At 60.9% G+C, this 57,286-nt stretch carries 49 protein-coding genes and 2 pseudogenes (1 of these 51 cut by a window edge); 27 read left to right on the top strand and 24 right to left on the bottom strand.

Annotation, left to right across the window (positions count from 1 at the left end; translation table 11 throughout):
• The 3 genes from AAEZ05_RS08230 to AAEZ05_RS08220 all read left to right on the top strand — a co-directional run.
• On the top strand, positions 1–64 hold the final stretch of the coding sequence (locus AAEZ05_RS08230; protein ID WP_350646904.1) for a class II aldolase/adducin family protein. The gene continues 719 nt to the left of window position 1, outside the view; only the last 64 of its 783 coding nucleotides appear in the window; its start codon lies beyond the left edge, outside the window; it ends in the stop codon at positions 62–64.
• Positions 64–966: an alpha/beta fold hydrolase gene (locus AAEZ05_RS08225; protein WP_205892967.1), complete on the top strand. Its 903-nt coding sequence runs from the start codon at positions 64–66 to the stop codon at positions 964–966. Before AAEZ05_RS08230 ends, AAEZ05_RS08225 begins: the two co-directional genes overlap by 1 nt.
• A gap of 175 nt (positions 967–1,141) precedes the next feature.
• Entirely contained in the window at positions 1,142–2,053 is a 912-nt protein-coding gene (locus AAEZ05_RS08220; protein ID WP_045061411.1) for an SDR family oxidoreductase, read from the top strand.
• A 547-nt stretch (positions 2,054–2,600) separates the two neighbouring features.
• Here the strand turns inward: AAEZ05_RS08220 and AAEZ05_RS08215 are convergent.
• On the bottom strand, positions 2,601–3,392 hold the full coding sequence (locus AAEZ05_RS08215) for an IclR family transcriptional regulator (protein WP_045061410.1): 792 nt from the start codon (positions 3,390–3,392) through the stop codon (positions 2,601–2,603).
• 164 nt (positions 3,393–3,556) lie between these two features.
• Between AAEZ05_RS08215 and hmgA the strand changes: the two genes are divergently transcribed.
• Genes hmgA through maiA form a run of 3 tightly spaced genes read left to right on the top strand, consistent with a single transcriptional unit; the run spans position 3,557 to position 6,823 of the window.
• Positions 3,557–4,867 carry a homogentisate 1,2-dioxygenase gene (gene hmgA, locus AAEZ05_RS08210; protein WP_350599010.1) on the top strand — a complete coding sequence of 437 codons (1,311 nt, stop codon included), beginning with the start codon at positions 3,557–3,559 and terminating at the stop codon, positions 4,865–4,867.
• Positions 4,868–4,870: 3 nt separating this feature from the next.
• On the top strand, positions 4,871–6,175 hold the full coding sequence (gene fahA / locus AAEZ05_RS08205) for a fumarylacetoacetase (protein ID WP_350646903.1): 1,305 nt from the start codon (positions 4,871–4,873) through the stop codon (positions 6,173–6,175).
• A 12-nt stretch (positions 6,176–6,187) separates the two neighbouring features.
• A complete protein-coding gene (maiA, locus tag AAEZ05_RS08200; protein WP_350646902.1) occupies positions 6,188–6,823 on the top strand; it encodes a maleylacetoacetate isomerase in 636 nt (211 codons plus the stop codon).
• A gap of 133 nt (positions 6,824–6,956) precedes the next feature.
• On the opposite strand, the gene AAEZ05_RS08195 is transcribed toward maiA, so the two are convergent.
• Entirely contained in the window at positions 6,957–7,760 is an 804-nt protein-coding gene (locus AAEZ05_RS08195; RefSeq protein WP_205892973.1) for a SirB1 family protein, read from the bottom strand.
• A gap of 175 nt (positions 7,761–7,935) precedes the next feature.
• Between AAEZ05_RS08195 and AAEZ05_RS08190 the strand changes: the two genes are divergently transcribed.
• On the top strand, positions 7,936–8,955 hold the full coding sequence (locus tag AAEZ05_RS08190) for a Glu/Leu/Phe/Val dehydrogenase family protein (protein WP_045061405.1): 1,020 nt from the start codon (positions 7,936–7,938) through the stop codon (positions 8,953–8,955).
• A gap of 158 nt (positions 8,956–9,113) precedes the next feature.
• On the opposite strand, the pseudogene AAEZ05_RS08185 reads toward AAEZ05_RS08190, so the two are convergent.
• Positions 9,114–9,368, bottom strand: a pseudogene (locus AAEZ05_RS08185) (YebG family protein); the annotation flags it as partial.
• 765 nt (positions 9,369–10,133) lie between these two features.
• Here AAEZ05_RS08185 and AAEZ05_RS08180 point away from each other — a divergent pair.
• On the top strand, positions 10,134–10,634 hold the full coding sequence (locus AAEZ05_RS08180; RefSeq protein WP_350646901.1) for a phosphate-starvation-inducible protein PsiE: 501 nt from the start codon (positions 10,134–10,136) through the stop codon (positions 10,632–10,634).
• On the opposite strand, the gene AAEZ05_RS08175 is transcribed toward AAEZ05_RS08180, so the two are convergent.
• From AAEZ05_RS08175 to AAEZ05_RS08165, 3 genes are all read right to left on the bottom strand, one after another.
• Positions 10,631–10,948 carry a DUF3509 domain-containing protein gene (locus tag AAEZ05_RS08175; protein ID WP_045061402.1) on the bottom strand — a complete coding sequence of 106 codons (318 nt, stop codon included), beginning with the start codon at positions 10,946–10,948 and terminating at the stop codon, positions 10,631–10,633. The two genes, AAEZ05_RS08180 and AAEZ05_RS08175, sit on opposite strands and share 4 nt — an antisense overlap.
• 283 nt (positions 10,949–11,231) lie before the next feature.
• The gene (locus AAEZ05_RS08170; protein ID WP_350646900.1) at positions 11,232–12,533 is read right to left on the bottom strand and encodes a serine/threonine transporter; all 1,302 of its coding nucleotides are present in this window, start codon (positions 12,531–12,533) and stop codon (positions 11,232–11,234) included.
• A 63-nt stretch (positions 12,534–12,596) separates the two neighbouring features.
• Positions 12,597–13,973: an L-serine ammonia-lyase gene (locus AAEZ05_RS08165; RefSeq protein WP_205892975.1), complete on the bottom strand. Its 1,377-nt coding sequence runs from the start codon at positions 13,971–13,973 to the stop codon at positions 12,597–12,599.
• Between the two features lie 135 nt (positions 13,974–14,108).
• On the opposite strand from AAEZ05_RS08165, the gene AAEZ05_RS08160 reads away from it, so the two are divergent.
• From AAEZ05_RS08160 to AAEZ05_RS08125, 8 genes are all read left to right on the top strand, one after another.
• Entirely contained in the window at positions 14,109–15,056 is a 948-nt protein-coding gene (locus AAEZ05_RS08160; protein WP_350599002.1) for a LysR substrate-binding domain-containing protein, read from the top strand.
• A 214-nt stretch (positions 15,057–15,270) separates the two neighbouring features.
• On the top strand, positions 15,271–15,678 hold the full coding sequence (locus AAEZ05_RS08155; RefSeq protein ID WP_045061399.1) for an HPF/RaiA family ribosome-associated protein: 408 nt from the start codon (positions 15,271–15,273) through the stop codon (positions 15,676–15,678).
• 311 nt (positions 15,679–15,989) lie between these two features.
• The gene (locus AAEZ05_RS08150; RefSeq protein WP_205892976.1) at positions 15,990–16,295 is read left to right on the top strand and encodes a DUF3649 domain-containing protein; all 306 of its coding nucleotides are present in this window, start codon (positions 15,990–15,992) and stop codon (positions 16,293–16,295) included.
• Entirely contained in the window at positions 16,292–17,872 is a 1,581-nt protein-coding gene (locus AAEZ05_RS08145) for a PepSY-associated TM helix domain-containing protein (protein ID WP_350646899.1), read from the top strand. Before AAEZ05_RS08150 ends, AAEZ05_RS08145 begins: the two co-directional genes overlap by 4 nt.
• Entirely contained in the window at positions 17,873–18,199 is a 327-nt protein-coding gene (locus AAEZ05_RS08140) for a DUF3325 domain-containing protein (RefSeq protein ID WP_350598997.1), read from the top strand. It abuts the gene before it with no gap.
• Positions 18,200–18,203: 4 nt separating this feature from the next.
• Positions 18,204–18,770 (top strand): RNA polymerase sigma factor, encoded by a 567-nt coding sequence (locus AAEZ05_RS08135; protein ID WP_350598995.1) that lies wholly within the window; start codon positions 18,204–18,206, stop codon positions 18,768–18,770.
• Positions 18,767–19,756 carry a FecR family protein gene (locus AAEZ05_RS08130; RefSeq protein WP_350598993.1) on the top strand — a complete coding sequence of 330 codons (990 nt, stop codon included), beginning with the start codon at positions 18,767–18,769 and terminating at the stop codon, positions 19,754–19,756. Before AAEZ05_RS08135 ends, AAEZ05_RS08130 begins: the two co-directional genes overlap by 4 nt.
• Before the next feature lie 166 nt (positions 19,757–19,922).
• Positions 19,923–22,352, top strand: a complete 2,430-nt coding sequence (locus AAEZ05_RS08125) for a TonB-dependent siderophore receptor (protein WP_350646898.1) — start codon at positions 19,923–19,925, stop codon at positions 22,350–22,352.
• 37 nt (positions 22,353–22,389) lie between these two features.
• Here AAEZ05_RS08125 and AAEZ05_RS08120 read toward each other — a convergent pair.
• Positions 22,390–23,262: pseudogene (locus tag AAEZ05_RS08120) on the bottom strand (helix-turn-helix domain-containing protein); the annotation flags it as partial.
• A gap of 136 nt (positions 23,263–23,398) precedes the next feature.
• Between AAEZ05_RS08120 and AAEZ05_RS08115 the strand changes: the two are divergent.
• Positions 23,399–24,301 (top strand): DMT family transporter, encoded by a 903-nt coding sequence (locus tag AAEZ05_RS08115; protein WP_045061391.1) that lies wholly within the window; start codon positions 23,399–23,401, stop codon positions 24,299–24,301.
• Between the two features lie 73 nt (positions 24,302–24,374).
• Here the strand turns inward: AAEZ05_RS08115 and AAEZ05_RS08110 are convergent, their stop codons facing one another.
• Together AAEZ05_RS08110 and AAEZ05_RS08105 are read right to left on the bottom strand one after the other, a co-directional pair.
• Positions 24,375–25,349, bottom strand: coding sequence for a 2-hydroxyacid dehydrogenase (locus AAEZ05_RS08110; protein WP_045061390.1), 975 nt, complete (start codon positions 25,347–25,349; stop codon positions 24,375–24,377).
• A gap of 76 nt (positions 25,350–25,425) precedes the next feature.
• Positions 25,426–26,394, bottom strand: coding sequence for a LysR family transcriptional regulator (locus AAEZ05_RS08105; protein WP_045061389.1), 969 nt, complete (start codon positions 26,392–26,394; stop codon positions 25,426–25,428).
• Positions 26,395–26,653: 259 nt separating this feature from the next.
• Here AAEZ05_RS08105 and AAEZ05_RS08100 point away from each other — a divergent pair, with 259 nt between their 5' ends.
• The 4 genes from AAEZ05_RS08100 (at position 26,654) to AAEZ05_RS08085 (ending at position 31,598) form a co-directional block, all read left to right on the top strand.
• Positions 26,654–28,165: an efflux transporter outer membrane subunit gene (locus AAEZ05_RS08100; RefSeq protein ID WP_350646897.1), complete on the top strand. Its 1,512-nt coding sequence runs from the start codon at positions 26,654–26,656 to the stop codon at positions 28,163–28,165.
• Positions 28,166–28,333: 168 nt separating this feature from the next.
• Positions 28,334–30,526 (top strand): FUSC family protein, encoded by a 2,193-nt coding sequence (locus AAEZ05_RS08095; protein ID WP_045061387.1) that lies wholly within the window; start codon positions 28,334–28,336, stop codon positions 30,524–30,526.
• Complete coding sequence (locus AAEZ05_RS08090) at positions 30,516–30,716, top strand: DUF1656 domain-containing protein (protein ID WP_045061386.1); 201 nt, start codon at positions 30,516–30,518, stop codon at positions 30,714–30,716. The genes AAEZ05_RS08095 and AAEZ05_RS08090 overlap by 11 nt, the downstream gene beginning before the upstream one ends.
• A 24-nt stretch (positions 30,717–30,740) precedes the next feature.
• On the top strand, positions 30,741–31,598 hold the full coding sequence (locus AAEZ05_RS08085; protein ID WP_045061385.1) for an efflux RND transporter periplasmic adaptor subunit: 858 nt from the start codon (positions 30,741–30,743) through the stop codon (positions 31,596–31,598).
• A gap of 30 nt (positions 31,599–31,628) precedes the next feature.
• Here the strand turns inward: AAEZ05_RS08085 and AAEZ05_RS08080 are convergent, their stop codons facing one another.
• The 15 genes from AAEZ05_RS08080 to yaaA form a co-directional block, all read right to left on the bottom strand.
• The gene (locus AAEZ05_RS08080; protein ID WP_045061384.1) at positions 31,629–32,453 is read right to left on the bottom strand and encodes an SDR family oxidoreductase; all 825 of its coding nucleotides are present in this window, start codon (positions 32,451–32,453) and stop codon (positions 31,629–31,631) included.
• Positions 32,454–32,486: 33 nt separating this feature from the next.
• A complete protein-coding gene (locus AAEZ05_RS08075; protein WP_045061383.1) occupies positions 32,487–32,951 on the bottom strand; it encodes a multidrug transporter in 465 nt (154 codons plus the stop codon).
• 244 nt (positions 32,952–33,195) lie between these two features.
• A complete protein-coding gene (locus AAEZ05_RS08070) occupies positions 33,196–34,647 on the bottom strand; it encodes a mannose-1-phosphate guanylyltransferase/mannose-6-phosphate isomerase (protein WP_045061382.1) in 1,452 nt (483 codons plus the stop codon).
• A 146-nt stretch (positions 34,648–34,793) separates the two neighbouring features.
• Positions 34,794–35,450 (bottom strand): alginate O-acetyltransferase AlgF, encoded by a 657-nt coding sequence (locus tag AAEZ05_RS08065; RefSeq protein ID WP_045061381.1) that lies wholly within the window; start codon positions 35,448–35,450, stop codon positions 34,794–34,796.
• A gap of 17 nt (positions 35,451–35,467) precedes the next feature.
• Positions 35,468–36,643, bottom strand: a complete 1,176-nt coding sequence (locus tag AAEZ05_RS08060; RefSeq protein ID WP_045061380.1) for an alginate O-acetyltransferase — start codon at positions 36,641–36,643, stop codon at positions 35,468–35,470.
• An 11-nt stretch (positions 36,644–36,654) separates the two neighbouring features.
• Positions 36,655–38,220: an MBOAT family O-acyltransferase gene (locus tag AAEZ05_RS08055; protein WP_045061379.1), complete on the bottom strand. Its 1,566-nt coding sequence runs from the start codon at positions 38,218–38,220 to the stop codon at positions 36,655–36,657.
• A gap of 125 nt (positions 38,221–38,345) precedes the next feature.
• Positions 38,346–39,476 (bottom strand): mannuronate-specific alginate lyase, encoded by a 1,131-nt coding sequence (locus AAEZ05_RS08050; protein ID WP_045061378.1) that lies wholly within the window; start codon positions 39,474–39,476, stop codon positions 38,346–38,348.
• A gap of 11 nt (positions 39,477–39,487) precedes the next feature.
• On the bottom strand, positions 39,488–40,936 hold the full coding sequence (locus AAEZ05_RS08045) for an alginate O-acetyltransferase (protein WP_205892991.1): 1,449 nt from the start codon (positions 40,934–40,936) through the stop codon (positions 39,488–39,490).
• Between the two features lie 10 nt (positions 40,937–40,946).
• On the bottom strand, positions 40,947–42,521 hold the full coding sequence (gene algG / locus AAEZ05_RS08040; RefSeq protein WP_205892992.1) for a mannuronan 5-epimerase AlgG: 1,575 nt from the start codon (positions 42,519–42,521) through the stop codon (positions 40,947–40,949).
• 26 nt (positions 42,522–42,547) lie between these two features.
• A complete protein-coding gene (locus AAEZ05_RS08035) occupies positions 42,548–44,035 on the bottom strand; it encodes an alginate export family protein (protein WP_350646896.1) in 1,488 nt (495 codons plus the stop codon).
• On the bottom strand, positions 44,032–45,534 hold the full coding sequence (gene algK / locus AAEZ05_RS08030; RefSeq protein WP_350598982.1) for an alginate biosynthesis TPR repeat lipoprotein AlgK: 1,503 nt from the start codon (positions 45,532–45,534) through the stop codon (positions 44,032–44,034). Before algK ends, AAEZ05_RS08035 begins: the two co-directional genes overlap by 4 nt.
• A gap of 15 nt (positions 45,535–45,549) precedes the next feature.
• Entirely contained in the window at positions 45,550–46,719 is a 1,170-nt protein-coding gene (locus AAEZ05_RS08025; RefSeq protein WP_045061373.1) for an alginate biosynthesis protein Alg44, read from the bottom strand.
• 36 nt (positions 46,720–46,755) lie between these two features.
• Positions 46,756–48,237 (bottom strand): mannuronan synthase, encoded by a 1,482-nt coding sequence (gene alg8 / locus AAEZ05_RS08020; protein WP_412548515.1) that lies wholly within the window; start codon positions 48,235–48,237, stop codon positions 46,756–46,758.
• Between the two features lie 289 nt (positions 48,238–48,526).
• A complete protein-coding gene (locus AAEZ05_RS08015) occupies positions 48,527–49,843 on the bottom strand; it encodes a nucleotide sugar dehydrogenase (RefSeq protein WP_045061371.1) in 1,317 nt (438 codons plus the stop codon).
• 800 nt (positions 49,844–50,643) lie between these two features.
• Positions 50,644–51,423 (bottom strand): peroxide stress protein YaaA, encoded by a 780-nt coding sequence (yaaA, locus tag AAEZ05_RS08010; RefSeq protein ID WP_350598980.1) that lies wholly within the window; start codon positions 51,421–51,423, stop codon positions 50,644–50,646.
• 242 nt (positions 51,424–51,665) lie between these two features.
• Here yaaA and AAEZ05_RS08005 point away from each other — a divergent pair, with 242 nt between their 5' ends.
• The 6 genes from AAEZ05_RS08005 to aotJ all read left to right on the top strand — a co-directional run bounded on the left by AAEZ05_RS08005 (position 51,666) and on the right by aotJ (position 57,035).
• Positions 51,666–52,790 carry a polysaccharide deacetylase family protein gene (locus AAEZ05_RS08005; protein ID WP_045062725.1) on the top strand — a complete coding sequence of 375 codons (1,125 nt, stop codon included), beginning with the start codon at positions 51,666–51,668 and terminating at the stop codon, positions 52,788–52,790.
• 337 nt (positions 52,791–53,127) lie between these two features.
• Positions 53,128–54,522 (top strand): PhoH family protein, encoded by a 1,395-nt coding sequence (locus AAEZ05_RS08000; protein WP_045062722.1) that lies wholly within the window; start codon positions 53,128–53,130, stop codon positions 54,520–54,522.
• 271 nt (positions 54,523–54,793) lie between these two features.
• Positions 54,794–55,267, top strand: a complete 474-nt coding sequence (gene moaC, locus AAEZ05_RS07995; RefSeq protein ID WP_045062721.1) for a cyclic pyranopterin monophosphate synthase MoaC — start codon at positions 54,794–54,796, stop codon at positions 55,265–55,267.
• Positions 55,264–55,506, top strand: a complete 243-nt coding sequence (moaD, locus tag AAEZ05_RS07990) for a molybdopterin converting factor subunit 1 (protein ID WP_045062719.1) — start codon at positions 55,264–55,266, stop codon at positions 55,504–55,506. Before moaC ends, moaD begins: the two co-directional genes overlap by 4 nt.
• 3 nt (positions 55,507–55,509) lie before the next feature.
• Positions 55,510–55,962 carry a molybdopterin synthase catalytic subunit MoaE gene (moaE, locus tag AAEZ05_RS07985; RefSeq protein ID WP_205892999.1) on the top strand — a complete coding sequence of 151 codons (453 nt, stop codon included), beginning with the start codon at positions 55,510–55,512 and terminating at the stop codon, positions 55,960–55,962.
• Between the two features lie 296 nt (positions 55,963–56,258).
• Positions 56,259–57,035: an L-arginine-binding protein AotJ gene (aotJ, locus tag AAEZ05_RS07980; RefSeq protein WP_350646895.1), complete on the top strand. Its 777-nt coding sequence runs from the start codon at positions 56,259–56,261 to the stop codon at positions 57,033–57,035.
• Positions 57,036–57,286 lie beyond the last annotated feature (251 nt).

Below are 57,286 nucleotides of genomic sequence, written 5' to 3'. Positions count from 1 at the left end.
TGCACTGGCCTGGCCAGCGTTGCTGCGCAAACTCGATCAACTCGACCCGGGTTATAAACTCTGATGGCACTCGCCGAGATTCCGCTGTGCGTCTGGCGCAAACGTGGCCAGACCTTCATTTTCCGTGGCCAGCACATCCGTTACTGGACGGCGGGGCAGGGTGAGCCGTTGCTGCTCATCCATGGTTTTCCCACCGCCAGTTGGGACTGGCATTGCCTGTGGCCGCCACTGGCCCAGCGTTACCGGGTTATTGCCTGCGACATGCTCGGCTTCGGTGATTCTGCCAAGCCCACCCAGCATGACTACAGCCTGCTGGAGCAAGCCGACTTGCAGCAAGCGCTGCTCGCGCACTTGCAAGTCGCAGACCCGGTGCATGTGCTTGCCCACGATTACGGTGACAGCGTTGCCCAGGAACTGTTGGCGCGGCACCACGAGACGCGCATCGAGCTGGCCAGCTGCGTATTTCTCAATGGCGGCCTGTTTCCTGAAACCCATCGTGCCTTGCTGGTACAGAAACTGCTGCTCAGCCCGTTGGGCTGGATGATCGGGCGGGCCTTTAACCGGGACGCGCTGGTGAAGAGTTTCCGGCATGTCTTCGGCCCTCACAGTGGCCCGAGCGAGAGCGAGATGGACGACTTCTGGAGTCTGGTGGAAAGCAACCGTGGCCCGCGCATCATGCACAAACTCATTGGCTACATTCCCGAGCGCCGCGCGCAGCGTGATCGCTGGGTCGCCGCCATGCAACGCAACGAAGTGCCCATGCGAGTGATCGATGGCGAGGCCGATCCCATTTCCGGCGGGCACATGGTCGAACGCTATCGCCAGCTGATACCCAACCCCGACACGGTCGTGCTGCCCGGTATTGGTCACTATCCACAAATCGAAGCGCCTGCGCAGGTGCTCAAGCACTACCTGGAGTTCCGCGACAATTGCGTGTTACTGCCGCGCAAGGTCGCCTGTTCGTAAATCTGCGGTAAATATCGCTGTCGGCGTTTCTGCAGGAACTGCCGAAGGCTGCGAGCTTTAACGCATCATCCCCCTGCCTTATCGAGCACTATTCAGCCCCAGCCGTTTTCATTGTGACCCGCAGCCCCGTGCCTGACACTCGGGCTCATGTCCCTTTGGCCTGGAGTTGTCCCCCATGAGTGAGTCTGTGCGCTTCGAAGATAAAGTCGTGATCATTACCGGTGCCGGCGGCGGCCTCGGTCGCGCCCACGCGTTGCTGTTCGCCAGTCAGGGCGCGAAGGTTCTGGTTAACGACCTGGGAGGTTCGGCCCAGGGGGAGGGCGCCAACGCTTCGGCGGCTGATCGAGTGGTCGCGCAAATTCGCGAAGCGGGCGGCATCGCCGAAGCCAACCACGACTCCGTCACTGACGGCGACAAAATCGTCCAGCACGCCATGGACGCCTTCGGCCGGGTCGATGTAGTCGTCAATAACGCCGGGATTTTGCGCGACAAAACCTTCCACAAAATGGAAGACGCCGATTGGGACCTGGTCTACCGCGTCCACGTCGAGGGCGCCTACAAGGTGACCCGCGCGGCCTGGCCGCACATGCGCGAGCAAAACTACGGCCGGGTGATCTTCACGGCGTCGACTTCCGGCATTTACGGCAACTTCGGCCAGTCCAACTACGGCATGGCCAAACTCGGCCTCTACGGCCTGACCCGCACCCTGGCCATTGAAGGTCGCAAGAACAATATTCTGGTCAACGCCATCGCCCCCACCGGCGGCACCCGCATGACCGAAGGCCTGATCCCGCCGCAAGTGTTCGAACAACTCAAGCCGGAGCTGGTCAGCCCGCTGGTGGTGTACCTCGCCAGTGAAAACTGCCAGGAGACTTCAGGGCTGTTCGAGGTAGGGGGTGGCTGGATGGGCAAAGTTCGCTGGGAACGCAGCCTGGGCGTCGGGTTTGATCCGCGGGTGGGGTTCTCGCCGGAAGATGTGGCGGCGAATTGGCAGCAGATTTGCGATTTCGAGGGGGCGGCACATCCCAAGGATAATATCGAGGCGCTGAAGGAGATGATGGGGAATTTGCAGAAGTACTCGTTGTAAACGCAGGTTGTTTCTCTGTGGCCACACCTGTGGGAGCAAAGCTTTGCTCCCACAAAAACGCCATAAAAAAGGCCGCTGCAAACGCAGCGGCCAAAGTAAGACGTTCGATCAAGGAGCTACAAATCAACGTCTGTGTACACAGTGCAATGAACCGAAAAATCTTCAATTCATCTGAATCCGGTCAACGATGCAGTGGACAACAACACACCGCCATCGATCCGCGCCTCCAGCCTGTTCCCCCGAAAGCCCACCCAGAATAAAGCCTTGTTCCCAAAGGAAAAATAGCGATTATCGACATGCACTGTTGCAGCATCGGCAACAGTGTCTGCGCGGCGCATCCACGCCCCTGATACCGCCCCATACACCCCGCATACCCCGCGCGGAGCCTGGGCGCTCAGGCTACCCATCCTTTTTGGCGGATGACGCCCAGGCGTTCGTGCTGCTGCGCGATGCGCAGCGCTTGATGCAGCAACGGCAGATCGCCGACATCGTTTAACTTGGAGTACGGTTCCAGGTCAGCAGTCAGTCTGGTTGCCTCATCCTGAGGTCACGGGGCAGGGGCGGGCTCAAAGCCCATGCGCCAGCTGACGGCGCGGGTAGCGGCCAGCAATCGCTGCGCTGCGGGGCCGTCTTCATCGGCGTGGAACAACGACGCCGGGCCGACAATGGTCATCACCGCCACCACCTGGCCCACGGCGTTGAACACCGGCGCCGACAATGCATCGACGCCGGGCATCAATAACCCGTGCACGTGATGCAGGCCGCGGTCGCGGATGCGTTCACACAGCGTTACGTAGGCCTGATCGTCCGCCAGCGGGTGGGGCTTGCCTGCCTGTAGCTCCATCTCGCGCAGATCCACGGTTTCGCGCTTGGGCAAGTAGGCACCAAACACCAGGCCGGTGGACGAACTGAGCAGTGGCAGCACCGATCCCAGTTGAGTCACCACCGTGACGGCACGAACCGCGGGCTCAATGTGCACAACCGTCGCACCTTGGTTGCCCCACACCGCCAGGAAACAGGTTTCGTTCAGTTCGTCGCGCAAGTCGGCCAGGGGCAGGGCGCCGACTTTCAGCACGTCCATACTGTTCAGGGCTGCCAGGCCCACGCGAAGGGCTTCACGGCCCAGGCCGTAATGGTTGGTCGCGGAGTTCTGTTCGGCAAAACCACTGGCGATCAACGCCTGCAGGTAGCGATGCACTTTGCTCGCCGGCATCTGCACGTGTTCGGCCAGGCGTGACAGCGAAGTCGAAGGCGACAACTCGGCGAGCGCCTTGAGGATGTCGGTGCCGACCTCGGCCGAGCGGACTTTCTGCTTGTCGTTGCTACGCGGCGTTTCCATGAAGGCGATCTGATCCTGTTACGAATGGGCGTCTTTATAGCTTGACGGTAGAAACCAATCAAATTACGTTATGCGTAATCGAATTACGATAAAAATAACCCGGGCGTGCCGAGATTTCTGCGAAGCAGGACTGGCCACGGCCTGCTCCCTGTTCAGGAGGCTCCATGAACCTCGATTCAACCGCGTCCGCAGCCGGGCCTGCCTACCAGTCCGGTTTCGGTAACCAATTCAGCAGCGAAGCCCTGCCTGGCGCCTTGCCGATCGGGCAGAACTCTCCGCAGAAAGCCCCGTACGGGCTGTACACCGAACTGCTGTCTGGCACGGCCTTCACCATGGCCCGCGCCGAGTCGCGGCGCACGTGGATGTATCGCATCCAGCCCTCGGCCAATCATCCCGCGTTCGTCAAGCTTGAACGCCAACTGGCGGGCGGCCCGCTGGGCGAGGTGACGCCCAATCGCCTGCGCTGGAACCCGCTGGACATGCCGGATGAGCCGACCGATTTCATCGACGGGCTGGTCAGCATGGTGGCCAACTCAGCGGCGGAAAAACCGTCCGGCATCAGCATCTACAGCTACCGTGCCAACCGTTCCATGGAGCGCGTGTTCTTCAATGCTGATGGTGAGTTGCTGCTGGTCCCCGAGAGGGGTCGCCTGCGCATCGCCACCGAGCTGGGGGTGCTGGAGCTGGAGCCACTGGAAATCGCCGTGCTGCCCCGGGGCATGAAGTTTCGCGTCGAACTGCTGGACCCACAGGCCCGTGGCTACATTGCCGAAAACCATGGGGCGCCGCTGCGCCTTCCGGACCTCGGGCCTATTGGCAGCAACGGCCTGGCCAACCCTCGGGACTTCCTGGCGCCGGTCGCGCATTACGAAAACCTCCAGCAGCCGACTACCCTGGTGCAGAAATTCCTCGGCCAGCTGTGGGGCTGCGAGCTCGATCATTCGCCGCTTAACGTGGTCGCCTGGCACGGCAACAACGTGCCGTACAAATATGATCTGCGCCGGTTCAACACCATCGGCACCGTCAGTTTCGATCATCCGGACCCCTCCATCTTTACCGTCCTGACATCGCCCACCAGCACCCACGGCCTGGCCAATCTCGACTTCGTGATCTTTCCGCCACGCTGGATGGTGGCCGAGAACACCTTCCGCCCGCCCTGGTTCCACCGCAACCTGATGAATGAATTCATGGGGCTGATCAAGGGCGAGTACGACGCCAAGGCCGAAGGTTTCGTGCCGGGCGGTGCGTCCCTGCACAGCTGCATGAGCGCCCATGGGCCCGACGGCGAAACCTGCACCAGGGCAATCAACGCTGAACTGGCGCCGGCGAAAATCGATAACACCATGGCCTTCATGTTCGAAACCTGCCAGGTCCTGCGCCCGAGCCGGTTCGCCCTGGAGTGCCCGCAATTACAGAAAAACTACGACACTTGCTGGGCCACGCTGCCCGCCACTTTCGACCCGACCCGGAGATAACCCATGACTCAGACTTCCACTACTCGCAGCTGGGTTGCTTCGGCCAACGACCATGTCGATTTTCCGCTGCAGAACTTGCCACTGGGCGTGTTCAGCATTGACGGCGGGGCACCGCGCAGTGGCGTGGCCATCGGCGATCACATCTTCGATCTGGAAGCGGCGCTGGATGCCGGTCTGTTCGAAGGCGCTGCCAAAGCGGCGGCCGAAGCCACCTGCGGCGGGCAACTGAATGCTTTTTTCCAGGCCGGTACGCCAGCGCGCAAGGCGTTGCGTGAGCGGCTGCTGCAGTTGCTGGCAGAAGGCAGCACCCTGCACGGCAAAATCGAAGCCCAGGGCGCGAGGCTGCTGCCGCTGGCGGCAAACTGCGTGATGCACCTGCCGGCGAAAATCAGCGATTACACCGACTTCTACGTGGGCATCGAGCATGCGCAAAACGTCGGCAAACTGTTCCGCCCGGACAACCCGCTGCTGCCGAACTACAAGTACGTGCCAATCGGCTACCACGGTCGAGCCTCGACCATTCGCCCCTCCGGTACCGACGTTCGGCGCCCGAAAGGCCAGACCCTGCCGGCCGGGCAGGCCGAGCCGGTGTTCGGTCCGTGCGCACGGCTGGACTACGAGCTGGAGCTGGGCATCTGGATCGGCCAGGGCAACGAGATGGGCGACTCGATCGCCATCGCTGACGCCGCAGATCACATCGCCGGTTTCTGCCTGCTCAACGATTGGTCGGCGCGGGACATCCAGGCGTGGGAGTACCAGCCACTGGGGCCATTCCTGTCGAAAAGTTTCATCACCAGCATCTCGCCCTGGGTGGTGACGGCTGAAGCACTGGAGCCGTTCCGCCGTGCCCAGCCCGCACGTCCCAAAGGCGATCCGCAACCGCTGCCGTATCTGTACGACCCGCGTGACCAGGCCGCCGGGGCTTTCGACATTGAATTGGAAGTCCTGCTGCTCACCGAAGCGATGCGCGAGCAGAATCTGCCGGCCCATCGCCTGACCCTGAGCAACACCCGGCACATGTACTGGACTGTGGCGCAGATGGTGGCGCATCACAGCGTCAACGGCTGCCAGTTGCAGGCGGGCGACCTGTTCGGTTCGGGCACATTGTCCGGCCCGAAGAACGGTCAGTTCGGCAGCCTGCTGGAAATCACCGAAGGCGGGAAAAAGCCGATTGAACTGGCGAGTGGTGAGGTGCGTAAATTCCTCGAGGACGGTGACGAGATCATCCTGCGCGCCCGTTGCAGCCGCGACGGGTTTGCCTCCATCGGTTTTGGCGAGTGCCGCGGCAAAGTGCTGCCGGCGCGTTAAGAGGATCGGCCGATGGAACTCTTTACCTATTACCGTTCGACATCGTCCTACCGGGTGCGGATTGCCCTGGCACTCAAGGGCCTGGACTATCAGGCGCTGCCGGTCAATCTGATCGCGCCGGCGGGGGGCGAGCACCGCCAGGCGCCGTATCTGGGCATCAACCCGCAAGGCCGCGTGCCGGCCTTGCGCACTGATGAAGGCGATCTGTTGATCCAGTCACCGGCGATCATTGAGTACCTTGAGGAACGGTATCCACAGGTGCCGCTGTTGGCCACCGATCTGGCCGCTCGCGCTCATGAGCGCGGGGTCGCGGCGCTGATCGGCTGCGATGTTCACCCGCTGCATAATGTCAGCGTGCTCAACAGGCTTCGGCAGTTGGGTCACGATGAACAGCAGGTAGTCGAGTGGATCGGGCACTGGATCAGCCAGGGGCTTGGGACCGTTGAACAGTTGATTGGTGACGAGGGGTACTGTTTCGGATCGCAACCTGGGGTGGCGGATGTTTATCTGATACCGCAGCTGTATGCGGCTGAGCGCTTCAACATCTCCCCGCAGGCCTGGCCACGTATTCGCCGGGTGGCGGCGCTGGCAGCGGCTCACCCGGCATTCATCAAGGCACACCCGGCCAATCAGCCGGATACTCCCTGACTGCACACGCCAATATAAGCATCCTGCAACCTGTGGGAGCACAGCTTGCTCGCGATGGCGGGGTGTCATTCAACATCAATGTCTACTGACACGACGCCATCGCGAGCAAGCTTTACTCCCACAGGATTGGGTGTCAGTGGACAATGGTGTTCGGCGGCAAGTGCCCCAGCCGTTCGGTCAGGCGAATCCGCTGGATCGGATCTTCGCTGAGCATCAATGCATGCTCCAGGTCGAAGCGTTCGGCGTTGGGACAGTCCAGTCTTTGATACAGGCTCGCCCGGGCCAGGTAGTCGGCGGCGCTGGCGTTGCCCAGTTCCAGTACCCGCTCGGCGTCGATCAGGGCACCGATATAATCATCGTGAGCCAGATGCAGTTGGCGCAGGTTGCGGGACAGGCGTTGCAGCATCTGCAACGGTTCGGCGGTGACCAGATGCTCGGCGCTCAGCTTCATGTTCGGACCGTACTGGCGATGCAGCAACTCCCGGCAATCATTCGGGTACAGACGCCGCCCGCCGCAAGGATCAAGCAGGTGGTCGGCGCCCGGAACCCGCAATAGAAAATGCCCCGGGAAATTGACCCCGACCATCGGTATTTCCAGGCGCCGGGCCAGCTCAAGCGCGATCAAGCCCAGCGCCAGGGGTTGTCCGCGTCGGCGTGTCAGCACCTTGTCCAGCAATGCCGCCTGCGGACGCAGCGGCGTGAAGTCGTCCTGGGCAAACCCCAGGTCATTCATGCGGCGCAGCAACGGTTGCGCCAACTCGCTCACAGGCAACATTGGCAAACCATGGCTAACCCGTTGCTGCAGATCCCTGAACTCAGCCATTAGGGATTCGACGTTCAGCTTCTGGTCATGCTCGACACAGATCCACAGCGCCGCTTCGAACAGCGCGGGCGGTGATCGTTGCAGGCACTCGAAGAAGCATTGGCGGGGCGTCATCAAAATCTCCCGGGACATGCCTCGTTTTAGCCCCGTCTCCCTCATTCGTCCAGTGCCCCGCAAGGTTATGTCCGAATGCCTGAGCCGCAGCGCTGCTTATTCCGGCGCGCTTCAGCAAAATTCAGGCGCGAGCCTATACTGGCGACTACAAGAAGTGATTTTCGGGAGCCTTACGATGTTCGCTCTCATGCAAAGCAATCGCCTTGAATCGCTGCATCTGAGCGTCGACCCGGTCACCGGGTTGAAGGCGGTCATTGCCATTCATGACAGCCGTCTGGGCCCGGCCCTTGGCGGATGTCGATACCTTGCCTATCCTGACGACGAATCCGCCGTCGAGGACGCTGTGCGCCTGGCCCGGGGCATGAGCTACAAAGCGGCGCTTGCCGGCCTGGCCCAAGGTGGCGGAGTCGCCGTGATCATCCGGCCGATGCACGTGGAAAGCCGCGCCGCGCTGTTTGAAGCGTTCGGTCGTTGCGTCGACCAGCTCGACGGGCGCTACATCACCGCTATCGACAGCGGCACTTCGGTAGCTGACATGGATTGCATCGCCCAACAGACCCAGCATGTCACCAGCACCACCTCGGCCGGTGATCCCGCGCCACATGCTGCAATGGGGGTGTTTGCCGGTATTCGCAGCACGGCAATGGCACGCCTGGGCAGCGATAACCTTGAAGGCCTGCGCGTGGCAATCCAGGGGTTGGGCAATGTGGGTTACGCGTTGGCGGAACAGCTGCATGCGGCCGGCGCTGAACTGCTGGTGAGCGACATTGACCACGGCAAGGTCCAGCTTGCGATGGAGCAACTGGGCGCTCATCCAATCGCCAACGATGCATTGCTCAGTACGCCCTGCGATATCCTCGCGCCATGCGGCCTGGGCGGCGTCCTTAACAGCAACAGCGTGTCGCAATTGCGCTGCTCGGCGGTGGCGGGCTCGGCGAACAATCAGCTGACCCATGTCGAAGTCGCCGACTTGCTTGAGCGGCGGGGGATTTTGTACGCCCCCGATTATGTGATCAATGCCGGCGGTTTGATCTACGTCTCGCTCAAGCACCGTGGTGAAGAGCTGACCACCATCACCGCGCACCTGTCGAAAATCAGCTCCCGTCTTACCGAGGTGTTCGCCCATGCCCAGGCGGAAAAGCGTTCCCCTGCGCGGGTGGCGGATGAGCTGGCGGAGCGGGTGTTGTATCGCTGATGCCCAGGCATGAAAAAGGCCCTGAGTCGCTGGACTCAGGGCCTGTTCAATTCGGGCGCTGTTTACTTTGGTGCTTTTGCCGCCTTTGCAGGTTTGGCGGGGGCATCGGGTTCAACCGCTTCAGGTTCTTGCGCTACTTCAACGGGGGCAACCACTTCGGCAGGCGCGCTCAACAGTTCGGACAGGGCGTCCGGTTGGCTCTTGAAGGCCTTGGCGAACACGTCGCGGTTCTTCGCCATGTAGATCCCGGCTTCTTCCACTTGCTGTTCGGTCAGGGACGGAACGGCTTTTTGCAACACTTCAGCCAGCAATTCGGCGAGTTCGAGCATTTTGTCATGACGGTCAGCTTCGGCTTTATCCATGAACAAGCGCTCCAGATCTCGGCTGCTGCGGTATACCACTTCGACGGCCATTCACCACCTCACATGCCTTCACATTAAGTTGTCGTATTCGACCACTGTGTTTATATACAGCTAAAAGGATAAGCGAATCCTGCCGATTTGGGTAGTGACATTTCACTGTAGCTGCGTTTTGGCTGGGGGTGGGCTATTGGGAGGTCTCTGAGATACCAGTCCTCATCAGTGTTGAATGCCAAATCGCCATCGCGAGCAAGCTTTGCTCCCACGTGATCATCTCCCCCAGGGTTACCTTTGCCTGAGATCCCTCTACAAGTCTTCATTTCAATTTGGAACGGTGCACGACCAGACAAGCGCAGCGCGCCGGGTTGATACCTTGGTCGGCCCGAAGGCCGCCACGGCGAGCTGTGGATTGCAGGCGCCCCGTTAACCACGCTGGCCGAACGCAGGCATTGCGCAGCGGGGAAACCGGCAAGGATGCCGGTTTAGCCGCGCTGGGCCAGGGATGGCCCATCGCGGCGCCCCGCGGAGCAATGCCGGAGTGAGGGCACACCGAGCCTAGGCGAGGTGCCGAGTGGTGGGGCAAAAGCGTTTGGTTACTTTGCGCTTTTCAAAGTAACCCGCCGTAAGGGCGGAACCATAAGCCGCCGTTACCCAGAAACGGATATACACACATTGCCCGGGCGGCGTTCCGACGCCCAAAGTGCCTCAAATCCCCCAGCCAACATCTCACCTCTCACCCCTGGCCTTTTTTCTGCATGACAAACAACCGTCACGTCAAAACCGCATCATCCGGTCAAACCGACCTAAGGAAGAACCACCGTGAAAATCAACTGGGCCGAGAAACTGCGGCAGAACGTGCACCAACTGGCCGAATCCCTGGGTAACCTGTTCGTCGAAAGCTTCCACTACCTGGCACTGTTCGCCATTGGAGCAGTAACCGCCTGGGCGGCGGTGATGGAATTTTTGGGAATGCTGGACAAGGGACACATCAAGATCGATGACATCCTGCTGCTGTTCATCTACCTGGAATTGGGCGCCATGGTCGGGATCTACTTCAAGACCAACCACATGCCGGTACGCTTCCTGATCTACGTGGCCATCACCGCACTGACTCGCCTGCTGATTTCCAACGTGTCGCATCACAACCCACCGGATATCGGCATCATCTACCTGTGCGGCGGCATCCTGCTGCTGGCGTTCGCGATTCTGGTGGTGCGGTACGCCTCCTCGCAATTCCCTTCGGTGAAGATCGAGCACCCGCAGCGCAAGGTCGGCGCGGCTTCCAGCGAGCATCCCGAAGTGGAAAAGGGCGAGCTTTAAAGCCCGATCGCCGGACGCGGCAAGCCCTTGGCTGGTGGCGGTGGCAGCGTCCGGTTGTCGCCGTCAGTCATCGCTTCGAGAATGGCCACGGCACTGTGGCCCTGCTCTATGGCGATGCCGAACTGAATGCTTTGCACCAGGCGCTTGAGGCGCTTGGGATCATTGCGCTGTTCGGCACTGATCATCCGTTTGGCCACCACGCGACCACTGTTGGACAGCGTCAGCATGATGCTGCCGTCGAGCCCCTGAATGCTCAGGTTGATCTGGTAATCCGGCGCGAAGGCATCGGTAATGAGCTGAAAAGGATTGTCCATGATGCGTCACCGCCTGATTGAACGTGCAGTTGTTGACCGACCATGATCGGGTTGGTTCGCGTTACCGGACCATCGGCTGGCCGCTCGCGATCTCTCTCGGGGAACGTAGCAAGCGGCATGCCGGAAAGATTGTCGAACAAAAGCACAACCGTGTAGGAGCGAGCTTGCTCGCGAAGAACCCGAGAACGGCGCGGGCTGCAAGCTTTCCCCCGCGTTGACGATCATCCTTGATCGCCGCCCGGAGCAAGCGCGCACCTGCAGCCTCAGGCGATTTCCGCCCGATTCAGGGCAGGAATGAAAAGATGATCGCAGACAGTGCAATCAAGCCGATCAACACCACGAACACATTCGAAACCTGGCCCGAATACTGGCGTAATGCCGGTACGCGGCGGATGGCGTACATCGGCATCAGGAACAGCAGGCACGCGATGATGGGGCCGCCGAGTGTCTCGATCATGCCCAGGATGCTCGGATTGAACGTCGCCACTGCCCAGCAGCTGAGGATCATGAACACTGCTGTCGCGCGGTTCAGCCAGCTGGCGGACATGACCTTGCCACGGCCGCGCAGGCTCTTCACGATCAGGCCCTGGAAACCTTCGCTGGCGCCGATGTAATGGCCGAGGAAGGATTTGGTGATCGCCACCAAGGCAATCAATGGCGCCGCGTAAGCGATCACTGGCGTCTGGAAGTGATTGGCCAGGTAAGACAGGATCGAGATGTTCTGTGCCTTCGCCGCCGCCAGGTCAGCCGGGGACAGCGCCAGCACGCAGCTGAAGCAGAAGAACATCACTGTCACGACCATCATTGCGTGAGCAATGGCGAGAATGCCGCTGCTCTTGGCTTCGGCCTGTTCGCCGTAGCGCTGTTTCTGATCCACCGCGAAGGCCGAGATGATCGGCGAATGGTTGAACGAGAACACCATCACCGGGATTGCCAGCCACAGGGTCTGGAAGAACAGCGGCATCGGCATGCCTTCACTGGCGGTGGCGAAGAACGCGCCGTTCCAGTTCGGAATCAGGCTGATACCGAGCAGCAGCAATGCGGCGACGAAAGGGTAGACCAGCACGCTCATGCATTTGACGATCACGCCCTGTCCGCAGCGAACGATGGCCATCAGGCCTAGGATCAACCCTAGCGACAGGATGGCGCGCGGCGGCGGGGCGATGTGCAGCTGGTGTTCCATGAAGCTGCTCAGGGTGTTGGTCAGCGCGACGCTGTACACCAGCAGAATCGGGAAAATCGCGAAGAAGTACAGCAAGGTGATCAGCTTGCCGGCACCAATGCCGAAGTGTTCCTCTACCACTTCGGTGATGTCACCAGAGCGACCGGACAGCACGAAGCGGGTCAGGCCACGGTGTGCGAAGAAGGTCATCGGGAACGCCAGCACGGCGAGGATCAGCAGGGGCCAGAAACCACCGACTCCGGCGTTGATCGGCAGGAACAGGGTGCCAGCGCCGATCGCCGTGCCGTAGAGGCCGAGCATCCAGGTGGTGTCATGTTTGCTCCAGCCTTTGCTGGCTGTCGCGGTGTCGCGTGTTACTTCTACAGCAGGATTTTCGGCAGCAGGTGTACGTACATCGGTCATCGTATTGGCCTCGTTATTGTTCTTGCTCGGGCTCACGTGGTACGGGCGGTCAGGGAATGCTCCTCAGCACTCCACCCAGCTCACGGCCAGGCCGCCCCGTGAAGTCTCTTTGTATTTGTCGTGCATGTCGGCGCCGGTATCGCGCATGGTGCGGATGACCCGGTCGAGTGAAATGAAGTGTTTGCCATCACCGCGCAGCGCCATTTGCGTGGCATTGATCGCCTTGACGGCGGCGATCGCGTTGCGTTCGATGCAGGGCACCTGAACCAGTCCGCCCACCGGGTCGCAGGTCAGGCCAAGGTTGTGTTCCAGACCGATTTCGGCCGCGTTCTCCAGTTGCTCCGGCGTCGCGCCCAGCACGTCCGCCAAGCCGGCAGCCGCCATGGCGCAGGCAGATCCGACCTCTCCCTGACAGCCGACTTCGGCACCGGAGATGGACGCATTTTTCTTGCACAGAATGCCTACCGCGGCCGCGCCGAGAAAAAAGGCGACCACGTCGTCATCGGACGCGTCCGGATTGAATTTCATGTAGTAGTGCAGCACCGCCGGGATGATCCCCGCCGCGCCATTGGTCGGCGCCGTGACCATGCGCCCGCCGGCAGCGTTCTCTTCGTTGACGGCGAGGGCGAACAGGTTGACCCACTCCATGGCGGACAGCGTGGAAGTGATGACATTGGGCTTGCCGATTTCCAGCAGGGCACGGTGCAATTTCGCCGCCCGACGTGGCACGTTCAGGCCGCCCGGCAGGATGCCCTCGTGACGCAGGCCCTGCTCGACGCATTCGCGCATCACCGACCAGATATGCAGCAGGCCCTGGCGAATCTCGGCTTCGCTGCGCCAGGCCAGTTCGTTGGCCATCATCAGCTCGGAAACCCGCAGGCCGTTCTGGTTACACAGCTTGAGCAATTCGGCGGCGCTGGAGAAGTCGTAAGGCAATACGACGTCGCTGGACGGTGCGATGCCCGACTCGGCCTCGGCCGCCTCGATGATGAAACCGCCGCCTATCGAGTAATACGTCTGCTCGGCCAGTTCGCCGGTTTCGCCGAAGGCGGTCAGGGACATCGCGTTGGGGTGGTAAGGCAGGCTCTCGTCGAGCAGCAGCAGGTCGGTTTGCCAGTCGAAGGCTATGGTGGTTTTCCCGGCCAGCTTCAGCTCGCGGGTTTTCAACAGTGTGTTGATCCGGTCTTCGATGCAGTTCGGGTCGATGCTGTCTGGCCACTCGCCCATCAGCCCCATCACGCACGCGCGGTCGGTGGCATGGCCGACGCCGGTGGCCGACAGGGAGCCATAGAGGCGAATTTGCACACGACGAACGGCGTCGAGCAGATTCTGGTCCTGCAGGCTCTGGGCGAAGGTTGCCGCAGCGCGCATGGGACCGACGGTGTGGGAGCTGGACGGGCCGATGCCGACTTTGAAGAGATCAAATACACTGATAGCCATGCTAAAGCCTATACAAGCAATGGAAGAGAAATCGCTGCCATTTTTGTAGGACAAGCGCAATGTCGGCGATACTGCCCACGTCGGTCCTACAAGACCAACGAAATTTCCTACTCAAGCCTTTAGCAGGACTAAACGATGAGTCGTCAATTGCATGCTCAGACTTACGTCTGGTTGCACGTATTTTCCTGTGCCGCGCGGCACCTGTCGTTTACCCGATGTGCCGAAGAGCTGCATATCACGCCGGGTGCAGTCAGCCAGCAGATTCGGCAACTGGAAGAGCGCCTCGGATTCCGGCTGTTTCATCGACGTGCCCGGGGCGTTGAATTGAGCGCAGAAGGCCAGCGATTGGCCATTACCGTGAACGAAGCGTACGGCAGCATTGATGCTGAATTGCGACGACTGGACGCCGGAATGATCAGCGCAATCCTGCGGGTGCGTTCGATTCCATCGTTCCTCAGCAAATGGCTGACGCCTCGGCTGCCGCGTTTGCAGCAGCGCTTTCCGGATATTCAGCTGCGGCTGGTGGCCGAGGACAGCAGCGTGCCGTTGCACGAAGGCGACTTCGACCTGGCGATCGACCTTAACGACGGCAGCTACCCAGGGTTGTTATCCACAACCCTGCTGGACGAGCAGATTTTCCCGGTCTGTGCCCCAGGCCTGTTGCGCGGCCGCCCGCCGCTGCACGGCCCGGCGGACCTGCTGCACTTTCCGCTGCTGCACGACATCACCGCCTGGCGCGGCAGCTATGAATACGCGGAATGGGAGTTCTACCTCAACGCCATCGGCTTTGAAGGCGCAGACGTGCGGCGCGGGCATACCTTCAACCGCAACCACCTGACCATCGAAGCGGCGATTGCCGGCATGGGCGTGGCGATCGCGCGGCGTACCTTGCTCAATGACGAACTGGAACGCGGCACCTTGATCGTGCCGTTTGGTCTGGCGGTGCCCAACCATAAACGCTACGTGCTGCTCTATGCGCCTGGGGCGCTGAGTCACCCGGGCGTGCGGGCGGTACATGACTGGCTGGTGGAAGAGGCGGGGGTCTTTCGAAGCCTGCACCCGCTGGGCGAGCGGCAGATGTGAGCGGCCTGGGGGGCTGGAGCCTGGCTACCCAACTCCCGACCTTAACAGTGCTTTTGGCGGTTGTCCGGCTTTTTTTGCGAATAGATATTTATCTTTTTTTAGGGGTTGAAATGTTCTTCCGCCAGCCTGATTGTGTAAGTAAGAGGTCACGGTGATGACGCCCAAGGGCTAGCCTGAAGGCCTCTCGCGAGCTAGCTGAAATAAGGGATGAACTATGCAAATCCAAGTCAACAGTGATAACCATATTCAAAGCAGCATCCGACTGGAGGAGTGGGTACGTACTACCATTGAGAGCACGCTCGAACGTTATGAAGAGGACCTGACCCGTGTCGAGGTTCATCTGCGGGACGAGAACGGCGACAAGCCCGGTCCCCACGATATGCGCTGCCAGCTGGAAGCGCGGCCAAAAGGCCATCAACCGATTTCCGTAACCCACAAAGCCGACACCCTGGAGCAAGCCATCGATGGTGCGGCGGAAAAACTCGAACATGCGCTCGAGCACCTGTTCGGCAAACTGCGGGGCAAACCACGCGCCGCGATCGTGCCGTTCGAAAGGGTTCAGGCTGATGCACTGCTCGAAGACGAGTTTCTCGAGAACGAACAGGCTGCGCAAAACGGCTGACGCCTGATGTGATCTTTTTCCAGCCAACGACAAACGGGCCTGCATATGCAGGCCCGTTTTTATTTGGGTGGGGCGCGGACATTTCTGAGAGTGAGCTTGCTTCGGGGGCGGTCCGGGCGTTAGCGATAAGGTGAGGGATCTGTAATCCCGTGTCGTTCTCAGGTTTTTCGCGAGCAAGCTCGCTCCTACAGAAGCACACAGCAGACTCAAGTCTCATCGAACTCTTTTGCGTATGAGAATATTTATCATTATTATTGGCGCCTGCTTAGCCGCGTGATGATCGCGCAGCTCCATTGTTTCAAGGCCGAAACATGAAAGTCAAAACCAGAGCGCTCCCCGTTTCCTATCGACTGGCGGTCACTTCGCGGGTGCTTGCCGCCGTGGTGGGTGGCTATGTGGTCGCCGCATTGGCCAGTGTCAGCGTGACCCTTTGGCTGCCGATGCCGCGCGCCGAAGCGGTGGTGACCGGGATGATGATCTCGTTTCTGGTGTACCTGTGCGCCGTGCTGTGGTGCTTTGCCTGCCGCAGTGCGTGGCAGGCCTGGTACGGCTTGATTGTTCCAGCCCTGGTGCTGGCGGCAGTTTCCGGTGTGGCTTACTGGATGGGGCGAGCATGAAGGAAGGCTTTCGTCAGGCCATGGCCTGGGTCCATACGTGGACCGGGTTGCTCTTCGGCTGGCTGCTGTTCGCGATTTTCCTCACCGGCACACTCGCTTACTTCAACGACGAGATCAGTCACTGGATGCAGCCGGAGATTCCGGCGCGTTCGGTCTCGTCGCAACACAGCCTCGATCTTGCCCAGCACTACCTGCAGGAGCACGCACCGGGAGCTTCGCGCTGGCTGATCGACCTGCCGAGCGCTCGTCAACCGGCACTGACGGTGCGCTGGCAACAGTCGCCCGCCAAGCGCGGTGAGCGTGGCCAGTTCAGTGAAAAAAGCCTCGACCCCCAAACCGGCACAGAAGTGCAGGAGCGGGAGACCCGTGGCGGCGACTTCTTCTATCGCTTCCATTTCCAGCTGCAGATGCCCCATCCGTGGGGCCGCTGGTTGTCGACGATCGCGGCCATGGTGATGTTCGTCGGCTTGATCACCGGGATCATCACCCACAAGAAAATCTTCAAGGACTTCTTCACCTTCCGCCCGCGCAAGGGCCAGCGTTCGTGGCTGGATGGCCACAACGCCGTGGGTGTGCTGTTGCTGCCTTTTCACCTGATGATCAGCTATAGCAGCCTGGTGATTTTCATGGCGATGGTCATGCCGGCGAGCATTCTCGCTTCCTATAAAGGTGATGTGCGGGCGTTCTACGATGAGGTCTTTCCTGCCTCCAGCACGCCGGAACTCGCCGGTACCCCCGGTCAGTTGGCACCAATGGCGCCACTGCTGGAGCGGGCGCGGGAGCAGTGGGCCGGAGGGCGTGTGGCGCGCTTGACGGTGAATAATCCGGGAGATGCCAATGCCTCGGTAGTGCTGGTGCGAGACGGTGCCGATCGGGTAGTGCACGATGTGAGCAGTGCCGTGACCTTCAATGGTGTGACCGGCCAACTGCTCAGTGCCACGCCTGAGCAACCGGCGGCGATGGCTGTCGCGGGGAGTTTCTACGGCTTGCATATGGGCCGTTTTGCCGGCCCGTTATTGCGTTGGCTGTACTTTATCTGCGGCCTGGCGAGCACGGCGGTGATTGGCACCGGGCTGGTGATCTGGCTAGGCAAGCGCCAACTCAAGCATGCAAAGAGTGGCGTGATGCCGTTCGAGTTGCGGCTGGTGGAAGTCCTGAACATTGCCAGCATGGCCGGGCTGACGGTCGCGGTGGCGGCGTTCTTCTGGGCCAACCGCCTGCTGCCAGTGCAAATGACTGGCCGAGCGGACTGGGAGATCAACAGCTTCTTTATCCTGTGGGGCTTGAGTGTGATTCATGCCGGGACCCGCCCCGGGCGCACCGCCTGGGTTGAGCAACTGATTCTGGCTGCGCTGCTGTTCTGCGGCATTCCACTGCTCAATGCGCTGACCACCTCGCATCACCTCGTAGCGTCCCTGACCCAAGGTGATTGGGCGATGGCCGGATTTGACCTGGCGTGCCTGGGTAGCGGCCTGTTCCTGGCCTGGGCCGCATGGAAAATGCGCCGCAGCGGCCGGGTTGCAACCACTACCCGCCAGCGTGTACCTGCCGTCACCCTCAAGCGAGAGGCGAACTGAATGCTGCTGGCCCTGTTGCTCTGCTACAGCGGTTTTACCGCGTTGTGTCTGTCGATGGACCGGCATCACGCCGAACTGCTTGGTCACAGGCCCACGGCGGGTCGCCGCAAGCTCCTGAAGCTGGCCGGCTGGTCACTGCTGGCTGTTTCGCCATGGGTGCTGGTGAGCCGGATCGGTTGGGGCCTGGGCCTGGTCGAATGGTTTGCAGTACTGATGCTCAGCGCCTTGTTGCTGGTGCTTTTGTTGCCGCACCGCCCCCGCCTGGTGCTGGCGCTCGCAGGCCTGAGTCTGCTCGCCAGCCCTGTTGCCGTACTCGCGCAGTCATGACTCGATGATCGGCCTCCCGCCCGAATCCGGTGAAGACGAACATCAAGGCGGGGGACGCGCGCATTTCCTGCAAGTGTTCCTGTCCCAGCGCTCGCAAATGGAGGCATTGGTAAGCCGGCGGGTGGGCTGTCGGGCGACGGCCGCCGATCTGGTGCAGGACTTGTTCCTGCGTTTCTGGCGGCGGCCATTGGTGCAGGTCGAGGAACTGAGTACCTACCTGCTGCGTTGTGCCGGCAACATTGCCATCGACCATTTGCGCAGCGAAGGCGCGCGGGTGCGCAGCAACGAGTGTTGGTTGCCGGAACAGCCGGACAGCCATGGCAGCGAGCCCGAGGCGGCGCTGGAAGCCGGCAATGATTTGCGCCACGTCGAGGCAGCGTTGCGCGCATTGCCCGAGCGCACGCGGCAGATTTTTCTGCTCAATCGCCTCCATGGGCGCAAATATGCGCAGATCGCCAAGGCCATGGGCCTGTCCCAGAGTGCCGTGGAAAAACATATGATGCGCGCCCTCGACGCCTGCAAGGCAAGCTTGCGGGACACCGAACCGCGCACGCCAGGGAAAGCACCGTGAACCACGCTGAACGTATCATTCCCACGCCGGCTCAGGAGCAGGCCGCCTACGCCTGGCTGAGCCTGTTGCATGACCATCCCAGCAGTGGCGACCAAGTGACCTTCAGTCACTGGCTGCAAGCCGATCCCGCCCACGCGGAGGCCTATGCCCAGGCCCAAGTGGTGTGGGAACTGAGCGAAGCACCGGCACGCACCCTGGCCGCCGAAGATGCGCTTGCCTTGCAGGGTTACCTCGATGCGATGAGTCGTTCCGGCCAGTACCCTGTGCGGCGCTGGGCCGGTGGCTTGGCAGTGGCGGCTTGTCTTTTGTTGATGGTCGGCATGGGCGCCGGGTGGCAGCCGATGCGCTGGCTGGATGACCTGGGGGCGGACTATGTGTCGGCTCCGGGGGAGATCCGCACGGTGACGCTGGCTGATCAGTCCCAGGTGACGCTCGATGCAGACAGCGCCATCGCGGTGGATTTCACTGGTGGTGAACGGCACGTGCATTTGCGTCGCGGCGCCGGTTTTTTCAGTGTCGTTCACACCGGCGAGCCTTTTGTCGTCGACGCCGAACAAGGCCAGGCGCGGGTATTGGGCACGCAGTTCGAGGTACGCCTGCAACCCGTTGGCGCTCAGGTGACGGTGCTGTCGGGGCGCGTCGGTGTCACGGCGCACAGGCAGGCTGCGCAGCAGATTGTCGGCGCGGGCCAGCAGCTGACTTACGGCGCCGGCGCAGCGCAGACACTCCATGGTGTGGACAGTGAAGCGCAACTGGCCTGGCGCCAGGGCTGGCTCAATTACTACAGGGCGCCACTGGCGGATGTGGTGAAAGACCTTGGACGCTATTACCCGGGGCGGATCCTGTTACTGAACGATGAACTGGCGGCACGCCGGGTCAGCGGCAGCTTCCCAAGCAAGGATCCGCAGGCGGTGTTGAGTTCATTGCAGGGGGTGTTGGGGTTTGAGCAGACCCAGGTGTTCGGGCATCTGATTATTTTGCGGTAGAGCAAGATCAAAAGATCGTCCGAAGGCTCGGGCCGCGTTCGGACGATCTTTTGATCTTCTAGAAATATTTCAAAAATCAAGGTGAGGTAAAACCCCGCGCCATCCGTGTAGTGACTGAAACTGCGAGTCATTCGCATCCGTTGCGGTTCTACACAGGTCATGAGCAATGAAGTCCAGGGCAAAATTGGTTTCGGTCAAACATTGGTTGGGTGCATCTGCACTGGGCTTGACGGCGTCGGCCTTGCTGCCGTCGGGCGTTGCCTTGGGCGCTGACGCCGGGGCAACCCAGCAACATTCCCAGTTCACTTTCGCCCTGCCCGCCAAACCGTTGCCTCAGGCCCTGGCCGACTTCAGCCGGATCACCGGCCTGAGCGTGGTCTACACCGACGAAGCGCCCTACGGTATCAGCGCCCCGGCGGTCAGCGGGCAGATGAGTGCCGAGCAGGCATTGCAGCGTTTGCTGGGCGGCTCGGGCTTCACCTTCCGTCGAACGGATGCTCATACCCTCGCGCTGGAGCCGCTGCCCACCCAGGGCGCTGTGAACCTCGGCGCGACGACCATCACCTCGGTGCTGGATCAATCCACCAGCTATCAGCCGCCGCCCACCAGTTCGGTGATGCGCTCGCAGGCGTTGCTCCAGGAAATCCCGCAGACCGTCAACGTGATCCCGGCCCAGGTCGTCCGCGATCAGGCACCGCGCAATCTGGATGATGCACTCGCCAACGTCAGCGGCATCACCCAAGGCAACACGCTGGGTAGCACCCAGGACTCGGTGATGACCCGCGGCTTCGGCGATAACCGCAATGGCTCGATCATGCGCGATGGCATGCCGGTGATACAGGGCAGGGGCCTCAACGCCACGGTGGACCGGGTCGAAGTGCTCAAGGGCCCGTCTTCGCTGCTGTACGGGATTCAAGACCCCGGCGGTGTCGTCAACATGGTCAGCAAGAAGCCCGAGCTTGAGCAATACAACGCCCTGAACCTGCGCGGCTCGACCTACGGCAACGGCAAGAACGGCAGCGGCGGCGGCCTCGACAGCACCGGTGCCCTGGGTGATTCCGGGTTCGCGTACCGCATGGTGCTGGACCACGATGACGAGGATTACTGGCGCAATTACGGAGTGCAGCGCGAGACCCTGGTAGCGCCGTCGCTGGCATGGTTCGGTGACAACACCACGTTGTTGTTCGCCTATGAACACCGGGAATTTCTCACCCCGTTCGACCGCGGCACGGTCATCGATCCCCGGGACAATCATCCGCTGGACATCTCCCGCGGGCGTCGCCTGGACGAGCCGTTCAACGACATGGAAGGCCGGTCGGATCTCTATCATTTCGAGGCCGATCACCAGCTCAATGACAACTGGAGCGCGCACTTGGGCTACAGCTGGAACCGCGAGACCTACGACGCCAGCCAGGTCCGCGTCACGGCCATCAATACCACTAACGGCACGCTGACCCGCAGCATGGACGGCACGCACAACGCGATCAGCACCGATCGCTTCGCCACGGCCAGCGTGGAGGGGCGCGTCGATGTGGCAGGCATGCAGCATGACCTGGTGTTCGGGATCGACGACGAGTACCGCAAGATCTACCGCGCCGACCTGATCCGCCAGAAAAGCCTGGGCACCTTCAGCTACATCAATCCGGTGTACGGCCGCGAAGTGGAAGGCACCACAGTCAGCCCGGCGGACAGCGCACAGACCGACCTGCTGCGCAGCGATTCGATGTTCCTGCAGGACTCGATTCACTTGAACGAGCAGTGGATTCTGGTCGGTGGCGCGCGATTCCAGGCGTACGACCAGTACGCCGGCAAAGGCGTGCCGTTCCAGGCCAACACCGACAGCAACGGCCAGAAATGGGTGCCCCGCGCCGGCCTGGTGTACCGCTACACCGATGCCCTGTCGTTTTATGGCAGCTACACCGAATCGTTCAAGCCCAACTCGACCATTGCGCCGCTGAGCGGCAGCAGCACGGTGCTCGATGGCAGCATCGCCCCCGAAGAGGCCAAGTCATGGGAGGTCGGCGCCAAGCTGGATCTGCCAGGGCGCGTCACCGGCAACATCGCGTTGTTCGACATCAAGAAGCGCAATGTGCTGGTCGCCAATTCCGAAGGGCCGGTGACCCTCTACAGCGCTGCTGGCGAAGTACGATCCCGTGGCCTGGAAATGGATCTGAGCGGCCAGCTCAGTGACCGCTGGAGCATGATTGGCAGTTACGCGTACACCGACGCCGAGGTCACTGAAGACCCGACCTACAAGGGTAAGAAACTGCAGAATGTGGCGAAGAACAGCGGCTCGCTGTCGGCGGTGTATGACTTCGGCAATATAGTCGGAGGTGACCAGTTGCGGGTGGGCGCCGGCGCACGTTACGTCGGCGAGAGGGCGGGCAACGCGGTGAATGATTTTGACCTGCCCAGCTACACGGTGGCGGATGCGTTTGCCACCTATGACACCAAGGTCGAGGGGCAGACGGTCAAGTTCCAGCTCAACGTGAAGAACCTGTTTGATCGCACGTACTACACCTCGGCGGCGAGCCGGTTCTTCGTTTCGATGGGGGATTCGCGGCAGGTGACGCTGTCGAGTACGCTGGAGTTCTGACGAAGGCGGCAGCACAGGCGCCAACCCCCCAAGCCTGGCGTAAAAAAGCCTGCCGATAATCCCCAGGTGTTCCCCCCAACGCCTGGCGAAACCGGTTGGTGAAATGACTGGCACTGGAAAACCCGCACGCCAGTGCAATCTCCCCCAGGGGCTGTGCGCTTGTGCGCAACAGGTCCTGCGCCCGACGCAAGCGCCGCGCCAGCACATACTGGTGCGGCGGCAAGCCAAAGCTCTGGCGAAACATCCGCGCAAAGTGATACTCCGACAACGCGCACAATCCGGCCAGTTGCCCCAGGCTGATGGGCTCGGCCAGCTGACTGTCGATGAATTCGACCAGTTGCCGCCGCTGATGCGCCGCCAGTCCGCCCTTGAGCCGCAATCCTTCGCGCTTGCCCACCTGGCCAAGCAATACGTGACTGAGCATCTCGTGGGCCAGGCTGCTGGTTAGCAGGCGTTCGCCAGGCTCGTCCCAGTTGAGCGCGATCAACTGGCGAAAGCGCCGGACCTGGATCGGGTCGTCGAGAAAGGTGTGCTCGCGCAGGAGCAATTCGCGAGGTTCGCGGTCGAGCAGGGTGACGCAACCGAGGGCAAACTGCTCAGGGCTGAAATACACATGAGCCAGGCGGATATCGCCATTGATCACCCAGGCCGAGGGGTGTTCGGCAGGCAGGATGCACAGCTTGTCCGGGCCGCCCATGATGCCGGGCTGATCACGGCGAAAGGTGCCGGTACCGCCGCCGATGTAGCAGGACAAGGTGTGGTGACTGGGCGCTTCGTAATCCTGAGCGTCGTGATGATTGTTCCACAGGGCTGCCGCCATGCCGTCACCGAGTTCGGCGCTGTGCTCAAGGCGAGCATGGGCCGAACGGTTAAGGGCTTGAAAGACTTGCAGGGATTCCAGTGCGGGCATTATCGATTCTCCAACGCCTTGCATCCTACTCCGTAGCACGTGACCTGCCAGCCCGTGGCCGGACAAAAGCGCAAGTTTATGCAAGTGCGCCGAAACCCGACGCAGGACACTGAGCTCCTATTCAGGAGTTTTGACCATGAACCTTTCGTTGTATTTGCTGACCGTGCTGATCTGGGGCACCACCTGGATTGCCTTGAAATGGCAGTTGGGCGTGGTCGCTATCCCGGTGTCGATCGTCTATCGCTTCGGCCTCGCCGCGCTGGTGCTGTTCGTGATGTTGCTGCTCACCCGACGCCTGCAGGTGATGAATCGCCGCGGCCATCTGATTTGCCTGGCGCAGGGTCTGTGCCTGTTCTGCGTCAACTTCATGTGTTTCCTCACCGCCAGCCAGTGGATCCCCAGCGGTCTGGTGGCGGTGGTGTTTTCCACGGCCACCTTGTGGAACGCCTTGAATGCCCGGGTGTTCTTCGGTCAGAAAATCGCTCGTAACGTCTTGATGGGGGGTGCTTTGGGCCTGATGGGGCTCGGTTTACTGTTCTGGCCAGAGCTTGCGGGCCACACCGCCTCCCCGGAAACCCTGCTGGGCCTGGGGTTGGCGCTATGCGGCACGCTGTGTTTTTCTGCCGGCAACATGTTGTCGAGCCTGCAGCAGAAAGCTGGCCTCAAGCCACTGACGACCAATGCCTGGGGCATGGCTTATGGCGCAGCAATGTTGTCGGCCTGGTGCCTGGTCAGGGGCATCCCGTTCGACATGGAGTGGAATGGCCGTTACATCGGCTCATTGCTCTATCTGGTGATTCCAGGTTCGGTGATTGGCTTCACCGCCTACCTGACATTGGTCGGCCGCATGGGGCCGGAACGAGCCGCTTACTGCACCGTATTGTTCCCGGTGGTTGCACTGAATGTTTCGGCATTTGCCGAAGGTTATCAGTGGACCGCTCCGGCACTCGTCGGGCTGGTTTTGGTCATGCTGGGCAACGTGCTGGTGTTCCGTAAGCCTCGCGCGACGACCAGACCCATGGCCGGCAAATTGGCATAAGCAGCAGGGCCTTCACGAGTCTTTCACTGCTGTCAGATACATGGCACGCCGGTGAAGGCGTGCCAGGTCACAATCAGCCTTTCCAGGTCTGCGGATTGACCAGGTCTTGTGGGCGTTCGCCCTGCAGGGCGCTGCGCAGGTTAATAATGGCGCGATTGGCCATCGCTTCACGGGTTTCATGGGTGGCCGAGCCGATATGCGGCAGGGTGACGGCGTTCTTCAACTGGAACAACGGCGACTCGCTCAGCGGCTCTTTCTCGTAGACGTCCAGGCCCGCGCCACGAATGCGGTTGTTCTGCAGCGCTTCAATCAGTGCCGGTTCATCCACCACGGGCCCGCGCGAGATGTTCACCAGGATTGCGCCCGGCTTCATCAGTCCCAGTTCACGATGGCTGATCAGGTGTTTGGTCTTCTCGCTGAGCGGCACCACCAGGCAGACGAAATCGGCTTCGGCCAGCAACTGGTCGAGGCTGCGAAATTGCGCGCCGAGTTCCTGTTCCAGGTCGCTCTTGCGGCTGTTGCCGCTGTAGATAATTGGCATGTTGAATCCCAGGCGGCCGCGCCGAGCGATCGCGGCGCCGATATTGCCCATGCCGACGATGCCCAGGGTCTTGCCATGCACATCGCTGCCGAACAGCGCCGCGCCGACGCTGGCCTGCCATTGGCCGGCCTTGGTCCAGGCATCCAGTTCAGCTACCCGGCGGGCGCTGCTCATGATCAGGGCGAACGCCAGGTCCGCCGTGCTCTCGGTCAGGACGTCAGGGGTATTGGTGAGCATGATGCCGCGCTCGTTGAAATACGCCACATCGTAGTTGTCGTAGCCCACCGAGACGCTGGACACCACCTGCAGCTTGGCTGCGGTCTCCAGCTGCGCACGCCCGAGCTTGCGTCCGACACCAATCAAGCCATGGGCGTGGGGCAGGGCCTCATTGAATTGGGCGTTGATATCGCCGTTTTTCGGGTTGGGCACGATGACGTCGAAATCCTGCTTCAGGTCTTCGATCATCTGTGGCGTGATGCGGCTAAAGGCGAGTACGGTCTTTTTCATGGGTGGAGGGCTCGTCGGGCGGTGAGAATGCCAAGCACGCTAACATTCTTTTCCGGTGCCGGGCGAGCCTGGGCAGTCAATTCGCCAGCCGGACACCGGCCAGGCTGCCGCTCAATTCATAAGCCGCCAATTCCGCCTGATGCGCCGCCAATATTTCCGGCAATGACCCACGCAGGTACTCGACCCAGGTCTTGATTTTCGCGTCCAGATATTGCCGCGAAGGATAGATCGCATACAGGTTCAGTTCCTGTGAGCGGTAATTGGGCATTACCCGCACCAGCGTGCCGTTGCGCAGGCCTTCAATGGCCGCGTAAACCGGCAGAACGCCCACGCCCATGCCGCTGGTGATTGCCGTTTTCATGGCGTCCGCTGAATTCACCAGGAACGGCGAGGTATTGATGGTGACCATTTCCTGGCCCTCCGGGCCATCGAACGTCCATTTCTCAAGCGGTATCACCGGGCTCACCAGGCGCAGGCAGGCGTGGTTCAGCAGGTCGCTGGGTTTGTGCGCACAGCCATTGGCTTTCACATAGGCCGGCGAGGCGCAGACGATGCTGTAGGTGATGCCCAGTCGTTGCGAGACGAAGCCGGAGTCTGGCAATTCGCTGGCCAGCACGATGGACACGTCGTAGCCCTCGTCGAGCAGGTCTGGCACGCGGTTGGCCAGGGTCAGGTCGAAGGTCACGTCGGGGTGGGTTTTGCGGTAGCGGGCGATGGCGTCGATCACGAAGTGCTGACCGATACCGGTCATGGTGTGCACCTTGAGCTGGCCGGCAGGGCGGGCGTGCGCGTCGCTGGCTTCGGCCTCGGCTGCTTCGACGTAGGCAAGGATCTGTTTGCAGCGCAGCAGGTAGCGCTTACCGGCCTCGGTGAGCGCGATGCGGCGGGTGGTGCGGTTGAGCAGTCGGGTTTGCAGGTGGGCCTCCAGGTTGGAGACCGCGCGCGAGACGTTGGCCGTCGTGGTGTCGAGTTGCACGGCGGCGGCGGTGAAGCTGCCAGCCTCGGCCACGTAACTGAAGGCGCGCATGTTTTGCAAAGTGTCCATGGGGTGCTCTCTGGGCGAATGACAAATTGTGACACAACGTTTCAGAGTCCGAGACCCCGACCAAGGGATTATCGCGTTAACGGTAACAAAGATTCACAAGAATCCCAGCTTATCGCCAACAAAACCCGCCTCTAGAATTGCGCCCACCCTGGTAGCAGCTGCCGCAGGCTGCGATCTTTTGATCCTAAGATTCAAGATCAAAAGATCGCAGCCTGCGGCAGCTCCTACGGGGATCTCCCTTATTTCAGGAATATCCGCAGTGCCGCGTCGCATCAGCAGAGCGCTTCAGACGTTCAGTGTTTTCGCCCTTTCCCTGGTCATCAGCGGCTGCATCGGCACCGCAGGCATCGCCCCGCAGGGCGAGGCACTGCAGGCCAATACCCTGGCCACCGACGAAGCTATCCAACACGCTGCAAAGGACGCCAACTGGCCTGTCGCTCAATGGTGGCAGGCCTACCGCGACCCTCAGTTGAATCACTGGATCGACCTGGCCCTGCAGGGCAGCCCGACCCTGGCCATCGCAGCCGCACGGGTACGCCAGGCCAGGGCCATGGCGGGTATCGCCGAATCCGCCGAGTCACTGCAGATCAACGCCGAGTCGACCCTCAAGCGCCACAACTGGCCTTCCGATCAGTTTTACGGGCCGGGCGAACTGGCCGATACCACGACCTGGGACAACAACGCCGCGCTGGGCTTCAGCTACGCCCTCGACCTCTGGGGCCGCGAGCGCAATGCCAGCGAGCGCGCCGTGGACCTGGCGCACATGAGCGCCGCCGAGGCCAGGCAGGCTCAGCTCGAATTGCAGAACAACGTCGTGCGCGCCTATATCGAATTGTCGCTGCATTACGCCCAGCGCGACATCGTGGCCGCGACGCTGCAGCAGCAACAGCAGATTCTTGAACTGGCGCAAAAGCGCCTGGACGCCGGCATCGGTACGCACTTTGAAGTCAGCCAGGCCGAAACCCCGCTGCCCGAAACCCATCGCCAACTCGACGCGCTGGACGAGGAGATCGCCCTCAGCCGCAATCAGCTGGCGGCATTGGCAGGTTTTGGGCCTGGTAACGGGGCGCAATTGCAGCGGCCGACCTTGTCCTTGGGGGCGGCGTTGAAGCTGCCATCGGCGCTGCCGGCGCAGTTGCTTGGGCAGCGGCCGGACGTGGTTGCCAGTCGCTGGCAAGTAGCGGCGCAGGCGCGGGGCATCGATGTCGCGCATGCGGGTTTCTACCCCAACGTCGACCTGGTCGGCAGCCTCGGTTACATGGCCACTGGCGGTGGGGCACTGGAGTTCCTGACCGGCAAGAAACTCAACTACAGCGTCGGTCCGGCGCTCTCGTTGCCGATCTTCGACGGCGGTCGGTTGCGGGCGCAGTTGGGTGAAGCATCGGCCGGCTATGACATCGCCGTGGCCCGCTACAACCAGACCCTGGTCAACGCCCTGAAGAACATCTCGGACCAGTTGATCCGCCGCGAGTCCATGGACAAGCAGCAGACGTTCGCCGCCGAGTCCGTGGCCGCCGCGCAGAAGACCTACGACATCGCCATGATCGCCTACCAGCGCGGTCTCACCGATTACCTCAATGTGCTCAATGCCCAGACGTTGCTGTTCAAACAGCAGCAAGTGCAGCAGCAGGTCCAGGCCGCGCGCCTGAGTGCCCACGCAGAGCTGGTGACAGCACTGGGCGGCGGGTTAGGGGCGGGCGCGGATGTGCCGCAAGACAGCCAGACCCAGGCGCCGAAAACCCCGGCCCTGCTCAGGAGCCTCTCCCATTGATCACCACACCTGCGGCAGACCCTGTGGGAGTGAGCCTGCTCGCGATGAGGGCGCATCAGTCAATGAGTGTGTTGCCTGACAAAGCGCCATCGCGAGCAGGCTCGCGCCCACAGGTTCCAAGTCGCCTGCAGGGCTTGCGTCCGACAAAATTTCATTGAGCAGGACACCATGACACCCTTGCCCGCACCGCTGCGCTGGCTGTACTCCCTCGAATGGCGCCGGGGCTTTTTTGACTGGGCGCGCAGCGATGGCGTGACCTGGGTCTACATCTTTAAAGTGCTGTTCGCCGCCTTCCTGACCCTGTGGCTGGCGATGCGCCTGGAACTGCCGCAGCCGCGCACGGCGATGATTACCGTGTTTATCGTCATGCAACCGCAGAGTGGTCAGGTGTTCGCCAAGAGCTTCTATCGCTTCCTTGGTACGCTGACGGGTTCGGCGGTGATGGTCGCACTGATTGCCCTGTTCGGGCAGAACACCGAACTGTTCCTGGGTTCGCTGGCGATCTGGGTCGGCATCTGTTCGGCTGGGGCGGCGCGTTACCGCAATTTCCGCGCGTACGGGTTTGTGCTGGCCGGCTACACCGCCGCGATGGTCGGCCTGCCGGCGCTGGCCCATCCGGACGGCGCCTTCATGGCGGCCGTCTGGCGGGTGCTGGAAATCTCCCTGGGGATTCTCTGCGCCACCCTGGTCAGCGCCGCGATCTTGCCGCAAACCGCCAGTGCGGCAATGCGCAATGCCTTGTATCAACGCTTTGGCGTGTTTGCCCTGTTCGTCACCGATGGCTTGCGCGGCCGCAGCCAGCGGGACGCGTTTGAAGCCAGCAACGTGCGGTTTATTGCTGAAGCGGTCGGCCTGGAAGGCCTGCGCAGTGTCACCGTATTCGAGGACCCGCACATGCGCCGGCGCAATGGCCGCCTCAATCGCCTGAACAGCGAGTTCATGGGCATCACCACCCGATTTAATGCCCTGCATCAGTTGCTGGAACGGCTGCGCAGCAGTGGCACCGATCACGTGGTGGCGGCCATCACCCCGGGCCTGCAGGACCTGGCCGAACTGCTCGACAACTTCAGCGGTCGCGCCCTGACCAGCCCCGATGCCGCACGCCTGGCGTTGGCTTTGGCGACCTACAAGGAGCATTTGCCAGCCCGGGTGCGCAGCTTGCGGGCAACATTCCAGGAGAGTGAACCGAGCGATTCCGAGCAGCTGGATTTTCATACCGCGTACGAGTTGCTGTATCGCTTCGTCGACGACCTGCACGGGTACGCCCAGACACACGCCTCGCTGGCCGAGCACCGCCATGCGCGGGAGCAGTGGGACGAGCCGTTCACCCCGCAGACCAACTGGCTGGCGGCGGCCGCATCAGGCATTCGCGCGGCGTTTGTGCTGGTGGTGCTGGGCAGTTACTGGGTGGCCACGGCCTGGCCGAGCGGGGCGACCATGACCCTGATTGCCGCCGCGACCATTGGCCTGTCCGCTGCCACTGCGAACCCCAAGCGCATGGCGTTTCAAATGGCCTGCGGGACCCTCCTCGGCGCGCTGATCGGTTTCATCGAGATGTTTTTCATCTTCCCCTGGATCGACGGTTTCCCGTTGCTGTGCGTGATGCTCGCGCCAGTAATCGTGCTGGGCTCGTTCCTGTCGTCGCGGCCGCAATATGCCGGTGTGGGCCTGGGCCTGCTGATCTTCTTCAGCACTGGATCTGTCCCCGATAACCTCACGGTCTACAACCCCTACACTTTCATCAACGACTACATCGCCATGGTGTTGGGCATGCTGGTGTGCGCGGCCGCCGGGGCGATCATTTTACCGCCCAACAGCCGCTGGCTGTGGCGCCGGCTGGAGCAGGACCTGCGCGGCCAGGTGGTGTTCGCCATCAGCGGCAAGCTCAAGGGCCTGGCCTCCAGTTTCGAAAGCCGCACCCGCGACCTGCTGCACCAGGCCTACGGGCTCGCGGCGGGTCAGCCTCAGGTGCAACGAGACTTGTTGCGCTGGATGTTCGTGGTGCTGGAAGTCGGCCACGCGATCATCGAGTTGCGCAAGGAGCAGGCGATCCTGCCGGTGCATCCGGCCTATGCCGAGTCCCAGCCGTGGCGCCAGGCGATTCGCGTGATGGGTCGCTCCCTGGTGCGCCTGTTCCTGCAGCCGAGCCAGAGCAATCTGGAGCGCGGCCTGATCGCCGTCGACCACGCCATCAGTCGCGTACAGGCCACCGACGAACCTTTCGCGCCGCACTTTGATACCTCGGCGCTACGTCGGGTCAAGAGCTACCTGCACTTCATCCGCACCTCGCTGCTGGACCCGCAATCGCCATTGGCCGCGTATGCCGCCACCCGGCCCCAAGGACTTGATCATGCCTCGTGAAATTGCCTTCCACGGCGTGTACATGCCGACCATGACGCTGATGTTCTTCCTCGCCGTCGCGTTGGCCTGGGCCCTGGACCGGTTCCTGTCCGGGTTCGACCTCTACCGTTTTTTCTGGCACCCGGCGTTGCTGCGCCTGAGCCTGTTTACCTGTCTGTTTGGCGCCTTGGCGCTGACTGTCTACCACTGACTCTCTGCCTTAGAGAATGCCTTGATGAAAAAGCTTTTCAGCCTGCTCGCCACGTTGCTGGTGCTGGCGCTTGCAATATGGATCGGCCGGACCCTGTGGGTGCATTACATGGACACACCCTGGACGCGCGATGGCCGGGTGCGCGCGGACATCATCAACGTTGCCGCCGATGTCACCGGGGAAGTGGTGGATGTGCCGGTGCGCGACAACCAGTTGGTTCGCAAAGGCGATCTGTTGATGCAGATCGATCCCGAGCACTACCGCATCGCGGTCAAACAGGCCCAGGCGCTGGTGGCCTCACGCAAGTCGACCTGGGAAATGCGCAAGGTCAACGCCCATCGTCGCGCCGACATGGACGCGCTGGTGATCTCCAAAGAGAACCGCGACGACGCCAGCAACATCGCCGACTCGGCCCTGGCTGATTACCAGCACGCCCAGGCGCAACTGGAAGCGGCGCAACTGAATCTCAAGCGCACCGAAGTACGTGCTGCAGTCGACGGTTATGTCACCAATCTCAACGTGCATCGTGGCGACTATGCGCGCATCGGCGAAGCAAAAATGGCCGTGGTGGATATGAACTCGTTCTGGGTCTACGGCTTCTTCGAAGAAACCAAGCTGCCCCACGTAAGGGTGGGCGACAAGGCGGACATGCAGTTGATGAGCGGCGAAGTGCTCAAGGGACATGTCGAGAGTATTTCCCGCGGCATCTACGATCGGGACAACCCGCAGAGCCGCGAGCTGATCGCCGATGTGAACCCGACCTTCAACTGGGTACGTCTGGCCCAGCGGGTGCCGGTACGGATTCACATCGACGAGGTACCGGAGGGGGTGCTGTTGGCGGCGGGGATTACCTGTACGGTGATCGTCAACAACGGACTCTGAAACGCTACGTATTGCTGGGTCGACTCGGTATCAGAGCTGCCCACGCAACCCGAACCGCTTCATCAACCCCGACTCCAGCAATCCCTTGGGCAACAACCCCGCCAGCAACGGCAACGCCCGGCTGCCATTGCCCAACCGCAGCAGTCGCGGTGGTTTGTTTTGTTGCACAGCCTTGAGCAGCCCCGCCGCAAATTCAGTGGCCGGGGTCGGGTTGTCTTGCGAGGCCTTGGCCCGCGCACGAATGCCTTCACGCAGCGGCCACCACGGTGATTGCTCGGTGATCAATTGTTCGGCTTCATGGCCGGCATTCTTCGCGAAGCTGGACTCGATTGCGCCCGGCTGAACTTCCATGACGCGGATACCAAACGGCGCCAGTTCCATGCGCAGCGCATCGCTCAAGGCATGTACCGCGGCCTTCGACGCACAGTAGGCGCCGGCGAATGGTGTCACCAGCACCCCGGATACGCTGCCGATATTCACCACCAGGCCTTTGGTGCGACGCAGCACCGGAAACATTGCGCGGGTGACACCGACAATCGCGAACACATTGGTTTCGAACTGGCGCTGCATCGCCGCCACACCGCCATCGAGCAGCGGCCCCATGGCGCCATACCCGGCGTTGTTGATCAGCACATCGAGGCCGCCGCGCTCCTGGTTGATCCGTGCACTCAATACCTCCAGCGCCGCAGCGTCGTTGACGTCCAGCTGCACGGCGGTAAAGCCGGCAGCGCTCAACGCGGCCACGTCTTCGGGTTTGCGGGCACTGGCCCAGACTTCGTAACCGGCCGCCTTGAAGGCGTCGGCCAGGGCGCGGCCAATGCCGCTGGAACAACCGGTAATCAACGCAATCGGCATGACGCAGTCCTTGTGCAGGAGAAAGTGGAGAGGTCAGTCGGAGAAACTGCCTTGCAGACGCTCGGCGCGAAACTCGAGGGTTTCCGGGCGATAACCGGGACGCAACGGCGGCATGGGCAAACAGTCTTCCCAGTTGCCACCGGCCTGCAATTCGCCAGGGCCACGGTAGCGCGGTGCGGTGTATTGGTTGTCGGCGAGGTTGACCGTGTCGCCCGGCGCATAGGCGCCGACACGCCAGCGCAGTTCGGTCAGCGGCACGTCGTTGGCGTTGTTCATGGTCAGGTGCAACGGCCGGTCTGCGGGGCAGCTCTGTGGTGCATAGCTGATACGTAGCTCCAGGCGTTCGAGTTGCTTGAGCTCGCGATGATCCATCCAGATGACCCAGGTGGCCACGAGGCCCAGCCCAACGGCGGCCGCCAGGGACACCGGCAAGGCTTTGGCGGGGTAGCGCAGGAGCAGGACCAGCCAGGTAATGACCAGCAGGACGCCGATAAACATGACGCGAAACCTCAGGGTTAGAGGACGTCATCCTACCTAAGCGCAGGGGAGGTTGGCGATGGGCAGTGCCAAAGTCAAAAGATCGCAGCCTTCGGCAGCTCCTACATGGCGGCGCGCACCCTGTAGGAGCTGCCGAAGGCTGCGATCTTTTGATCTTGATGGATTACAAAAAAGCCCCCGACCAACCCGCTGCGGATGGGGATTCGCAGCGGTCTGGGCGGGGGCTTCCTGTTTTGCTGAACGCTTACTGCGCGATGGTTTTCACCGACACGCCACGCTCGATCGGGGTGGAGCGACCGTAGATATCTTCAAACCGCTCGATATCGTCTTCGCCCAGGTAGCTGCCCGATTGCACTTCGATGATCTCGAGTGGAATCTTGCCCGGGTTGCGCAAGCGGTGAACCGAAGCGATCGGAATGTAGGTCGACTGGTTCTCGCACAGCAGGAACACGTTGTCGTCGCAGGTCACTTCCGCCGTGCCGCTGACCACGATCCAGTGTTCGGCGCGGTGGTGGTGCATCTGCAGTGACAGGCACGCGCCCGGCTTGACCGAGATGTGCTTGACCTGGAAGCGTCCACCCATGTCGACCGAGTCGTAGGAACCCCACGGGCGATAGACCTCGCAGTGGTTCTGCGTTTCGCTGCGACCCTGCTCGTTGAGGGTATTGACCATCTGTTTCACGCCCTGGACCGAGTCCTTGTGCGCGATCATCATGGCGTCCTTGGTTTCGACCACCACGATGTTTTCCAGGCCGATCACCGACACCAGTTTGCCGTTGCCGTGGATCATGCAGTTCTTGCTGTCCTGGATCACCACGTCGCCTTTGGTGACGTTGCCGTTGGCGTCCTTCTCGTTGACCTCCCACAGCGACGACCAGCAGCCGACGTCGCTCCAGCCGGCCGTGAGTGGCACGACGCAGGCGCGTTGGGTTTTTTCCATCACCGAGTAATCGATGGAATTGTCCGGGCAGCAGGCGAAGGTGGCTTCGTCGAAGGTGATGGTGTCCGCGTCCTGTTCGCTGCGCTCAAGGGTCAGCAGGCAGGTGTCGTAGATGTCCGGATCGTGCTTCTTCAGCTCTTCGAGGAAACGGCTGGCGCGGAACAGGAACATGCCGCTGTTCCAGAAATAACCGCCGGACTGGACAAACTCGGTGGCGCGTTTCACGTCCGGTTTCTCGACGAATTGCGAGACGCGGCTGACGCCTTCGGGCAGCAGCGAATCATTGGTCGACTTGATGTAGCCGTAGCCGGTTTCCGGTTTGGTGGCCGGCACGCCGAACAGCACCATTTCGCCGTTTTCCGCAGCGACTGTCGCCAGGGCGAGGGCTCGCTGCAGGGCTTTCTGGTCTTCGAGCACGTGGTCGGCCGGCAGCACCAGCATCAACTCATCGCGACCCTCGTTGATCAGCATCATCGCGGTCAAGGCTACCGCAGGCGCGGTGTTGCGACCGAACGGCTCCATGAGGATGCGCTGGGTCTCCAGCTTGCGGGCACTGAGCTGTTCGTTGACGATGAAGCGGTGGTCCTTGTTGCAGACCACGATCGGGGTGTCCATGCCATCGAACACCAGGCGTTCCAGGGTTTGCTGGAACAGCGTGTGCTCGCCGGTCAGGGCGAGGAACTGCTTGGGGAATTGCTTACGCGAAAGCGGCCAAAGACGTGAGCCGCTACCACCTGACAAGATCACCGGAATCATGTTGTTACTCCTTGAAAATCGTTTGGTTAGAGCTACGAACGCTGTGTCGTTTCACTCTTGTTTTTGTTCCGTGTCAGAAGGTCGACGCAGCTCCTACAGGGGCCCGTTTCAAGGCCCCGGTGGGTGTCAGCCTTCCGAAAAAATGATTAGCGCGTCGAAACCGGGCGTTTTACCCAGACTGGCGACAGGCTGCTGCCTTTGCCGGTGACGTACAGCACGGCGGCTTCACCGCGTTCCAGGGCAACCGGTTTCACGTCGCCGACTTTGGTGGCGCCGTCGTACAGGGCCAGGCTGACTTTGACCGGGTTGATTTCACGCTCGCCACGGCCCTTGGCCGCCACGGACGGCACAACTTCAGTCTTGCCGTCAGCCGTTTTCAGGGTCAGGGCCTTGTCGCTCAGGTTTTGCACGCGTACCAGGGATTTCTGCTTGTTCTTGAACGGCGGTTCTTCGATCAGTTGCGGCGCGCCGCTGGCGTTGTTGACCAGGGTGTAATAGTGGTCACCGGCCAGTTTTACCGGCAGCGACTGGCTGCCGACCTTGGCGCTGTAGTCGCCGCCCGGCATGAAGCTGAAGTCAGTGCTGGACAGCGGCGCGACTTCGGCCAGGTTGGTGCTGCCGACGGTGGCGCTGACTTCAGCATTACCTGCGTTGTAGACACGCACGAAGCTCGAGCCTTTCGGTGCGGTCGGGCCGTAGAGCGCGGAGTCGCCACCGGCGAATGCGTTCATCGACAGGACGCTGAAGGTCGCGGCCAGTGCAAAGGTCTTGGCGAGACGACGAGGAGTTGTAGTGAAAGTCATGGTAGTACCTCTCTCTTTCAGTTTTGCGCCCGGTCGGGCGTCTCGGATTTAGTGTTTGCGGCTACGTTTTGTTGGCGGGCGCCGGCTTGTTTAAGCTCTGCGACCCACTGCGGGTCGGCGTCACCGATTTCGTTGTTCACAGGCAGATAACGTTCAGGAAACTCCCAGATCAGCACCTGTGGCGGGCTGTTCTTGAAAGCGTCGCTTTTGAGGTAGGTGAGCATCGGCAGAATCGGGCCATGGCCGTCTTCGGCGTAATTGACCACGTCGCTGTTGAGCGCCTGTTTCAGCGCGCCGACGAAGTTCCAGTTCGGGTTGGCGCTGTAGCTGGTGCCAATCAACGCCACGGGAACTTCGGTGTTGGCGAACAGGGCGTCATCACCGGCTGGCTGCTCGCCAGTGGCGACCGTGTTGCGCTTCTGCAACGGCTCTTGTGCCGGCATCAGGTTTTCGAACAGCGGGTCCAGCGGCAGGAACAGGCGCAGGTCGCCTTTGTGGGTGACTTTCTCCCCTGGCTGGGTGACGAAGTGTTGCGGTTCGCCGCTCAGCGGGAACTTGGCGGTAATGGTTTTGGCCAGGGTTTCGGCAGCCACTTGCGCGCCTTCCGGCGTCCAGTGAGTGTCGGTGCGCAGGAACACTTGCTCACCCCTGAGCTTGGCCTGGTTGAACGGGCCGAGCAGGTCCGGGGCGAGGATCTTGTTGGCTGCCACGCGGGCGTGGAAGTCCTGGTACAGGTTGCCGTGAATGCTCGAGGGCTTCACGTCACCCAGGTGCTCCGGATACAGGCGCGCCTTGGCCGGCACGATCGCCATCACCAGTTTCACGCCTTTGTCTTTCAAGGTCTGGCGTACGCCTTCGACCAGCGCGTAGTTGCCTTGCAGGTTCAACTCTTCGTTGACGATCGGGTTGAACTCTTCATCGCTGTACAGCCATTGATCGCGACCGAGCACCACGCCCGGACGACCTTCGTTGAACAGTTTGAAGTCCAGCGCAGCCCACAGGTTGGTGCCCAGGCGCTTGATCGGGAACTCTTCGTCGTAGTGCGTCTCGACCGCTTTGGCCCAGCGCCCGTTGAGTACCGTGGTTTCGGCGTTGGTGCTGAAGCCCAGGAAGCTGCGCGTGGACCACAGCCCCAGGACCACCAGGATCACCATGAACAGGGCGATGTAGAACAGACGTAATGAGCGGGTCATGGTCAGATCCCTCAGAACTGGAAGTAAAGGAACGGCGAGAAGCTTTGCGCCGACAGTTTGAAAATCGAGGCAATGAACAGCAGCAGTACCAGGGTGCGCATCACGTAACGCGACCAGTCAGCGGTCCAGTAGGCCGGTTGCACGGTGGCTTCAACGCCAACGGTGTAGCCGGGTTCGTGGATGCTGGCCGGGTTGTCGCCCGGTACGGCCTTGATCATTCCAGGGGTGGCAGTCGCCGGGCCTTCGGCCGTAGCGTCCACCGCAGGTTTGGACTTTTCAGGCGGCAGGTTGCTGTAGAAATCACGAATGCCGAAGAACGCCAGGGTGGCGTAGGCCACGAACAGGGTCGCCACTTGCAGGCCGGTGAGGCTGGCCTGGTTGAGTTCCGACAGCGACCACTCGCCGAAGCTGAACATCGCACCGTACATGCGACCGGCGACGTGCAGGTTTTCCGAGCGGAAGATGACCCAGCCCATGACCACCAGCAGGAACGTCAGGGCCCAGCGGATCGGGTTGATGCTGCGTGGCGAGGTATTCAGACCCAGGGCCTTTTCGATCGCCAGCCACATGCCGTGCCATGCACCCCAGATGATGTAGGTGATGTTCGCACCGTGCCACAGACCACCGAGCAGCATGGTCAGGAACAGGTTGCGATAGGTCGTCAGCGTGCCTTTGCGGTTACCGCCCAGGGTGATGTACAGGTAGTCACGCAGCCAGGTGGACAGGCTGATGTGCCAGCGCCGCCAGAACTCGGTGATCGACTGGCTGATGTACGGCTGCTTGAAGTTTTCCATGAAGCGGAAACCCATCATCAAGCCCAGGCCGATGGCCATGTCGCTGTAGCCGGAGAAGTCGAAATACAGTTGCGCGGTGTAGGCCAGGGCGCCGAGCCAGGCGTCGCCGGTTGTCGGGTTCTGCAAGGCAAAGCAGTGGTCGGCGACCACTGCCAGGGTGTCGGCGATGAAGACTTTCTTGATGAAACCCTGCATGAACCGCGTGCAGCCCTCGGAAAACTTGTCGAGGGTGTGGGTGCGGTTGTTGAACTGATCGGCGAGGTCGCGAAAACGCAGGACCGGGCCGGCAATCAGGTGCGGGAAGATCGCCACGAAAGCGGCAAAGTCGATCAGGTTGCGTGTCGCCGGGGTATCACCGCGATAGACGTCGATGATGTAGCTGATGGACTCGAAGATGTAGAACGAGATACCGATCGGCAGCAGCACGTGGGTCAGGATGAAGGGCGACAGGCCGACCGAGGTCATCATCGCATTGATGCTGTCGACGCCAAAGTTGGCGTACTTGAAGTAGCCCAGAATGCACAGGTCGACAGCCACGCCGAGCAGCAGCCAGCGCTGTGCCGGTTTGGTACGCACGCCGGCGGCGCCGACTTTGAGGCCGATCCAGTAGTTCCACAGCGTGACGGCTGCGAACAGTGCAAGGAAGTCCACGCGCCACCAGGCATAGAACACGTAACTGGCGAGCAGCAGCAGCAGGTTGCGATAGCGTATTCCGCTCAGATAGTACATGCCGAGAAAGATCGGCAAGAACAGAAACAGGAACACATTGGATGAAAATACCATCCCGATCTCTCCGTGTTTAACCAACATTCAAGGGCCAACGGCCCCCCCAAACCCCCCACGAACAACCGGGGGGTTAACCCAAAAAACCCAAACTCGACACTGACCCTACGGGGCTATGTGCGGCTCTATGAGCCTTTGCCTTTTTCGCTGGCCGGGTCGTAGACCCTGGTCAGGTCACCCCCCAGCCGGAACGTCTTGAACGGTTGCATCTCGCGCTTCTTCTCAAGCACATCAGGGGAGCAGGTGTAGAGCGTGCAGAACGGTTCCAGCCAGGCGAATTTCGAGTCGACCTTGAGGTCGGTCATGTCCTGTTCCTTGCCGTTCTTCTTCTCAAATGCCTCAGGGTCTTCAACCCCGGCGAGCACTCGATCACCCAGGCGTTTGAGCGCGCCGTTGTTTTCCTGACGCACGTCCACACCGTTGACCAGCGCAAAACTGGCGATCATCGACAGCGGCGGCAGGGCGTAGTTGTGATAGGCGAGGGCGCGTTGCTGACGCTTCATTTCGTTAGGCAGGAAGCCATCGGCATCGACCTGATTGGCACCGACCTTGTATTCCTTCACGGCCCAGTCGAACAGGTCGCGGCGGTTGGTGGCGATGGAAGTTGCCATCACCGACCAGGCGGACCAGTAAGAGTGGTTGTTGGTTTTTTCCAGCGGCAGGTTGTCCCAGTCGCTCACCACCTGATCAGCCATCTTGCTGAACCAGGCCTCGATCAACTGCGACTCCTGCTGATGGTTCGCCAGCGGATGCGAGTCGGAGAATTTCAGGTGGATGTACGAAGACGCCATGCTGCCCAGCGCCCATTTGCGCATGGACTTGCCGGTGTGGTTGAAGTCCTTGGACATCAACGCATCGGCCTTGGCCCACGCGGTCAACCAGTTGAGCGTGCATTCGAGCTGTTCCGGGCGACCGTCACGCATGAACTGCATCACGCGCTTGCTGGTGCCGCGCTCGATCTTGGTGATATCTGCAGTGGTGTCGCGGAAGGCTTTTTCCGATGCTTTGTTCAGGGTCGAACGGGCCTTGTCGGAGCCTTCGTACTTGCTGCGAAATTGCAGCGAGCCGGTGTAGGGCGTCGGCATGGCATCACAGCCATCCTTGAAGTCGCCGGTCTTCACTTTCTCGATCGGCGCGAAGTAACCCTGGGGCGGCCGCAGTGGTGCGGCGGCCTGGGTGGCGCCGGCGAACATCGCCAGCGTCAGCAGAGAAGGTGCGAGCAACTTCTTCAGCGTTCGCGATTGCATGCATGTCATAAGAGGTAACCTCATTGCCCGGCTTGAGCGGTACGCTGCCCAGCGCCAGGGAACACGTTGCGTTTGCAGATTTTCGCTTCGACTTTCTGCGGCGCGGCACCTGCTTCAGGGCCCTGGACTTCGACGGCCAGCAAATTCTGCGAGGCCCAGTCTTCGTCCGTGCGCAACTCGAAGGCGAAACGCCCGTCGGTGTCGGATGTTTCCGGTTTGTCGATCTTGATGTCCTCGTGGCGACCGTTCATGTACCAGAGGGTGGCTTGCAGGGTTTTCACCGATGGATCAGCGAACCGGATGTCAACCTGGTGGCTGCTGTTTTGCAGGTTCAGGTTCTTGCTGTTGACCATCAATTCGTTCTTGCCCGGCTTCAATGTAGTGCTGCCGGTCATCTGTGCTTCCTTGCCTTCGCAACCGTTATCCAGCAGCGCCATCATCTGGCGGTAGATGGTTTCCTGGTCGAGGCGATAGAGCGGCGAGAATTCCCAGATCAGGATCTTCGGGGGCTTGGTCTGGAATTCTTCGCTGCCCAGGTACTGCAGCATCGAACCTTCCAGGCCACCGCCAGGGAACGCTACGTTGAGGATGTCAGCGCCGATGGCCTCTTGAAGGAAACCGGCGAAGTTGTAGTTCTTGCCACTGTGACTGGTACCGACCAGGGTGATCTCCGGATTACCGGAGTCGCTGAACAGATCGCCATCGGCGGCTTCGCCTTTGGGTTCCGTGGTGAATTGATCCATGTACTGGATGGCGTAACTGGTGCCGCAGAGTTGACCGGCCATATTGTGTAATGTTCCGGTCTTGCCCATGCGACCCGACTTATGGGTCTCGAATTCACGCTTGGGAATGTCGGCAAAGGCAGGAATCTGCTTGACCTTCTCGGCCACGATTTTCGCCGTGCGCTGGGCGCCATACGGGGTCCAGTGCTGGTCGCCGCGGAAGTAGAAATCGTGGGCGGGCAGGGTGTCGGGCAGCGATTCGTTGGTCAGCGGCGACAGATCCGGCACTACGTAGCCCATTTGCGCGAAACGCCCGAGCATGGTCTTGTAGTTCTTCAGCGCCTTGTCGAAATCGAACTGGGCTTTATCCTGCGGATTGAGCTTGTTGCGGTTCACCAGGCCACGGGTGGGCTGGTACACGACCACCAGCTCGACGCCTTTACTCTTGAACGCATCGTGCAGTTGCTGCATGCGCTTGTAGCCGGCTGGCGTGGTGTCGAACTCGGTGCGCAAGTCTTCCTGCGTACGGAACAGCCAGTCGCCCTGGGCCTGCACCAGCGTGGTGAAGTTCTGCTGGTAACGCGTGGTGTAGTTCTTCGCGTCATGGGCTTCGGGGCACAGGTTGCAGCAAGGTTCGGCAGTAAAATCCGGCGCCTTGAGCTCGTCGGCGCGTACACCGTTGCTGGCAGCGAGAATCCCCAGGGTCAGGCCCGACAGGCTGAGTAATTTGATCAAGTGTGGGTGCATAAAATTATCCTCAGTCCTGCAGTTCGGTCTGGCGTTCGACAGGGTCGATCAGCACGGCTTTCTGCTGGCGTACCAGCAGGTCGAGAATTTCATCCTGGCGTTCGCCAAGAATCCCGTTGAAGCTGATGCCGCTGGATTTGGTCGGGGCGAGCATCGATACGCGATACAGCTCGACGCTCAAGGGCGAGTCGATGGACAGCGGGCCGCTGCCGTTGCCGGCCAGTTCGCCGCCAACGATGATCAGCGAGACCTGGGCGTCGAACGGGTCGAGCTTGATGTCGCGGTCGGTATCGCTCAGGTCCTTGATGTGGCCGTACACGCCGGTCAGGCCGTTGGCCATGGCCAGGTTTTCGTAGAGGCGGACGTTCACGCTGTTACGAATGCGGATGCCGTGGCGACGGTTGCTGATCACCTTGTTGCCATACAGCAGGTTGTCGGCACTCTCGTAGAGGGTGATGCCGTCGGTGTGGTTCTTGTAGATCTCGTTGTAGGCGACCAGGTTGTTGACGCTGTTCCGGTCGATCACCAGGCCCGACAGCTTGTTGTCGTAGCTGCGGTTGTTGAAGATGAAGCTGTCGTTGACCTCACGGGAAATGATGATCCCGTGCTTCTTCTTGGTTCCGTACACGGTGTTGTCGGCGATGATCAGGCCGTGGGAGCGGTCATGCGGGTCAATGCCGTAGACGATGTTGTCCTTGTAGGTATTGCCCTTGACCACGAAGCCTTCGGTTTCGTAGCAGTAGAAGCCGTACCACATGTCCGAGAACTCGGAGCCGACGATCCAGCCGGTCGGTTCGGCGCGCTTGAGCACCTTGGCCATGTTCGGCGTGTATTGGGAAATACTCACGCCGTAGGACTTGCTGTTGGCGTAGCCGAAACTGGCGAGCTTGCTGTTGGCGATGTAGGTCTCGGTGCCGCCCCAGGACAACAGGAACGGACGGAATTCCTTGGGCGACTTGAAGGTCGCCGGGCCATTTTCCTTCTCGCGCCAGCCGGTGATTTTGGTATCACGCACGAACAGCTGGCCGTCGTTGACCAGGAACGAGCCGGCCTCCTGGGACAGGCGCAGTTCCTGGGTCTGCTGGTCGATTTCGAGGATGCCTTTTTCACCGACCACGATCGGCAACTTCGCCAGGTAAACCCCCGGCGAGGTTTCGCTGAAGTACTGCTTGGGCAGCTTCTTCGCCAGGTCCTTGAGGTTCATGTAGCCGTCGTCGATGAAGATCGCCTGGGGGATGCCGTGCTGGCGCACTACCCATTCGGCCATCTTGTTATCGCCGCCGATGAAATCCTTCAGGGCGTTTTCCTGCATCATCCGGCGCACGCTGACTTTGCCGGCCTTGGTGCGAACGATCTTGGCGGCAATGGCTTCGGCGGTGTAGCCGGAGGTGTCCGGCAGCTTGGGTTTTGCCAGCTCCAGCGGCGCAGTCGGCGCACTGGTAACGGTGTAGGTTTTGGCCTGTTGCAGTTCCTTGCCCATGGTCACCGGCTTGCTCGCCGGCTCCACGTTGGCGAAGGCGGCCGCGCTTGCCAGCAGCATCGCGCCGGCCAGCAAGGTGATTGAACCTCGCTTCGGATTGTTCATGTCGGGCACTCCCTTCGCAGTTGGCATCAGAAGCGCCAGATCACGTCGATGAACGCACGGTGCATGTACGAGTCGACGTCCTTGCCATACGCATCACCCGGCTTGAACACGCCGCCACGAAAACGCACGAGGGCCGAAGGCTCGTCGATGGACTGGCTCAGGGAGGCTGGCAGCAAGCCTTGCTTGAAGTACTTGGTGACCACCAGGTCCATCTCCTGACCCAGGTCCTTGGTGCCGTCTTCCAGTGGCAGGGAAGTGCTGGAGAGCACCGCACCGGTGACGTCGTCGGTGTCGTTCTGTACCGCATTGATGCCGTTGCTGCCGACCGGCTTGTTGCCGTCGACGCGCCAGAACTTGTGGTAGATCAGGCTGGCGTCGTATTCGTCGTTGAGCATCCAGGAACCGAACAAGGTGGCGGTCTGCATGTTGTTCATTTCGCCGCGGAACGCTTCGCCGAAACGGTGCACGCGCGAACGGGTACCGGTGTAGTTCGAGCGGTTGCTTTCCAGGCCGTTCTGTTCGTAATCGGCGCTGGCGCGGGCGTAGGCGGCACCGACTTGCCATTGCTGATCGAGGCGCAGGCGCACGCCAATGTCGGTGGCCCAGCCGTTGAGGTCTTCACCACGCTTGGCTTCGGCCGGACGGGTGCCGTCGGCATTCAGCGCATTGACCGTGTCGGTGTCGCCGCTCATGCCGGTGATGCTGCCCCAATAATTGAGGGTGTTGGTGTTGCGGTAGTTATAGGCGTCGCTGTCGGCGGTGAGGCCCAGCCAGCTGATGTCGCCGTTCTGCTGCTTGTCCAGCGAGTCGCCCGCTACACCCGGTTCCGGGTAGTCGAGCTTGCCGTCGTCGTGGGTGTGGTGACCGCGAACGCCGACCCAGTTGCCCGGTGTCCACTGATAGGCCGCGTCGGCATAGGCGTGCAGGCGATCCTTGTCCTTGGGCGCGAGTTCCTTGAGGTCGGTGCGGTATTCGCTGAAGCGTTCGGCAACGCCGACGTTGGCGCGCAACAGGGTGGTATCGAAGGTCCAGTTCAGCGCTTCGATATTGGTGTCGCGCCATTGGCCGTCGTCGTTGCGCAGGCGCTGGCGCCCCAGCTTCAACTGCTCGCCCGGGTAAGGCGTGAGGCCGCTGTAGCCGACCCAGAACTCGCGCATGGCCAGGTAGTTCTTCTTGGTCTTGCGATCACTGTTGTCGGTGGTCTGGGTGCCGTCGCTATCGGACTGCTGCAGGGTGTCGGTTTCGATGATGTCGGTGGACGTCACCGCCTGACCCATGGCGTAGGCGCTCCACGCGCCGCTTTCGCCGTAGATCCAGGGGCGCAGGTCCAGGCCCACACCGCTGACGTCGCCGCCGCTGGCGGTACCCAGGTCACGGTCGTCCTCGGACTGGCCGGTGATTTTCACGTCCAGGCCGTAGTTCTGGGTTTCAGTCAGTGCCGCCAGGGTCGGGCACGACCACAGCAAGGCGAACGTCAGGCCAATGCCGGCCTGCACAAAGGGATTCAACTTCATAGGGATTCCTCGCCGTCTTCTTCTTGCAGGGCGTGCAGTTGCAGCGTGTTCTGGCTCAAGGCACCACGAACGGCCTGTTCCTGTTTCAACAGGCGTTGGGCCTCGGCGAGCTGGGCAGGCGGCAGTTGGGCTTCGAGTGTTTGCGCAAGCTCGGTGGCTTGAGGGGTGTCTTGAACCTTGGCCAGCTGGCTGAAGACATAGGCATTGAGCGGGTTAGGCTTGGTGCCCTTGCCTTGGGAGAACAGCTGGGCGATGGCGAAGTCGGCGCTGTTCTGGCCATTGCGCGCAGCGGTCAGCAGGTGGTCCAGGGCCTTTTGCGAATAGACTTTGCCCAGGTAGCCACGGCGATAAATCTGGCCGAGGTAGTAATCGGCTGCCACTTCGCGGCCGACGGCTTTCTGGAAGTGTTCTTCGGCTGCCTTGGCGTCGGCCGGGACCATCTTGCCTTCGTAGTAGAGCTTGCCCAGCAACAGTTCGGCGCGCGGCTGATCGGCGGCGCGGCCGTTGTCCAGGTACTTCATCATCGTGTCGACGTCGCCCAGTTCCGGGAAGTCGTAGAGCAGTTGCGCCAGGCTGACCCAGGAAGCGGGGTAGCCGGGGGCGATGCCTTCGAGCAGCGACTGGGCGGTTTTCTCGTCGGTAGTCCCAAGGGTTGCATCGCCGAGGACGCGGGCGACGCTGTCCACTCGCTGGGCGGAAACCGTGCCGCGGGCATGGGCGGCTTGCATCTGCTTGATCAGCTCGGCCTGTTGCTCGGGCTTGGCCTGTTTCTGATAGACCGTGGCCAGCTCGACGTAGCAGATGTCGGTGGTATTGAGCGCGGCTTTGCAGATGCTCTCGACTTCGTCCAGGTGCTGGTCGTAAGTGCCTTGGGTGCGATACAGCAGCACCTGGGCCAGACCGGCTTCAGGCTTGCCTTCGGCGCGCCATTGGCTGATCTGCTGTTGCGCGTTGACGTCCGGGAAGCTGTGGGGGTATTGCAGGTACAGCATGGCCAGTGGAATCAGGGTATTGCCCTGGCCATTGGCCGAGGCTTTCTTCAACAGGCCTTCGGCTTCGTGCTGTTCGGCTTCGGTGGAACCGGGCTTGGCCACCAGCAGGCGACCCAGGCGCGCCTGGGCCCGCGGCGAGACATCGACGGCCGCGCGATAAGTCGCCTCGGCCTGCCGGATCTGCGCCGGGTCACGGCTGTCGACCTGGATATCGGCGAGGCCTACCTGGGCTTCGCTGTAGCCGAGGTCGGCCAGTTGCTTGTAATTCTGCTGGGCCAGGGCGGTGTCGCCGCGCTTGAGGGCTTCGTTGGCCAGGCGCTGGTCGGGCAGGCCGGCGCAGCCAGCGAGGCTGACCGCCAGGGCCAGTGCACACATCGCACCCCTGTGGGAGCCAGCCTGCTGGCGATTCAAGCGGCTCGGTGCATCAGACAAACCGCAGCGATCCCATCGCGAGCAGGCTCGCTCCCACAGGGATTGCGGTGTTCTGAGGATAAGTGGAATCGTCACGGGCATGTCCTCCGGTTACAAACCAGCAGCCATGGCTTTGTCGATCAGCCAGTTCAGGTTTGGGCCACGGTCGCTGTTCACTTCAACCGGGCGACCGGCGAACTTGCTGTCCAGCGGCTCGTCCGGCTGGATCAGGACGCGGATGTCGGAGGACAGGTCGGCGCTTTTCAGGCTGGTGCTGCTGACGATCTTGCCGGTGCGGGATTTGTCTTCGCCGGCGATCTGGAAGCTGACCTGGGTACCCGGGCGCACGTCGCTGAACTGGCGGTACGAGAACCGCGCTTCGACGTTGGCTTCGCTGTTGCGCGGTACCAGTTGGAAGATCACGTCACCCTTACTGGCGTACTGACCGTCGGCAACCAGTTGCTGCGACACGGTGCAGTCGCACGGCGAGGTCAGGGTGCCGGTCATTTGCTTGCCGAACAGCTCTTCAACCTTGGCCGGCTGCAGCTGGTCTTCTTCCAGATGGCCCTTGAGCACATCGAGCATGCTGGTGCTGAAAGTCGCCAGTGGGGCGCCTTTGGCGGCGATGCCGTCGGCCTTGATCAGGCTCTGCACGGTGCCGTCGCGGGGCATGGTGATGTTCATGCCCGGCACGCTGACCAGACCCGCCTGGGCGTGGCTGACGAAGTACATGCCGTACACCGACTTGAAGATGAAACCGAACGCCGTGAGGCCGACGAGGAAAATCGCCAGGCTGAACGTCACCGCACGCAAACGCCCGAACGGGGTCATGCCGTGGCCGCCGTCCTTCATTTTGCGCGCCTTGGTGAAGTTGTCGCGCTGCAGGGTCGCCAGTACTTCACCCATGCTGACGATGTCGCCGGACAGGTGCGAAGTGATCAGGTGACGCAGAGTCGAGATGTCCTGCGGTTCCAGGTTCTGGAACTGGCAACCGGCGCGACCGGTCTGGCGATCGAACGAGCGCACTTGCAGTTCCACGTCCATGGCCAGGCCGAGGTTGTCGATCACGAATTGCAGGCGAGCCTTGTGCACGTCGCCGATCTTCAGCGGCAGCTGGCCGGCGTTGAAGGCCAGGCCTCCGGCGGAAAGGTCGAGGACCCGGGCTTCAATCGGGGTCCGGTCGGGACCGAAGAAACGCAGCTTCGCCGGGATTTTCACGCGGGCGTGTTGGCGCTGGGCTTCTGATTCGTGCACTACGTTGGCGTTGACGGCGGTATTCATATAGGCGATTTCCTGGTTAATTCAATAAGGGGGCGGTCAGACCATCATCAGCAGCACGGCGACAAAAATGCTGCCGGCGGAGAAGGTCATGGTCCGAGACGACCAGGTGTTGAACCAACGTTGAAAGCTGGCGAGATCACGGGTCAGTTTGGTGTCCTGGCGGGTCCAGGATTGTTGGTCGAGGCGGAAGAACACGTAGATCTTCACCAGCGCGCCGACGATCTGGTTGTAATAGAGGATCGCCGGGTAGGCCGGGCCGATCTTGTGACCCGAGCACGACAGCAGCAGGGTCAGGATCAGGCGGGTGATGCCGATCCACAGCAGGTAGACCAGGATGAACGCGGTGCCGTACTTGAAGCTGGCGATGATGGCCACGGTCAGGCCCAGCAGCGAGGTCCACATCGATACGCGTTGATCAAACAGCACCACCGAAGTGAACAGGCCGAGGCGTTTGACCCCCAGGCCCAGGGCGCGAGCGTTCTGGCGCAGGTTGTTGCCGTACCAGCGGAACATCAGTTTGCGGCTGGCCTTGATGAAGCTCTTTTCCGGCGGGTGTTCCACGGTGTGGATCGCCGCGTCCGGCACGTAAAACGTGTCGTAGCCCAGGCGCATCAGGCTGAACCAGCTCGACTTGTCGTCACCAGTGAGGAACTTGAAGCGGCCCAGGCGCCAGTGTTGCAACGAGTCGCTTTCCACGTCGGCGATGAAGTCCGGGTCGGTCACCACGGTGGCGCGGAACACCGACATCCGGCCGGTCATGGTCAGGACGCGCTTGGACAGAGCCATCGAGCACATGTTGATGTGGCGCTGGGCGAAGCGCAGTTTGTGCCACTCGCTCATGATGTAGCCGCCGCGCACTTCGCAGAACTCGTTGGTGGTCAGGCCGCCGACGTTGCCAAACAGCTGGAACCACGGCACGGTCTTGAGCACCACGCCCTCGGCGAGCACGGTGTCGCCATCGACCACGGCGACAACCGCACGGTCGTCCGGCATGTGCCGGGAGATCGCACGGAAACCGTAGGCCAGGCCATCACGTTTGCCGGTGCCGGGAATGCGCACGAAGTCGAGCTTGACCCGCTCTGGCGGGTTCATCCGCAACCAGAGGCTTTTGACCAGCAGCTCATCGGACATTTCCACGATGGAGCAGACCACGGTGGTCGGCAGGCCGCAGTCGATCGCTTCGCGAATCACCGAGCTGTAGACCTGGGCGGTGGTCAGCGCGTCGATACGGAAACTGGTAACCATCAGGAAGACGTGGGACGGGTCCGCCGCCTTGCCCAGCTTGCGCACTTTGCGGCGCAGGTGCGGGTAGACCACGTACAGAAACAGCATGCCGCGCAGAAAGTGCGTGGCACCCATCGAGTAGCGCCAGATACCGACGATACCGATCAGGAAGATGAAGTCCTTCGACTCGGAGTCGAACGTGGACACAGGCAGCGCCATGGCGATGCCCATCAAAATAGTGAGGTAAAACAGCCAGCCGGCGGCCTGAAGTAGGCCGTGCTTTAGCCTGTGCATAATCTGCATCCGTCTCGATCTCGGGCGAGCCTGTGGGGTGGCCCGATGGGGTTAAGGCAGGCTTACAAAAAACTTGCAAGGTTACGGGTGACACCGATCTTTTCGGGTTCACTCGAAACCCGGGTGAACCTGTGTAGGAGCTGCCGAAGGCTGCGATCTTTTGATCTTGATCTTTCAGGGTTCGCTCAGAACTCAAGTGACCCTGAAAAGATCGCAGCCTCGTTTCACTCGTCAGCTCCTACGACGGGTTCGCACAGTTGTTGCGCGGCGCCGAAGAGATGCCTTGCGGTTACCAGCAGATGCCTTCGGTGCGATCTTTGACGCTGGTGGCCTGGGACATGAAGCCAACCAGGTCGACCACTTGCTTGCCGTGCGGAGCGTTCTGCGCCAGGGCGCGGAATTTCTCGTCACGGTTGCCGAGGATGATCACGTCGGAGTTGTTGATCACATCGTCGAAGTCGGAGTTGAGCAGGGACGAGACGTGAGGGATCTTCGATTCGATGTAGTCCTTGTTGGCACCGTGGACACGGGCGTACTCGACGTTGCTGTCGTAGATGCTCAGGTCGTAACCCTTGCCGATCAGCATTTCGGCCAGGTCGACCAGCGGGCTTTCGCGCAGGTCGTCGGTGCCGGCCTTGAAGCTCAGGCCCAGCAGGGCGACTTTGCGTTTGTCGTGGCTGGAAACGATGTCGAAGGCGTTCTGTACCTGCGACACGTTGCTGCGCATCAGCGAGTTCAGCAGCGGCGCTTCGACGTCCAGGGAACCGGCGCGGAAGGTCAGGGCGCGCACGTCCTTGGGCAGGCAGGAACCGCCGAAGGCGAAGCCAGGGCGCATGTAGTACTGGGACAGGTTCAGTGTCTTGTCCTGGCAGACCACTTCCATCACTTCACGACCATCGACACCGACGGCCTTGGCAATGTTGCCGATCTCGTTGGCGAAGGTCACCTTGGTGGCGTGCCAGACGTTGCAGGTGTACTTGATCATCTCGGCAACCGCGATGTCCTTGCGGATGATCGGCGCGTCGAGCTCTTCGTACAGCGATTGCAGGACGTCGCCCGAGGCTTTGTCGAATTCGCCGATGACCGTCATGGGCGGCAGGTCATAGTCGGCGATCGCGGTGCTTTCACGCAGGAACTCAGGGTTCACTGCAACGCCGAAGTCGACGCCGGCTTTCTTGCCGGAGCAGTCCTCGAGGATCGGGATGACAACGTTTGCGACAGTGCCCGGCAGTACGGTGCTGCGAACCACGATGGTGTGGCGGGTGGTCTTGTCACGCAGGACAAAACCGATCTCGCGGCACACAGCCTCGATGTAGTTAAGTTCCAGGTCGCCGTTTTTCTTGCTCGGTGTGCCGACGCAGATCATCGACAGGTCGGTGTCGCGAATCGCTTCGGCGAAGTCGGTCGTGCCGCGCAGTTTGCCGGTATCGATGCCCTTGCGCAGAAGTTCGCCCAGACCCGGTTCAACGATCGGCGATTTGCCGGCGTTGATCATATCGATCTTGTCTTTGGCAACATCGACGCCAACCACGTCGTGGCCCCGTGCAGACAGGCAGCCGGCACAGACAGCGCCCACGTAACCCAAACCAAATATGCTGATGCGCATCGCAAATTACCTCAGTGTTTTATCAAGCCATTACATGGCCGGAGTTAATGGTGTTCAGCGGTCAAAGTGCACTCGGAAGTACGGCATACAAGCGCCGCCGTGCCGCGTACAGGCATATAAGTTCCGAGTGTCTAAATAAGTGCACTCAAGGTGTGCGTAACTAGGCTTTATTGTTATGGCTTGCCCTGTCATGCAGCGGATCCTCGGCTCAGAGGACCTTCGTGCAAAGGTCTTGCGCGCTCGATGCCAGGCGAAAGGCCCGTAGATCAAGCGGTTGGGTGCTCAGGCGAGCACGTTTATAGGGGCGCAGCCTTGGCCTTTCAGGGGATAGCAGTGTGGCTTATCTCCAGTCCTTTCAGTGTTGCCCAAATGAGCGATTAGTTAGCGCTAGTTCATGTGACAACTTCGCTGCATGAATCCCTTATCTGCGTAAGTTATCTCGTACAACCTCACGGATAATCGTTACCGGTGGTATGAGCGACGCATGTGGACATAGTTCCTGTCCGCCCATCGCGAAATCTGAAATTTCTTGAAATATAGAGAAAGATGGCACTGCTCTCATATTGATAGCACTTGCCGTCTCGCCCTTTATATATAGGCGTATAATTGCCGGGGATAGTTTTGTGCCACTACAGAGAAAAATTTTCGGTGCCACTACTGAAAAAAAACGTCGACGTCGAGTGAAACAAAAGTTAGGGGAGGGCGCGCTGTATTTTTGACGCCAGAATGTCGGCGATTCGGTGAGGGATTGTCAGACGATCAAACGTCGGCGCACGGAGATCGTGCGCCGAGCCGGTGCATCACTCGGGAGCGTGATCGCGAAGGAATACCAGGTTGTCCGGTTTAGACTGCTCGGCACTGAACCGATAGCCCTGGACGTCGAACTGCTTGAGCGCCAGCGGATCGTTGATGCGCTCTTCAATGACGAAGCGGCTCATCATTCCGCGGGCTTTTTTTGCGTAGAAACTGATGATCTTGTACTGGCCGTTTTTCAGGTCCTTGAACTCGGTATTGATGATGCGTGCGTTCAAGGCGCTGCGTTTGACGGCCGAAAAATACTCGTTGGAGGCCAGGTTCAGCAGCACGTCATCGCCCTGGTCGGCCAAGGCTTCGTTCAACCATTCGCTGATGCGCGTGCCCCAGAAGGCATACAGGTCCTTGCCACGGGCGTTTGCCAGTTTGGTGCCCATCTCCAGCCGGTACGGTTGCATCAGGTCCAGGGGGCGGAGCAGGCCGTACAGACCCGAGAGCATGCGCAAGTGTTCCTGGGCGTAATCGAAATCGGCTTCGCTGAAGGTTTGCGCGTTCAGCCCGGTGTAGACATCACCCTTGAAGGCCAGCAAGGCCTGTTTGGCGTTTTCCGGGGTGAATGCAGGCGTCCAGCTGCCAAAGCGCGCGGCATTGAGGCCGCCGATCTTGTCGGAGACGTGCATCAGCTCACTGATCTGCGCGGGCGTGAGGTCGCGCAATTGCTGGATCAGTTCCTGGGAATGGTCGAGGTACTGCGGCTGGGTGAAGCGCTGGGTGGCCGGCGGTGTTTCGTAGTCGAGGGTCTTGGCGGGGGAAATCACCATCAGCATGAAGTCGTCTCCTTTAATCGTGGGGGCGATTCTAGGGGGTTGTCTGCGTTGACTCCAGCTATGGGTGTGATAGGTGATCGGTGGTGTCATGGAAAAAGATCGCAGCCTCGTTTCACTTGGCAGCTCCTACGGATCGGGTTCACCGGGGATTGGGTGTGCTCCTGTAGGAGCTGCCGAAGGCTGCGATCTTTTGATCTTCCCGATATATAGTGCCGCGCGGGTTTTGTTATGGAGACATCCCATTGCGTATCGTTTTTCTGGCCCTCGCCTGCCTTTTAAGCCTCGGCGCCACAGCGGCACCCGGCGAGGTGGCGACGCTCGACCGCAGCACCTGGCCCGAAAAGCTCGGCAACCCGACCCTGTTCGACGTCGCGTCGCGCGCCGAAATCCTCATGTTCGCGCGGGTGCTGCTGGCCAGTGAGTCCATGGACGACGCCAGCCTGACCCAACGCCTGGGCCTGCGCACGATCAATTCGGACGCCGTCCATCAACTGCGCGAGCGCCTGTGGCAGCGCCTGCTGGCCAACTACAACTTCGCCCAGCAAAGCTGCGATCAGGACGCCTCGTTCTGCTTTCTGGTAGAGGACATGGCGACGCTGCGCGAACAGGCCGCCAAGTTCCAGGTCAGCGATGACAGCTACTACATCAAATGGGCCGAACCGAGTCGCCTGTTCCACGCTCAGTACCTCGACGAACTGTTGCGCAAGGCTGCGCTGTTCCCGCAAACCACCAGCGAAGTCGATCGTTTTGGCGACTATGAGCGCAACGGCGAGGGCATGCACGACCGGCTGTTTCTGCTGACCTTCGACAGCGCCGCCAACGCGGTGCCGGACAATACCGCCTGGGTGACCGAGTACCTGCGCAAGGCGAACATCAGCGCCACGTTCTTCGTGCTGGGCAAGGACATTCAGGCGCGACTCGCCGAGCGTTCGGTGTCCAGCCTGCAAGCGACTTACTCACAACAGTGCATCGGCGTGCAGGGTTGGGAGTTTCGCTCCCACAGCCACTGGCAGGACTGGCAGGACTCGGTAAGGCGCAGCGCCGACCTGGTCAAAAGCAAGCTGCCGGAAAACTACGTGCCGCTGTTTCGCCCGCCGGACGGCCAGCGTCGCGCGGACGCGGCAGCCTTCTTCAAAGCGCAGGGCCTGCAGGTGGCGCTGTGGGACATCGACGCCCAGGACGGCGCGGGCAAGCTCAAGGCCAATCAGGCCGCACAACGGGTGCTGACGCTGATGCTGCTGTGGCGCCACGGGGTGATCAATTTCAATGTGAAACAGGATGCAGTGAAAACTGCGCTGCCCTGGCTGATCACGCAAACGGCGGCCAGCGGGATCGGTTGGGACGACTGTCAGGACGGTTTTCGCTGAACAGGAAAAAAGCCCGTAAACATTGGGCGAGGGGCGAATTCTCGAGAGATTTCGATGCAGGCGAACTTCCGACTTTAACGGCACATTGCCTGCACGCCAAGGGCTTTTCGTCACTCTGAAAAATAAACTTCAAAAAAGCGTCAAAGTACTTTTTCCTGTCACCTGTTTTGGAGTATTACGAAGACAGACCGCCGAAACCTGCAACACAGGTGGCGTCTCCCAAGACCCAATTGTGTGTGCAGTTCACTTGATCCCTCGCAGGTGAATTCGGTGGCTACTTCGAGGCGCAGCACTGTCATGGTATTGCGTCGATTGGCTCCCACAAAGGTGACCGAGTATGGATGATCACGGACGTAGTTCTTCCTCCAACCAGCCTATCCTTTATGTACTCGATACCAACGTATTGATTCACGATCCAAACGCACTGCTCAACTTCGAAGAACACCACGTCGCCATTCCAATGACCGTGCTTGAGGAGCTGGACAAGCTCAAGAGCGGGCATCACAGCGTAGCCGCGGAATGTCGCCAGGCGATTCGCCTGATTGACAAGACACTGGGTGAAGCCAGCCCTGAAGACGTCGAACTGGGAGTACCGATCCAGCGGGGCAAAAGTGGGCCGAAGGGTCTGCTGTCAATTCTGATGAGCAAGCGGGCTGAGCCAAACATCATCCTGCCTGAACACCTGAACGACAACATCATCATCAACCAGCTGATCGACCTGCATGCGCGCGAGCCCAAGCTGCCAGTGGTGCTGGTCACCAAAGACATCAACATGCGCCTCAAGGCGAGAGCCTGTGGGATCGCATCCGAGGACTACAGCACTGACCAACTGGTCGACGATGTTTCGCTGCTGCCCAATGGTTACCACAACATGACCGGCTCCTTCTGGGATCTGGTGAAAAATGTCGAAACCCGCCAGGACCATGGCCGCACGTGGCATCAGGTGCGGATGATCGACAACTTGCCAGCGGTCCACATCAACGAGTTCATCATCGACGAGCAGGGCTTTGTAGGCTGGATCAAGGAGATCGACGAAGACAAGCTGCTGATTCTCGACCTGCACCAGGAACCCCTGTTGCACCAGGAAGCCTGGGGCCTGAAACCGCGTGACATCTACCAGAGCCTGGCGCTGTACGCCTTGCTCGATCCGGACATTCACCTGGTCAACCTGTCTGGCGCCGCTGGTTCCGGCAAGACCATTCTGGCGTTGGCCGCTGCGATCGAGCAGACCATGGTCAGCAAACGCTATCGCCGCATCATCGCCACCCGCAGTGTGCAGGGCCTGGACCAGGAGATCGGTTTCCTGCCTGGCACCGAAGCGGAAAAAATGGAACCGTGGCTCGGCGCAATCACCGACAACCTCGAAGCCTTGCACATGGATGACGAAAACACCCATGGCAGCGTCGACTACATCCTCAGCAAAGTGCCGTTGCAGTTCAAATCCCTCAACTACATCCGGGGTCGCAGCTTCCAGCAAAGCCTGATTCTGATCGACGAATGCCAGAACCTCACGCCGCACCAGATGAAGACCATCATCACCCGTGCCGGCGCGGGTTCCAAAGTGGTGTGCCTGGGCAACCTGGCACAGATCGACACCCCTTACCTGTCCGCGACCAGCTCCGGGCTGACGTACCTGACCGAACGCTTCAAAGACTTCCCCAATGGCGTGCACATCACCCTGCAAGGGGTGCCTCGTTCGATTCTGGCTGAATACGCAGAGACGCATTTGTAACCCCTCACCCAAACCGGGCGGCCCTAAGCCGCCCGTTTTGTTACCCGAATTTCGCGCCGAACGCCCCGTAGGAGCTGCCGAAGGCTGCGATCTTTTGATCTTGGTAGGAGCTGCCGAAGGCTGCGATCTTTTGATCTTGATTTTCAGATTGAAGATCAAAAGATCGCAGCCTTCGGCAGCTCCTACGGTGTTTGGCGGCAGCCTTGCAATCTTGCGTGCGAAAAATTGACCCGCAGGTTTACAATCGCCACTCCTGATCAGGAGTAACCCCGTGCTGACTCATCTCGATTCCCAAGGTCGCGCCAACATGGTCGACGTCACCGAAAAAGCCGTGACCTTCCGTGAAGCGACCGCCCAGGCGCTGGTGCGCATGCTGCCCGAAACCCTGCAAATGATCGTCAGCGGCGGTCACCCCAAGGGTGATGTGTTTGCCGTGGCGCGCATTGCCGGCATTCAGGCGGCGAAGAAAACCAGCGATCTGATCCCGCTGTGCCATCCGCTGATGCTCACCGGCGTCAAGGTGGAGCTCAGTGCCGAGGGCGACGACGCCGTGCGCATCGTCGCGCGCTGCAAGTTGTCCGGGCAGACCGGTGTCGAGATGGAGGCCCTGACGGCAGCCAGCGTCGCGGCACTGACGATCTATGACATGTGCAAGGCGGTTGACCGTGGCATGACCATCGAAAGCGTTCGGCTGCTGGAAAAAGTCGGCGGCAAGAGCGGACATTTCCAGGCGGAGCCGACATGAACATCACCGTGAAGTTTTTTGCCCGTTATCGTGAGGCGATGGGGGTCGATTCGCTGCAGGTCTCAGGGGATTTCGCCACTGTCGATGACGTGCGTGAATGTGTCGCCCGGCGCGACGGCGCGGTTGTGCTGACAGAGCAGAACCTGATGTGCGCCCGCAACGAAGACCTCTGCCAGCTTGATGAACCGCTGGTCGATGGCGATGAAGTGGCGTTCTTTCCGACTGTGACCGGAGGCTGAACCATGGCCATTCGCGTGCAGTGCGCGGCGTTCGATCCGGGTGCTGAAGTCAATGCCATGCAGGCTGCCAACGTGGGTGTGGGCGCAGTGGTGAGCTTTGTCGGCTACGTGCGCGACTTCAATGACGGGCTCGACGTGTCCGGGATGTTTCTTGAACACTACCCGGGCATGACCGAAAAGGCCTTGGGCAAGATTGCCCTGGAGGCTGAACAGCGCTGGCCACTGCTCAAGCTGGAAGTGCTGCACCGTATCGGCGCGCTGGAACCGGGGGAGCCGATCGTCTTCGTCGGGGCCGCCAGTGCCCATCGCCAGGCGGCGTTCGACGCCTGCGCCTTTGTCATGGACTACCTCAAGACCCGTGCACCGTTCTGGAAGAAGGAAAACACCAGCGACGGGCCGCGGTGGGTGGAAGGGCGGGACAGTGACCATGCGGCAGCGGATCGCTGGAAGCGGTAGATCCTCGTCGTCCTCAGATACGCCATCGCGGGCACGCCCGCTCCCACAGGTCTTGTGTTGCTTGCACAATGTGTGAGCGACGTTCATCCCTGTGGGAGCGGGCTCGCCCGCGAAGAGGCCATCAGCTTCGCCAATGAATTCAGCTTGGCACTCCTCCCGACCACCGGCCGATCCCCCAATTGACGATCAGTACACAAAAGTCCAGTATGGAATTATAAGTACAAAAAAATCGTCCCCCCAGTTCCAGCTTTTTCTTCTGTCTTGCCAAACCAACAACAACCCGCGAGAGAACGAATATGAAGCAATTCCCCCTCATCACCGGTCTGGCCCTGAGCCTGTTGGCGTGCAGCTCTGTGTTCGCCGCCGAGAAAACCCTGCGCATCGGCATTGAAGCCGCTTACCCGCCGTTTGCCTCCAAGACCGACAAGGGCGAGATCGTCGGTTTCGACTACGACATCGGCAATGCCCTGTGCGCGCAGATGAAGGCCAAGTGCGTTTGGGTCGAAGGTGAGTTCGATGGCCTGATTCCTTCGCTGAAAGTGAAGAAAATCGACATGGCCCTGTCGTCTATGACCATCAACGAAGATCGCAAGAAGTCGGTGGATTTCACCCACAAGTACTACTTCACCTCTTCGCGCCTGGTGATGAAGGATGGCGCAGTCGTGGATGATCAGTACGCCAGCCTCAAAGGCAAGAACGTCGGCGTGCAGCGCGCCACCACCACTGACCGTTACGCCACCGAGGTGTTTGAACCCAAGGGCGTCAACGTCAAGCGCTACAGCAACAACGAAGAGATCTACATGGACCTGGCAGCCGGTCGCCTCGATGCGATCTTTGCCGACACCATCCCGCTCAGTGACTTCCTCTCGATGCCTCGCGGCAAGGGGTATGCGTTCGTTGGGCCAGAACTCAAGGACCCGAAATATGTGGGCGAGGGCGCCGGGATTGCCGTGCGCAGGGGCAACACCGAACTGGTCAGCGAGCTGAACAGCGCCATCGACGGCATTCGCGCCAATGGCGAATACCTGAAGATTTCCGAGAAGTACTTCAAGTCGGATATTTACGGCGACTGAGCAAAAGCATCGCCAGCAGGCTGGCTCCCACAGTTTTGAATGCATTCCAGAGCGGTACAGCAGCCCGAGGCTCCCACAGTTGAGTGCATTTCAATGTGGGAGCCAGCAGGTTGGATCCCACAGTTTGAATGCATCCCAGAGCGGTACAGCAGCCCGAGGCTCCCACAGTTGAGAGCATTTCAATGTGGGAGCCAGCAGGTTGGATCCCACAGTTTGAATGCATCCCAGAGCGGTACAGCAGCCCGAGGCTC

Origin of the sequence: Pseudomonas sp. HY13-MNA-CIBAN-0226, from assembly GCF_040310305.1 — a bacterium.
GTDB classification, from domain to species: domain Bacteria; phylum Pseudomonadota; class Gammaproteobacteria; order Pseudomonadales; family Pseudomonadaceae; genus Aquipseudomonas; species Aquipseudomonas gregormendelii.
The sequence above is the reverse complement of the archived record's forward strand: the minus strand, read 5'-3'. Positions and strand labels throughout refer to the sequence as shown.

Excerpts from the sequence above, each read along its gene's own strand:
- AAEZ05_RS08225 (WP_205892967.1), top strand. The coding sequence starts at position 64 with ATGGCACTCGCCGAGATTCCGCTGTGCGTCTGGCGCAAACGTGGCCAG.
- AAEZ05_RS08220 (WP_045061411.1), top strand. The coding sequence starts at position 1,142 with ATGAGTGAGTCTGTGCGCTTCGAAGATAAAGTCGTGATCATTACCGGT.
- AAEZ05_RS08215 (WP_045061410.1), bottom strand. The coding sequence starts at position 3,392 with ATGGAAACGCCGCGTAGCAACGACAAGCAGAAAGTCCGCTCGGCCGAG.
- hmgA (WP_350599010.1), top strand. The coding sequence starts at position 3,557 with ATGAACCTCGATTCAACCGCGTCCGCAGCCGGGCCTGCCTACCAGTCC.
- fahA (WP_350646903.1), top strand. The coding sequence starts at position 4,871 with ATGACTCAGACTTCCACTACTCGCAGCTGGGTTGCTTCGGCCAACGAC.
- maiA (WP_350646902.1), top strand. The coding sequence starts at position 6,188 with ATGGAACTCTTTACCTATTACCGTTCGACATCGTCCTACCGGGTGCGG.
- AAEZ05_RS08195 (WP_205892973.1), bottom strand. The coding sequence starts at position 7,760 with ATGACGCCCCGCCAATGCTTCTTCGAGTGCCTGCAACGATCACCGCCC.
- AAEZ05_RS08190 (WP_045061405.1), top strand. The coding sequence starts at position 7,936 with ATGTTCGCTCTCATGCAAAGCAATCGCCTTGAATCGCTGCATCTGAGC.
- AAEZ05_RS08175 (WP_045061402.1), bottom strand. The coding sequence starts at position 10,948 with ATGGACAATCCTTTTCAGCTCATTACCGATGCCTTCGCGCCGGATTAC.
- AAEZ05_RS08170 (WP_350646900.1), bottom strand. The coding sequence starts at position 12,533 with ATGACCGATGTACGTACACCTGCTGCCGAAAATCCTGCTGTAGAAGTA.
- AAEZ05_RS08165 (WP_205892975.1), bottom strand. The coding sequence starts at position 13,973 with ATGGCTATCAGTGTATTTGATCTCTTCAAAGTCGGCATCGGCCCGTCC.
- AAEZ05_RS08160 (WP_350599002.1), top strand. The coding sequence starts at position 14,109 with ATGAGTCGTCAATTGCATGCTCAGACTTACGTCTGGTTGCACGTATTT.
- AAEZ05_RS08155 (WP_045061399.1), top strand. The coding sequence starts at position 15,271 with ATGCAAATCCAAGTCAACAGTGATAACCATATTCAAAGCAGCATCCGA.
- AAEZ05_RS08150 (WP_205892976.1), top strand. The coding sequence starts at position 15,990 with ATGAAAGTCAAAACCAGAGCGCTCCCCGTTTCCTATCGACTGGCGGTC.
- AAEZ05_RS08145 (WP_350646899.1), top strand. The coding sequence starts at position 16,292 with ATGAAGGAAGGCTTTCGTCAGGCCATGGCCTGGGTCCATACGTGGACC.
- AAEZ05_RS08140 (WP_350598997.1), top strand. The coding sequence starts at position 17,873 with ATGCTGCTGGCCCTGTTGCTCTGCTACAGCGGTTTTACCGCGTTGTGT.
- AAEZ05_RS08135 (WP_350598995.1), top strand. The coding sequence starts at position 18,204 with ATGATCGGCCTCCCGCCCGAATCCGGTGAAGACGAACATCAAGGCGGG.
- AAEZ05_RS08125 (WP_350646898.1), top strand. The coding sequence starts at position 19,923 with ATGAAGTCCAGGGCAAAATTGGTTTCGGTCAAACATTGGTTGGGTGCA.
- AAEZ05_RS08115 (WP_045061391.1), top strand. The coding sequence starts at position 23,399 with ATGAACCTTTCGTTGTATTTGCTGACCGTGCTGATCTGGGGCACCACC.
- AAEZ05_RS08110 (WP_045061390.1), bottom strand. The coding sequence starts at position 25,349 with ATGAAAAAGACCGTACTCGCCTTTAGCCGCATCACGCCACAGATGATC.
- AAEZ05_RS08105 (WP_045061389.1), bottom strand. The coding sequence starts at position 26,394 with ATGGACACTTTGCAAAACATGCGCGCCTTCAGTTACGTGGCCGAGGCT.
- AAEZ05_RS08095 (WP_045061387.1), top strand. The coding sequence starts at position 28,334 with ATGACACCCTTGCCCGCACCGCTGCGCTGGCTGTACTCCCTCGAATGG.
- AAEZ05_RS08090 (WP_045061386.1), top strand. The coding sequence starts at position 30,516 with ATGCCTCGTGAAATTGCCTTCCACGGCGTGTACATGCCGACCATGACG.
- AAEZ05_RS08085 (WP_045061385.1), top strand. The coding sequence starts at position 30,741 with ATGAAAAAGCTTTTCAGCCTGCTCGCCACGTTGCTGGTGCTGGCGCTT.
- AAEZ05_RS08080 (WP_045061384.1), bottom strand. The coding sequence starts at position 32,453 with ATGCCGATTGCGTTGATTACCGGTTGTTCCAGCGGCATTGGCCGCGCC.
- AAEZ05_RS08075 (WP_045061383.1), bottom strand. The coding sequence starts at position 32,951 with ATGTTTATCGGCGTCCTGCTGGTCATTACCTGGCTGGTCCTGCTCCTG.
- AAEZ05_RS08070 (WP_045061382.1), bottom strand. The coding sequence starts at position 34,647 with ATGATTCCGGTGATCTTGTCAGGTGGTAGCGGCTCACGTCTTTGGCCG.
- AAEZ05_RS08065 (WP_045061381.1), bottom strand. The coding sequence starts at position 35,450 with ATGACTTTCACTACAACTCCTCGTCGTCTCGCCAAGACCTTTGCACTG.
- AAEZ05_RS08060 (WP_045061380.1), bottom strand. The coding sequence starts at position 36,643 with ATGACCCGCTCATTACGTCTGTTCTACATCGCCCTGTTCATGGTGATC.
- AAEZ05_RS08055 (WP_045061379.1), bottom strand. The coding sequence starts at position 38,220 with ATGGTATTTTCATCCAATGTGTTCCTGTTTCTGTTCTTGCCGATCTTT.
- AAEZ05_RS08050 (WP_045061378.1), bottom strand. The coding sequence starts at position 39,476 with ATGACATGCATGCAATCGCGAACGCTGAAGAAGTTGCTCGCACCTTCT.
- AAEZ05_RS08045 (WP_205892991.1), bottom strand. The coding sequence starts at position 40,936 with ATGCACCCACACTTGATCAAATTACTCAGCCTGTCGGGCCTGACCCTG.
- algG (WP_205892992.1), bottom strand. The coding sequence starts at position 42,521 with ATGAACAATCCGAAGCGAGGTTCAATCACCTTGCTGGCCGGCGCGATG.
- AAEZ05_RS08035 (WP_350646896.1), bottom strand. The coding sequence starts at position 44,035 with ATGAAGTTGAATCCCTTTGTGCAGGCCGGCATTGGCCTGACGTTCGCC.
- AAEZ05_RS08025 (WP_045061373.1), bottom strand. The coding sequence starts at position 46,719 with ATGAATACCGCCGTCAACGCCAACGTAGTGCACGAATCAGAAGCCCAG.
- alg8 (WP_412548515.1), bottom strand. The coding sequence starts at position 48,237 with ATGCACAGGCTAAAGCACGGCCTACTTCAGGCCGCCGGCTGGCTGTTT.
- AAEZ05_RS08015 (WP_045061371.1), bottom strand. The coding sequence starts at position 49,843 with ATGCGCATCAGCATATTTGGTTTGGGTTACGTGGGCGCTGTCTGTGCC.
- yaaA (WP_350598980.1), bottom strand. The coding sequence starts at position 51,423 with ATGCTGATGGTGATTTCCCCCGCCAAGACCCTCGACTACGAAACACCG.
- AAEZ05_RS08000 (WP_045062722.1), top strand. The coding sequence starts at position 53,128 with ATGGATGATCACGGACGTAGTTCTTCCTCCAACCAGCCTATCCTTTAT.
- moaD (WP_045062719.1), top strand. The coding sequence starts at position 55,264 with ATGAACATCACCGTGAAGTTTTTTGCCCGTTATCGTGAGGCGATGGGG.
- moaE (WP_205892999.1), top strand. The coding sequence starts at position 55,510 with ATGGCCATTCGCGTGCAGTGCGCGGCGTTCGATCCGGGTGCTGAAGTC.
- aotJ (WP_350646895.1), top strand. The coding sequence starts at position 56,259 with ATGAAGCAATTCCCCCTCATCACCGGTCTGGCCCTGAGCCTGTTGGCG.